Source organism: Neorhizobium populisoli (assembly GCF_019430945.1).
Classification (GTDB): Bacteria; Pseudomonadota; Alphaproteobacteria; order Rhizobiales; family Rhizobiaceae; genus Neorhizobium; species Neorhizobium populisoli.
Map to the genome: position 1 here is coordinate 617606 of NZ_JAHYCB010000002.1, position 55803 is coordinate 673408.

Consider the following 55803-nt stretch of genomic DNA (forward strand, 5'->3'; position numbering starts at 1 on the left):
CGAAGAGCGGGTTGAGACCCGTGGCTCAACCCCAACAGTCAGCGGAGCTGACAGATGGGGGTGGTGCCACGGATACGATGGTAGCGTTTGCTGAACCACCCCCCTCCGTCACCTCCGGCGACACCTCCCCCGCAAGGGGGGAGGCCGGCTGGGGGCACGGCCTCAATTCCACATCGAGCGTTGCTGATGATCTATACGCTCCCGACATCGACCAGTTCCTCACTCCTCATGTCGATCGCCTCAACCGCGACTGGGACTATAACGGCCGCCGCGAACAACGCCCGCCCGGTGGCGACTGGCGCACATGGCTGATCATGGGCGGCCGCGGATCGGGAAAAACCCGCGCCGGCGCCGAGTGGGTGCATATGCTGGCCACCGCACAAACGCGCTCGGACCTGCGCATCGCGCTGGTGGCCGAGACGCTGGGCGATGCCCGCGAGGTGATGATCGACGGCGTTTCCGGCATATGCCGGGTTGCCCGCAACAAGCGGCCGGACTTCGAGATTTCCCGCCGCCGGCTGGTCTGGCCGAGCGGCGCGGTAGCGCAGATCTTCTCCTCCGAAGACCCGGAGGCCCTGCGCGGTCCGCAATTCCATTTTGCCTGGTGCGACGAACTTGCCAAATGGAAACATGCGCAGGAGACCTTCGACATGCTGCAATTCGGGCTGCGGCTCGGGACATATCCGCGTCAGCTCGTCACCACCACGCCGCGGCCGGTGCCGATCCTGAAACGGCTGATCGCCGACCCCGGCACGCAGTTGATAAAAATCTCCACCCGCGGCAATGCTGGCAATCTTGCGCCGGGCTTCATCGAGACGCTGGAACGGCGTTACGGCGGCACGCGGCTCGGCCGGCAGGAGCTGGCCGGCGAGCTGATCGAGGACCGTGAGGATGCGCTGTGGAAACGCGCCGATCTCGAAGCCTGCGTGATCCGCTTTACCGGCACGCTGCGGCGCATCGTCGTCGCAGTCGATCCGCCCTCCGGCTCGGGCGAAAACTCCTGCTGCGGCATTGTCGTGGCGGGGCTGGAGACCGGCGGCAGGGCCGTGGTTCTGGCCGATTGCTCGGTGGCGGGCGCAAGTCCGGCCGGTTGGGCCAATGCCGTGGCAAACGCCTATCAGCGCTTCCAGGCCGATCGTGTCGTGGCGGAAGTGAACCAGGGCGGCGAGATGGTGACGGCGATGCTGAAAAGCGTCGATGCCGCCCTGCCGGTGACGATGGTGCGGGCGACGCGCGGAAAATTCCTGCGGGCCGAACCGGTCGCAGCCCTCTACGAACAGGGGCGCGTGGCGCATGCGGGGCGGTTCACGGAATTGGAAGATCAGATGTGCGACTTCGGCCCGAACGGTCTGTCCACGGGCCGGTCGCCCGACCGGCTGGATGCGCTGGTCTGGGCGTTGACGGCGCTCCTGCTGGAGGGCCAGTCGGAGCCGCGCGTCAGAGGTGTGTGAATGTCCTTACCGCGTGCAGCCCTGCGCCAGATCGGCATGAAGCCGCGCTTCCGTCTGCAGCCGGTTGGCATCCGCGCCGCGCGCCGGCGTGAAACAGGCCTGGCCGGGACGAAGTTCTTCGGCGAGGAGTGCTGCTCGTTCTTGATGGAAGGCGCACTGTTCGCCGGATGTAAGGGTTGAAACGCGCAGCAAAAGCGCGTTCGACCTGGACATGCGATCATCGTGCTCGGCGCGAAGGGTCAGGCAAGCCGGGTCGAGGCTGTTCCTGAACATCAGGCCCACAAAAAACAGAAGCGCCGCTCCCAGAAGGACCGGCGTCAGATAGTTTCGCAGTTTCGGCATACTGTTCCGAAAGATCAATCAGCCCTGCTTTGCAGGCTTTGCCGGAGCGCTCTCGCGCATCTGTTTCCATTCGGATTCCAGACGCTCGACGATGTGCTGCGGAATGGGGTTCGAAGGGGCTGCCTGCACCGGCTGCTGCATCATCATGATCTCCTCTAGAGTCTGTGGAAGGCTGTCATAAACACCGTCCGGCGCCGTTGGTTCCATATCGTTAGCGCAAAGTAAAGTTGCCGCTAAATTCTTAAAACGATTTAGTTTTTCTAAACCGATTGAAACATGTGAACTCGGTAAAGGGGTAAGATTAACATGGCACTCAACCGTGCTCTCTTCTTCGACGCCGTTCGCTCCGGTCTGTTTCAAGGCCGGTTGAGCCAGGCGCAGGTCGATGGTCTGGAGGCCATTCTGAGCGGCTGGCGGGCGCGGGTGCCGGACGGGCGAAGCGATGCTCTCGCCTATGTTCTGGCGACCGCCTTTCACGAGACCGCCGCCACCATGCAGTCGGTCCGCGAAACGCTGGCGACAACCGACGCGGCCGCGATCGCCCGTCTTGACCGCGCCTTCGCCAAGGGTCTGCTGAGCAACGTCAGGACGCCCTATTGGCGACCGGACGATGAGGGCAAAAGCTGGCTCGGTCGCGGCCTGGTGCAACTCACCCATCGACGCAATTACGAAACCATGTCCACCGTCACCGGCATCGACCTCGTGGCCGACCCGGCCCGCGCCATGCAGATGGACGTGGCGGTAGCGATCCTGATCGAAGGCATGCGCCGCGGCAGTTTCACCGGCAAGCGCCTCGACGACTATTTCGGCCCCCGCAAGACCGACTGGCTCGGCGCACGGCGGATCATCAACGGTACCGACCGGGCGGCGCTGGTGGCGCGGCATGCGAGTGCGTTCCTGAAAGCATTGGGTTGACGGATAGTTTTCGCCTTGACCGCATGTCGACGCGCTGCTGGATGCCGGCCTGATCGAGAAAACGAATGATGGTGCCATCGGTATGCCGTGGGACCGCATTACCCGTCGAAATGGCCGCTTAAACCCGAGGAATAATCACCCATGAAATCTCCATTCCACCTGCCGTGGTTTTTCACGGGCGGGCGAAAAATTGTGCCTGCAGCCCAGCCGGCCGAAACCAAGATGGCGGCAAGTCTTGCCTCCGGCTTTGCGATCGTCTCCGGCGAGGGGGCGGCGCATTGGTCGGGGCGGTCCTATGCCGCACTGGCGCGGACGGGCTTCATGCGCAATCCGGTCGCCTATCGCGCCATGCGGATGGTTGCCGAAGCGGCGGCCGCCGTACCCTGGCTGATATATGACGGCACCGTGGAAGTCGTCGATCATCCGCTATCGGCGCTGCTTGCGCGGCCCAATGCGCGGCAGGGCGGGCCGGATTTTTTCGAGGCGCTGTACGGGCATCTGCTGCTCGCTGGAAACGCCTATGTCGAGCCGTTGGCGATCGGCGGGACTTTGCGCGAACTGCATCTCCTGAGGCCTGACAGGGTCAGTGTCGTGGAAGGCCGCGACGGCTGGATTGCGGGTTACGATTATCGCGCTGGCTCCGCGACGCGCCGGCTGCCGGCGGAGGTGGAGGGCGAGGGGCTTGCACTCCTGCATCTGAAGCTGTTCCACCCGTTGGACGACCATTCCGGCTTCCCGCCGCTCGGTGCTGCCGGCGCGGCGCTCGACCTGCACAATGCGGCGGCCAACTGGAACAAGGCGCTGCTCGACAATTCCGCCAGACCCTCCGGCGCGCTGGTCTACCAGCCGAAGGATGGCGGCAACCTTTCCGCCGACCAGTACGAGCGGCTGAAGGCGGAGCTGGAAGCCGGTTATGCCGGCGCCGTCAATGCCGGCCGGCCGCTTCTTCTCGAAGGCGGGCTGGACTGGAAGTCGATGGGGCTTTCACCGAAGGACATGGATTTCATCGAGGCGAAAAACGGTGCTGCCCGCGATATCGCGCTCGCCTTCGGCGTGCCGCCGATGCTGATCGGCATTCCGGGCGACAATACCTATGCCAATTACCAGGAGGCCAACCGCGCCTTCTACCGCCTCACGGTTCTGCCGCTGATCGCCCGCACGGCGGCAAGTTTCTCCGCCTGGCTGTCTGATGACCATAGTGGCGGGTTGCGGCTGGAGCCGGATCTCGACCGCATCGCCGGACTTGCAGCAGAACGGGATGCGCTCTGGGCGAGGGTAGGGGGCGCGGCGTTTCTGACCGATGAAGAGAAGCGCGAGGCGGTGGGGTATTGAAGGGTGTGAGGAGCGGTCAGGCGCAGCCCGGGCAATCGATCCAGTGGATCGATTGTAGCGACGAACGCCCGGAGCATAAGCGAAGGGCCGGGGCTGAGTAGAGAAGCTTGCCCTCATTTCGCGGGTTAAAGCGCTGCTTGAGTTTCCTGAATCAACACCTCAGCAACCTGCGCCAACCATCTCGAAAGACTCGATCATCCGCAATTGCTTAAAGTAACGCAGGAAAACGTGCGGGGCTTTATTCTGTCCATTCTAATCAAGAGAGATTAAAAATGGCTGACCTTGGAAACGATTCCGGGGTGTGGGCGGCAAAAGCCGTCGGCGCCACGGCGGGGGCGGGGGTCTCGCTCATCTACCTCTTTCCGAAAAGCCGCCGGGAGGCCGCAAGCCGGTTTCTGACCGGCATCAGCTGCGGCCTCGTTTTCGGCGGACCGACAGGGGTTTGGCTGGTCGAACGGCTCGGCATTGCCGGCGAGCTTTCCGGGCCGGAGGTGATGCTGACCGGGTCCGCGGCCGCAAGCCTCTGCGCCTGGTGGGTGCTCGGCATGCTGGCCCGGATAGCGGAAAGGTATGGGAAGCGGGTGGGGTAGGGCGTTTGCCCCTCATCCCGCTGCCGCGACCTTCTCCCCGTCATGACGGGGAGAAGGAAGCCAATCGCACCGCTTAGCCTGTCTTCAACGTTATCGATGGAGGTTGAGGGAGCGTCAGATTTCCTTCTCCCCGCATGCGGGGAGAAGGTGCCGGCAGGCGGATGAGGGGCCGCCTCCATTTCAATTTCAGGGAGAATACCCATGCACGTTTACCGCGGGCCGCGCCCGATCGCGCGCACCGCCTTGCGCCCCGATGTGCGCAAATTCGCCAATCTGGAGCTCGCCGGCATCACCGGAGACGGCACGTTTTCCGGTTATGCCAGCGTGTTCGGCGAAGTCGATCTCGGCAAGGATCGGATCGAGCGCGGCGCCTTCCTGAACTCGCTGGTCGAGCGCGGCCCGGCGGGCGTCAGGATGCTCTTCCAGCACGATCCGAACGAACCGATCGGCGCCTGGAAGACGATCCGAGAGGATGCCCGCGGGCTCTATGTCGAGGGTGTGCTTGCGCCCGGCGTCGGCCGGTCCCGCGAGGTTCTGTCGCTGATGAAGACTGGCGCGCTGGACGGGCTGTCGATCGGCTTTCGAACGGTCAAGGCCCGCACCGACGCCAAGACCGGCGTGCGGCGCATTCTGGAAGCCGATCTCTGGGAAATTTCGGTGGTGACTTTTCCGATGCTGCCGTCGGCCAGGGTCTCCAACGTCAAGCATGCGCGGTTTTTCCGCGACCGGGAAACCGAGCTTGTCCGCCAGATGCGGCGGGCGGCGAAAATGATGATGAACTCAACTATCAAAGGAAAATCGATATGACGCAGCAGGTTACCATTGCGCCCGAAATCAAGGCCCCCGAAGTGAAAGGCGTTCCCGAAACGGTAACGGCTGCCTTCGACGAATTCATGGAAGCGTTCGAGGCCTTCAAGGAGGTCAACGACACCAGGCTCGGCGAGATCGAAAAGAAGCTGACCGCCGATGTGGTGACGCGCGACAAGATGGACCGCATCAACCGCGCCATGGACGACCAGAAGAAGGTTCTCGACCAGCTGGTGCTGAAAAAGGCCCGGCCGCCGCTGGGTGGTGGTGGGTCGGCGCGCGGCGAGCTTTCGCCGGAAGCCATCGAGCACAAGGCGGCCTTCGATGCCTATATCCGTCGCGGTGACGAAGCCGGCCTGCGCGAGCTGGAAGCCAAGGCATTCTCCGGCACGACCGGCGCCGACGGCGGTTATATCGTTCCGCCGGAAACCGATATCGAGATCGGCCGTCGCGTCTCCGTCGTCTCGCCGATGCGGGCGTTGTCTTCCGTGCGCACCGTCTCTTCCGCCGTGCTGAAAAAGCCCTTCGCGACGTCGGGCCTTTCCACCGGCTGGGTGGCGGAAACCGCCGCCCGGCCGCAGACCTCCACGCCGCAGCTCGCCGAGCTTTCCTTCCCGACCATGGAACTCTATGCCATGCCGGCCGCGACCCAGGCGCTGCTGGACGACGCGGCGGTCGATATCGAGGCCTGGATCGCCGGCGAGGTGGATATCGTCTTTGCCGAACAGGAAGGCGATGCCTTCATCCGCGGCGACGGCGTCAACAAGCCGAAGGGTTTCCTCTCCTATACGACGGTGGCGGACAGCGCCTGGAGCTGGGGCAATCTCGGTTATATCGCCACCGGCAATGCGGCAGCCTTTAAGGCGACCAGTCCCTCCGACAACCTCGTCGATCTCGTCTACGCGCTGAAGGCCGGCCATCGCCAGAACGGCACCTTCATGCTGAACCGCAAGACGCAAGGGGAAGTGCGCAAGTTCAAGGATGCCGACGGCAACTATCTCTGGCGCCCGCCGGTCAGCGCCAACCAGCCGGCCTCGCTGATGGGGTATCCGGTCGCGGAAGCCGAGGAAATGCCAGATATCGGTGCCGGCTCTCTCGCCGTCGCTTTCGGCGATTTCCGCTCCGGCTATCTGGTCGTCGACCGCGCCGGCGTGCGCATCCTGCGCGACCCCTATTCGGCCAAGCCTTACGTTCTGTTCTACACCACCAAGCGTGTCGGCGGTGGCGTGCAGAATTTCGAGGCGATCAAGGTGCTGAAGTTTGCAGTGAGCTGATGCGGCGGTGGCATTGTTATCGTCCTGAACTGCCCCTCACCCTAACCCTCTCCCCGTTATGACAGGGAGAGGGGACTTGCCCCGCCCAGGCGTCGAAGCTTGGGAGCCGGTGCGGCATACCTCCTTTTCCCGCAGGCGGGAAGAAGGTGCCGGCAGGCGGATGAGGGGCTACCCCCAATTCGAGGATCCCCATGACCTATGCCCAAACCACCCCGCCCTCCGCGGAGCCGCTGACGCTTGCCGAGATAAAGGTCCATCTGCGCATCGACGGCACTGACGAAGACGCGCTCCTCACCTCGCTGATCGCCACTGCCCGCGAGCATCTGGAACGCGAGACCGGCCTATGCCTGATCACCCAGTCCTGGCGGCTTTATCTCTACCGTTGGCCGAAAGACGGCATTGCCCGCATCGAGAAATACCCGGTGCGGACGATCGATGCGGTGACCGTCTACGAAGCCGATGGCGCTGCCGTTGAAGTTCCACTGGAAGATCATCTTCTCGATGGGGAAGGCCGTCCCGCAAGATTATGGCTGAAATCGCCGCCGACACCCGGTCAGGCGATGAACGGCATCGAGATCGATTTTTCCGCTGGTTTCGGCGAGGCGGGGGCCGATGTGCCCGATACGCTGAAACGGGCGATGTCGATCCATACCGGCCACATGTTCGCCTTCCGCGGCGTGATCTCGCCCGACCAGCAGCCGGCCGGCATCCCGGATGGCTATGAGCGGCTGATCGCGCCTTATCGCAGCCGGAGGCTCTGATGGTCACCTTCTTCGATCCCGGCCAGATGACCGCAAGGCTGGATCTCGAAGTGCCGGACACCGAACCGGACGGCCAGGGCGGCGCGACCGTCGCATGGACCGTCACGGCTTCGCTCTGGGCACGCATCGAGCCGGTTTCATTCGTCGTGGGAGAAGAAGCTGCGGCAGAGGGCGCCACGATCAGCCACCGAATCTGGGTGCGCCACCGCAGTGATATCGCGGCCGGCCAGCGTTTTCGCAAAGGCGAACGGCTTTTCGGGGTGAAACTGGTGCGTGATCCCGATGAAACGACGCGTTATCTCGTCTGCCAATGCGAGGAAGAGGCCCGATGAGCGCTGCCAATGCCCTTCTGCAGGCCATCCACCCGCGTCTTTCCGGCGACGCCGCACTGACCGCGATCCTCGGTCCGGAGGGTATTCGCGACCGTCTCATGCCGCGCGCCGTTTTGCCCTGCATCGTGTTCGGTGACCTGGAAACCCGCGACTTCTCTACCTCCACCGAGGATGGCGAAGAGCATTTCATCATGCTGGAAATCTGGTCCGACGGCGAGGGGCGTCGCCAGGCACAACAGATCGCCGCCATCCTCCACGGCCTGCTGCATGACGCGGTACTGGATATGGAAGGATTTTCGCTGGTCAGCCTTTTGCAGACGAGCCAGAAAGCGCGCCGCGAACCGAAGACGAAATTGTATGTCTGCGAGATGCGGTTCAGGGCTGTGACGGAATAAATCCAGGCTTGGAAAGTTAGCTTCAAATCTGTATATACAATGCAGTTACAAGCGAGTTGGCCATGGTTGCACTTCGAAAGAGCGAGACGATCAATCTGCGTGTCGATTCCGGCACGCGGGACATTATTGCCCGAGCCGCGGAAGTATCGGGCAAATCGCTGAGCGCTTTCATGACGGAGGCAGCTTATGCCGCCGCGCAGAAAGAGCTGCTCGAGCAGCGTTTCGTCGGGGTCGATGCGGAGGTTTTCAGCGCTGTCGAGCAATTGCTGGCAGAACCTGCGCAGGTGAACGAGAAACTGGCCAACCTGCTCAAGTCGAACCGGGAATGGCTCGACTGAGGCATGTACCGCAAACCCGTCCCACTCGAAGATCGGCATGGCGTAAGCGATTTCGACAGCGGCAAGCCCGCATTGGATGCCTTCCTGAAGGACATGGCACTCCACAACCAAATACAAGGTTATACCCGGACCTTCGTGATCGCGGATGCCGATTTTCGTGTCGTCGGATACCATTCGCTTTGTGCCGGAATGATTTCGCGTGAGCATGCGCCGCGGCAGGTCAAGGGTCATCGCGCACCGGGGGAAATCCCGGTTGCATTGCTGGCACGGCTCGCCGTCGACCGTCGCCACCAGGGGCAGGGATTGGGTGGCGAGCTTTTGAAAAATGCGCTTCTGGCCGTCATCGCGACCGCGGAAGTGATCGCCTTCAGGGCCGTCATGGTGCATGCGCTGGATGAAGACGCAGAGCGGTTTTACCTAAGATACGGCTTTCGGCAGGCGAAGGGGCTCGAACGCACGTTGCTTCTGCCCGTCAAGGATATTCTCGCATCACTCGGCGGTTGATCTAACCCGCCCATTCGCCTTCCGCACCATCGCCGCCAGCAGCAGTACGAAAACCAGCGACAGTGAGGAAAGCACGGCGCCCGTCAAAAGCACGGCGGTGGTGCCGGCGCGGTCGAGGATGGCGGTGAAGATGACCGGAGCGGCGGCATTCGCGAGGTTTTGCGGCAGGGAGAGGCGGGCCGATTGCAGGCCGAATTCCTTTGCCGAAAAGATCGACAACGGCAGAAGCGCCCGGGCGACTGCCGCGACGCCGGTGCCGAAACTGTAAAGCGCCACGAAGACGATCAGTACCATCGGCGATGACGGGATGGAGGCTGCGAAGAGGAAGCTCGCCAGCGTCAGCGCCGAGCCGACGATCGTCGTCAGGATCGGGTTGCCGCGCCGGCCGAGCAGCATATCGACGAAACGGGCGGAAACGCCGATTGCCCCGCGGGCCGAACCAAGCTGCAGGGCAAGTGCCGGCGAAGCACCGCCGGCGCGCAGCAGTGCCAGAAAGGTCGGCGACAGGCCGAAGCCGATGAACGAGCTGATCGTGGTCGTCGCGGCGACGAGGAAAAACGCCTTGCGGCGCTCCTGGTCCGTGAGCGGAACCGGTGTGAGCTCGGCCGACTGGGCATTTTCTGTCGCGCTGGCCGGTTTTGGCAGGCAGAAGAGATAAAGCGGCAGGCAGACGAAGATCTGCAGGGAAGCGGTAAAGACGAAAGTCCAGCGCCAGCCGACGAGATCGTTCAGGAGCGCCAGGATCGGCCAGAAGATCGTCGCCGAAAGCCCGGTGAACAGCATCAGGATGGCGATCATCCGTTTGCCGTTCATGCCCTCGCGCTCGACGACGGCCGTATAGGCGGGTGCCGAGAGGCCGAATGCAGCGCCGATGCCGATCACCACCCAGGCCGCCGCGTAGATGATCAACTCATGCGCCGCGGCGAGCAGCAGCAGGCCGGCAGCGAAGATGACGGATGCGGTGGCCATGACGCGTGCGGCACCGTGGCGGTCGAGCAGTCTTCCCGTCGCCGGTCCCGCGAGCGCGCTGACCAGCATCATGATCGACAGGCCGAAGAAGATCACTTCGTTCGCCAAGCCGAGATCCGGCGCGATGATGCGTCCCATGACGCCCAGCATGTCGAAAGTCGTCCCCCAGGAAATGATCTGGGTGACGGCAAGCACGGCGATGGTTTGCGTCGAGCGTAAGGCGGCTGGTTTCGGCATGGCGAGGCCTGGATGGCGCGGGGCTTTGGCGGGACTTTGGCGGGACTTGGGGGGCAGGGCTTGGGGCGGGAAGAGACTCGGAACAAAAGCAGACCGAAGCGCTGTAGCACCCGGCCGCAGCAAGCGGAAGCGGCATCTGCGATCAGTCGGAAAATCAACGTTGAAAGGACTTCGCCATGGTGGCGCAGAAGGGCAAGGACCTGCTTTTGAAGGTCGAAAATGGCGGCACGTTCGTGACCGTGGCGGGGCTGCGATAGAAGCGGCTCGCCTTCAATGCGGAGACCGTCGACATCACCGACGCCGAGAGCGCCGGGCGCTGGCGCGAACTGCTGGGTGGTGCCGGCATGCAGCGGGCTTCGCTGACCGGTGCCGGCCTGTTCAAGGATCAGGCGAGCGACGCTTTGGTGCGCTCGGCCTTCTTTGCCGGCGGCATTCTGAATTGGCAGGTGCTGATCCCCGCCTTCGGCACGATCACCGGTCCGTTTCAGGTGACGGCGCTCGAATATTCCGGCGAGCACAATGGCGAGGTGCGGTTCGAACTGGCGCTGGAATCGGCCGGTAGCCTGTCGTTCGGAGCGCTCTGATGCTTGCCGGCGGAAGGGCGAACCGCAGGCGCGGCGAAGTGGAGGCGGTGATCGACGGCGAGCGCCGGGTTCTCTGCCTGACCCTCGGCGCCTTGGCGGAGCTGGAAACGGCCTTCGCGACAGGGGACCTCAATGGTTTGGCCGAACGGTTTTCCGCCGGCCGGCTGAAGGCCGCCGACATGATCCGCCTGATCGGCGCCGGCCTTCGCGGCGGCGGCAATCTCTTCTCCGACGACGAGGTGGCCGCGATGAGCATCGAGGGCGGCCTGGCCGGTTCGGCACGCATCGTCGGCGACCTGCTCGTCGCGACATTCGGCGCTCCGGAGGACGCCGCACCAAACCCTTGAGAGCCGCAGCGGGCGAGACTGCCGATCATCATGAGCCGTTTCCCTGGGACACGGCCCTGCATGTCGGCCTCCACCTGCTGCGGCTTTCGATACGGGATTTTTGGGCGCTCACGCCGCGGGAATTCAACGCTGCAACCGGCGGACTGAAACCACGGCCTTCAGGATTGGAACGGGTCGGGCTGGAGGCGCTGATGAGGGCGTTTCCGGATGGGGGAGTTCGCTTGCCTCATGCGGACAGGTCCCCGATCGCGACGTGATTGCCCGTTCCGAAGGTGAGACGGGCAACGGCGCCTATGCTGCGAAGAACATCCGGGAGCGTCTTATGGAACACGATGAGACTACATTCACCGACACCCTTTCGGGTGCCGAAGCCCTGACCGATGTCATGACAGATCTCGAAATGCGCTCCCAGCGTTTCGGCGCGGCGCTGACCGGTGCCCTGCGCTCCGCGACGGCCGGCGGCAGAGGTTTGGAAGACGTCCTGCGCGGCCTCGGAAATCGCCTGACCGATATCGCGCTCGCCACTGGTCTGAAGCCGCTCGAAGGGCTGCTCGGCAATGCCGTCGGAGAACTTGTCGGCAGCTCGCTCGGTGGATTGGTCGGCTCCGTGACGCCTTTCGCCAATGGCGGCGTCGTGCGTTCTCCGTCGTTTTTTTCCATGGGCGGTTCCTCTGGCGGTCTTGGCCTGATGGGCGAAGCGGGCGCCGAGGCGATCCTGCCCTTGCGGCGCGGCCCGGATGGCGCGCTGGGGGTTTCCGCGGGCGGGGGCGGTGCGGCGCCACAGATCGTCTTCAACGTCACGGCCACCGATGCCACGAGCTTCCGCAAGAGCGAGGGGCAGATTTCCGCAATGCTCGCACGCAGCGCGGCGCGCGGACGCAGAGCGCTTTGACGGCAGGCTTTCAAAGGAGCAGAGAATGAGCAGCTTTCACGAGGTGCGGTTTCCATTGAGGCTGGCGCTCGGCGCGACCGGTGGTCCGGTGCGGCGCACCGATATCGTCAACCTGTCGAATGGGCGCGAACAGAGAAACCAGCGCTGGCGGGATTCCCGCCGCAGTTACGACGTCGGGACAGGCGTGAAATCGCTCGCCGATCTTTATGCCGTGCTGGAATTTTTCGAAGCGCGCGGCGGTCAGCTCTATGCTTTCCGTTTTCGCGATCCGCTCGACTGGAAATCCTGTGCGCCGGGCGAGGGCATTTCCTATGAAGACCAGGTCATCGGAACGGGGGATGGCATTGCTGCGGCCTTTCAGCTGCTCAAGACCTATTCCGATAACGGTGGCAGCTGGGTACGTCGGATTGCCAAGCCGTCTGCCGGCAGCGTGGTGGTTTCCGTCGATGGGACGCCGCAACCGGTAACGGCCTTCGACGTCGATCCGGCAACCGGCATGATCTGCTTTGCGGCCGGGCACATCCCGGCATCCGGCGCCGTTATAAGGGCCGGTTACGAATTCGACGTACCGGTGCGTTTCGATACCGACCGGATCGACGTCAATCTCGCGCATTTCGATGCGGGGCGCATTCCGACAATTCCGTTGACGGAGGTGCTGGCATGAGGACGATTCCGGCGGCTTTGGCGGAGCATCTGGCCGGCGAGGCGACAACCACCTGCCATTGCTGGCGGGTCACCCGCCGCGACGGAGCGGTGTTGGGCTTTACCGAACACGATTGCGACCTCACCTTCGGCGGCACGACCTTTTCGGCGGCGAGCGGCTTTGCCGCGAGCGATGCGGAGGCCGCAACAGGCCTGTCGGCCGGTGCCGATGAGGTGGCGGGAGGCTTTTCCAGCGCAGCGATCCGCGAGGAGGATCTGGCGGCAGGCCGCTTCGATGGGGCTCGGGTAGAACTGTTCCTCGTCAATTGGGCGATGCCTGAGCAGCATGTGCTGCTGAATGTGCGGGAGATCGGCGAGGTTTCCCGCGCCGCAGGACAATTCACGGCCGAGCTGCGCAGCCTCTCGCATCGCCTGAACCAGCCGCAGGGCCGCGTCTATGGCCGCCGCTGCGACGCCACTCTGGGCGATGCGCGTTGCGGCATCGATCTTGCCGCCTGGCGCGGAGAGGGGATCGTGATGGAGATCAGGGATGCAAGCCGGGTCGTCGTTTCCGGGCTATCCGGTTTCGAGAGCGGTTTCTTTCGGCAGGGATTGTTGACGTTCGCCGATGGACCCTCGGCCGATATCGAAAGTCACGAAAGGATTGCCGGCGGCCTGGCGGAGCTGATCTTCTGGCTGCCGCTGGAGGAGCTCGTTGTGGCCGGGGCCGGTTTCTCCATCACAGCCGGCTGCGACAAGTCCTTTGCCACCTGCAAGGCACGCTTTTCCAATCACCTCAATTTTCGAGGCTTCCCGCATGTGCCGGGCACGGATTTCGCCTATTCCTATGCGGACGGAGAGCGGGCCCACGACGGCGGCCCGATCTTCGAATGAGCGACATAGGCGAAAAGGTCCTGATGCTTGCGGAGGACTGGATCGGCACGCCCTACCGCCATCAGGGCACGTCGAAGGGAATCGGCTGCGATTGCATCGGCCTGGTTCGCGGCGTGTGGTCCGAACTCTACGGTCAGGAACCGGAGGAGGTGCCGGCTTATGCACCGGACTGGGCGGAGCGCAGTGGCGAAGACCGGTTGATGAACGCCGCGGAGAGACTGTTCGGCGCGGCACTTCCCGTGACGGAGGCCGAGCCGGGCGATCTGTTGCTTTTCCGCTGGCGGCCGGACTGCGCCGCGAAACACGCAGGCATTCTGGCTGGGCCGAACCATTTCATTCACGCCTACGAGCAGACCGCTGTGACGCGTTCGGTCCTGGCACCCTCCTGGCGGCGGAAGATTGCGGCGGTGCATCGATTTCCAGCCGCAAACCGCAATTGAAAAAAGAGGCGGATTGGCATATCTTGCTGGAGTGGTGAGCGAGGGTGCAACCTCGCCCACCGTTTGCTTATGTTTTGAAATTGATCCGGACGGTCACTGACCAGCCCGTCCGGGTCACCTTCATAATAAGCGCAATGCTAATCGGCCTGAGCCTCATAACACTACCTCCACATTCGAGAGCAGGGCTCCTGCCTGAGCCGGTGTAGCCCGTCTTCACCGGTGCGCCGGCTGGTGTGGCGCCTGCTGCTTGTGCTCTCCAACTCCCCACACGCTATCACGCTTTTTACGCGCATCCAGCGGTATTCGCCGGATGGTTGCGAGGTATTTCCATGGCCACCATTCTCCTTCAGGCTGCCGGTGCCACACTTGGCGGTATGTTCGGCCCAGTCGGCGCAATTCTGGGGCGTGCGGCAGGCGCATTGGCCGGTAGCATGGTCGATCGGACGCTGATCGGTGGCGGCTCCACGGTCTCCGGGCCGCGGCTCGCCACCGCACGCATTGCGGGTGCCGACGAAGGCACGGCGGTCAGCCGGATTTACGGTACGGCGCGTATCGGTGGCACGCTGATCTGGGCCACGCGGTTCGAGGAAGAGGTGACGCGCGAACGCTCCGGCGCCAAGGCGACCGGGCCGCGTGTCGAGACTTTCCGTTATTTCGCCAACATCGCCGTCGGGCTTTGCGAGGGGCCGATTGCTGGTGTGCGGCGGGTCTGGGCGGACGGCCGTGAACTCGACCTGACGGCTTATGAGATGCGCGTCTACCGTGGCGACGAAGAACAGCTTCCCGATCCGCTGATCGAGGCGAAACAGGGGGAAGGCAATGCCCCGGCCTATCGTGGGCTTGCCTATGTCGTCTTCGAGCACCTGCCGCTCGACACCTTCGGCAACCGCATCCCGTTGCTTCAGTTCGAAGTGCTGCGGCCGGTCGGACAGCTGGAAAGCCAGATCCGCGCGGTGACGATCATTCCCGGCGCCACCGAACATGGCTATGCGACCGTGCCGGTGACGGAAAAGACGGGAGAGGGCAGTGCCCGTATTCTGAACCGCAATGTGCTGACCGCGTCGACCGACTGGCAGGCCTCGCTCGACGAGCTTCAGGCGCTCTGCCCGAACCTGAAAAGCGTCGCGCTGGTCGTCTCCTGGTTCGGCACGGATTTGCGGGCCGGGCACTGCCGCATCGTGCCAGGCGTGGAAGTTGCCTCTCGTGAAGACGAAAGCGTGGAATGGTCGGTGGCCGGTCTGCCGCGGGCGGATGCCCGTCTCGTCAGCCAGAACGGCGGCCCGGCCTATGGCGGAACACCGAGCGATGCGAGTGTCCGGCAGGCGATCGCCGATCTCAATGCACGCGGCCTGGAGGTCTATCTCTACCCGTTCGTGATGATGGATATCCCCGCCGGCAACGGTCTGCCCGATCCGCATGGCGGCGCGGAACAGGCTGCCTATCCCTGGCGTGGACGAATTTCCTGTTTTCCCGGCCCGCTGCAGCCGCATACCGCCGATAAGACAGGCGTTGCGCGAATGCAGGTTGAGGCCTTTGCCGAAGGTGCCGACGGGTATCGCCGGATGGTGATGCACTATGCCGAGATGGCGCAGGCAGCGGGTGGCGTGGAGGGCTTTATCATCGGCTCGGAACTACGTGGCCTGACGCAGCTTCGCGACGAGGCGGGTAACTTTCCGTTTGTCGAGACACTGGTGACCTTGGCTGCCGATGTGCGGGCCGTGGTCGGACCGCATACAAGGCTGACCTACGGTGCCGACTGGAGCGAATATTTCGGATATCACCCGCAGGACGGCTCGGGGGATGTTTTCTTCCATCTCGACCCTCTCTGGGCCTCGCCGAATATCGACGCGGTCGGCATCGACAATTACATGCCGCTCGCCGACTGGCGGGACGACGATCTTGCCCAGGAAAATCCGGACGGCTTCCGGCTTGCCGACGACTGCAGGGCGATGGCGTCGCAGATTGCCGCCGGTGAAGGTTACGACTGGTATTATGCCAGCGCTGCGGACCGGCAGACCCGGCAACGCACGCCGATTACCGATGGCCTTGCCGGAAAGCCCTGGGTGTTTCGCTACAAGGACCTCGAAAACTGGTGGTCTAGCCCCCACCACGATCGCATCGGCGGTGTGGAAAACCCGCAGCCGACCGTCTGGCAGCCGCGTCAGAAACCGATCTGGTTCACCGAACTCGGTTGCCCAGCGGTGGACAAGGGCGCCAACCAGCCGAACGTCTTCATCGACCCGAAATCGGCGGAAAGTGCCGCTCCCTATTTCTCCAGCCTCAGCCGTTCCGACAGCATGCAGCGACGCTTTCTGGAGGCGCATCACGATTGGTGGCAGGGCGCGGAGGCACCCGCCGGCATGGTCGCTCGGGACCGCATCTTCGTCTGGACCTGGGACGCCCGTCCCATGCCAGCCTTTCCAAACGACCTTTTGGTCTGGCGCGAGGGGGATAACTGGCGTACCGGCCACTGGCTGAACGGCCGGCTCGGCGGCACGACGCTCGCGGATGCGATCGCGGCAATCCTGGCCGAACACGGGTTTGCCGATTTCGACGTCTCGGCCGTCAGCGGCGATCTTATCGGTTACGTCCAGGGTGAACTCACCTCGGCGCGGGCACTTCTGGAGCCGCTGCTCGAGGCGTTCCAGATCGATGTCGCCGAACACGACGGCCGGCTGCATTTCCGCTCGCGGCTGAAGGCAAGCCTGCCACCCAGGGAGGTTGCCGTCGTCGCCGATATCGACGGCGAGCCGCTCTGGAGCGAAGGCCGCGGCCATGACAGCGATTTCGCCGCCGAAGCGGTGCTGACCTCCTACAATCCCCGGCTGGACTACGAACAGGCGAGCATGCGGTCGCGAAAGGCGAGGGCGGAAAGCCGGCGCACGTTGGGTTACGACCTGCCGGCCGTGCTGTCCGAAGAAACCGCGCTCGTTGCCGTCGAAAGCCTGCTTCGGACACAACGCATCGGCAGGCGGACCATAAGCTTCGCCATCTCGCCCGCCGAAATCGCGCTCACGCCGGGAGATACGGTGAGACTGGCGCTGCCGGACGCGCCCGGAGCCGACTGTACCTTCATCGTGGAACGGGCAGAGGACGGCGCGGTACGGCGGATCGAAGCACGCCATCATGCACCGCTCGCGCCGGTCAACTACGCGGTCGAAAGCGGACGCAGGGACGGCGGAAGCAATCCGGCCGGTGCCTTCTCGCCGATCGTCCATTTTCTCGATCTACCGCGGTTTTCATCGGATACGCCGAGCAGTTTTGCGCGCATTGCAGCGTTTTCCCGGCCATGGCGGCGCATGGCGGTTTCGTCGTCGCCCGGCACGGAAGGATATCGCAGCCGCACTCTGCTGGAGCGCCCCGCCCGGATCGGCGTCCTGACGGTACCGCTGGAGCCGGGCGTTACCGGCCGTTTTGATCGATCCGGATCGCTCGAACTCGACCTCCATTTCGGCGGCCTGTCTTCGGCCGGGGAACTGCCCGTCCTAAACGGCGACAATCGCATCGCGGTGAAGGCCGCGAACGATACATGGGAGATCATCGGGTTTGCGACGGCAGAAGAGGTCGTGCCGAGCCGCTGGCGTTTGACCAACCTGCTTCGCGGCCTGGCCGGTACCGAGGATGCGATGCAAGCCGGCGCCGCGACAGGCGCTGCGGTCGTGGTGCTCGACGAGGCCGTCATGCCGCTTGGGTTGACCGCGGAAGAGCGCGGTCTGCCGATGAACTGGATCGTCGAAAGCTTGGGCCAGTCCGGCGGTCGTTTCGGCCCCCGCGGTTTTGCAGGCGGCACGCGCGCCGAGACGCCGCTTTCGCCGGTCCATATCCGGGGTGAGAAGGCTGTCGACGGCGATATCCGTCTGACCTGGATACGGCGTGGGCGGGTCGAGGCTGACGACTGGAACGGCAGCGACATCCCGCTCGACGAAGCGGATGAGCGCTATCGCATCGAGGTGCTGGATGGGACCGCCGTCAAACGCTCGGCAGAGGTGACTTCGTCGGTTTTCGTCTATTCCGCCGCTCAGCAGATTGCCGATTTCGGCACCACTCAAACAGGCATTTCCTTGCGCATTCGCCAGATGGGCCGCGCCGTGCCGCTCGGCATTCCGGCCGAGGCGCAGATTCTATTTTAGGTCAACCGAAGGAGACAAAATCATGGATGGAATGAAGTTCTGGTACCAGTCGAAAACCGTCTGGGGCGCGCTGATCGCAGTCGCCGCATCGGTGCTGCAGGCGGCGGGAATCGAGATCGGCAGCGATATTCAGGCCGATCTAGCGGAGATCGCGGTAACCCTTGCCGGCGCGGCCGGCGGGCTCCTGGCGATCTACGGGCGTATCACCGCAGCGAGCGGAATCAGGGGATAGTGACCACCTGAACGCCAGCGTTACCGAGCATTCATTTGCCATTCAGCAGCCTTTGGCTACATAATCCATCACATGCTTTGGATATGGCATCCGTTGTCTTCTGAGTGGAATTTTTAAACCATGGCGCGACTGCCGATCATCGCGATACTGGCCGCCGGCATAGCCGGTTTTGCCGGCTTTCAGCCGGAACGGGCAGCCGCGCTTGATTACCTCGTCTTCGTTTCAGGCGATTGCGGCTCGGCCGCTTCCCGCGTCGTGCGTGAAACGGGCGGCGAGCTTCTGTCGGCCCAGCCGGGGGCCGACGGCCAGACCTGCACGGTGACGGTTCTCATTCAGGGCAAGGGCAATGAACGGCCGCGCAAGGTGACCAAGACGGTTCCCATGTAAGCGGTCCGGATGTAAATGGCGCCCGATAGGGTTCCAGCAGACGGATTTCGAAAAGCACATGCGCATTCTGGTGGTCGAAGACGACGTCAATCTCAACCGGCAGCTTTCCGACGCCCTGAAGGAGGCCGGCTACGTGGTCGACCAGGCCTTCGACGGCGAGGAAGGGCATTATCTCGGCGAGACCGAACCCTACGACGCCGTCATCCTCGATATCGGCCTGCCGGTCATCGACGGCATTACCGTCGTCGAGAAATGGCGTGCCGAAGGCAAGGGCATGCCGGTTCTGATGCTCACCGCCCGCGATCGCTGGAGCGACAAGGTGGCCGGCATCGATGCCGGCGCCGACGACTATGTCGCCAAGCCTTTTCACACGGAAGAGGTTCTGGCTCGTGTGCGGGCGCTGATCCGCCGTGCTGCCGGACATTCCTCCTCGGAAATCGTCTGTGGTCCCGTCCGTCTCGATACCAAGGCATCCAAGGCGAGCGTCGATGGCGTGGCGCTGAAACTCACCTCGCACGAGTTCCGGCTCCTCTCCTATCTGATGCATCACATGGGACAGGTCGTTTCCCGCACCGAGCTGGTGGAGCATATGTATGATCAGGATTTCGACCGCGATTCCAACACGATCGAGGTTTTCGTGGGCCGGCTTCGCAAGAAGCTCGGGGTGGATCTCATCGAAACCGTCCGCGGCCTCGGATACAGGATGCAAGCCCCAACCGACGCACGCTAAGCCGATGCGGTTCAGGCTTCGCCCCATCGGCCCGACATCGCTCACCTCCCGGGTGCTGATGCTCGCGACGCTCTGGTCGGCGCTGGCTCTGGTGGTGATCTCGATCGTCATCTCGCAGCTTTACCGCCAGTCGGCGGAGCGCGCCTTTACCGATCTCCTGCGTGCCCAGCTCTATAACGTCATCAACTCGATCACGATCGGCGACGACAACCAGTTGTCCGGCAGCCCGCAGCTCGGCGACCTGCGTTTCTCGCAGCCGGAAACCGGCTGGTACTGGATCATCGAGCCGCTCGGCACGTTCGCGGCCCGGCCGCTGTCCTCGTCTTCGCTCGGCACGTCGAATATCAGCGTGCCGTCGATCCTCGCGGTGCCGTTCAATAACCGCTACGAACGCTTCTATCCGGCGACCGACGCCTTCAAGAACAATGTTCTGGTGGCGGAGACGGAAGTCGTGCTCGACGGTGAGGGCAGGGCGGCCCGGTTCCGCGTCTCCGGCAATCTGAGCGTCGTCGAAGAGGACATCCAGACCTTCTCGCGCAGCCTCTACATCGCGCTCGCCGTGTTCGGCATCGGCAGCCTTGTGGTGAATGCGCTTGCCATTCTCTATGGCCTGCAGCCGCTTGATGGCGCGCGCAGGGCTCTGGAAAAGGTGCGGCGCGGTGAGGCGGAGCGGATGGACGGCGTGTTCCCACGCGAGATCATGCCGCTCGCAACCGATATCAACGCGCTGATCGAAAGCAACAAGCGTATCGTCGAGCGGGCCCGCATGCAGGTCGGCAATCTGGCCCATTCGCTGAAGACGCCGATCGCCGTTCTGCTCAACGAATCGCGCGCCGTCGACAAGGTGCAGTCCGATCTCGTCCGCTCTCAGGCGGAGGGCATGCAGACGCAGGTCCAGTCCTATCTCAACCGGGCGCGCATTGCGGCGCAGCGCGAATCTCTGCTGGCCCGTACCGAGGTGGAGCCTGTGCTGGAGCGCCTGGTGCGCGTCATGCGCCGCCTCAACCCGGAAAAGGAATTCTACCTTTCGGTCTCCTCGCCCGGCCTCACGCTCGCCATGGAACAGCAGGACATCGAGGAAACGGTCGGTAATCTCTTGGAAAACGCCGCGCGCTTCTGCGAAACCGGCGTATGGGTCACCGCGTCCCTGACTGCCGGCTCAAGCCTTGGTCCGGTTGCCGCCGAGGGCGCTGTGCAGCGTTACTGGGTGGAAATGGCCGTGGAAGACGACGGTCCCGGCCTAGAGCCCGATCAGATCCGCGAGGCGATGAAGCGCGGCAGGCGGCTCGACGAGAGCAAGCCCGGCGCCGGGCTCGGCCTCTCCATCGTCCGGGAGATCACGGGCGAATATCAGGGCAAATTCGAGCTTAACCGCGGCGGGCGCGGCGGCCTGCGGGCTCAACTCCTGCTTCCCGGCATGGCCAAGGAAACGGTGTGATTCCACACTGTTGCGCTGCGGCAACATCTTTGTAATCCGTTCCATTACCCATGGACGGATAAATCGCCTGCTATATCTTTTGACACAGGAGCAATTGCAACGAACGATCAGACCGGGAGTGAACGATAGTCGGGTTCATGTGTTTTCCAAGTAATGCCATAATGATGCCACGCCGGGGCAGGACCAGTCGCGGCACAGACTTACGAGAGAAAACAGTCCCCAATGGCATGCCAGGCGGGATAACCCAGACCCAGGATCCGGTTTCCGATACGATGCGACGCTTGAGCCACCGAAATACCGCTTCCCTCGTTCTCGTGTCCGCATTGCTGGCCGGGTGCAATACCACGTCGGATACAGGCGGCGGTTCCCGCGGCCTTCTCTCGTCGCGGTCCTCGGCCGCCACGTCGTATATTTCGGCTCTGCAGGGTGGCATTGCCGGCCGTACCGGAGCCAATCTTTCCGGAAGCGATCTTTCGCGGGCGCTGGAGGCCGAGTATCGGGCTCTGGAAGAGGCTGCGCCCGGTGCATCGACGCCGTGGAAAAGCGGTGATGCCAGCGGCGAGGTGATCGCCAACGCGCCCTATCAGGTCGGCACCCAGAACTGCCGCCAGTACCGCCACACGATCACCGCCGACCACAAGGAATTTACGGCTCGCGGTGCGGCTTGCCGGAATGCGGACGGGACCTGGACGCCGCTGACTTGAGTTGCCGCGGCCTTCCCGAGCACGGGGAGGGCGGATGGTATTCCCTTCTCCCCAGCGGGGAGAAGGTGGCCCGAAGGGTCGGATGAGGGGGTCAACTGCTCTTTCATCCAATTGATATTGAACGTTCTGCCTGCGGCCCCCTCATCTGCCTGCCGGCATCTTCTCCACGCTGGGGAGAAGGGAGATGTGGCGCCGTCTGCGCCAACTTTGAGCGGTGGTCTTCCCCGGAACCAATTCCTTACAAGAGCCCATCCCCCCTCGTTGACCTAAATCATACCCACCTTCCTTTTCCCGCCCCATACCCCTCCCATGATTTGAACGCTGAACCGGCTTGCGGCCAAACGCCTCAAATTCGCGTCAACGGCCGCCCGGAGGCCACAACGCGGTTGGAAAGCGGCGGCCGTTCCGGTAATGGGCCATTATGATTTTATGGATCGTCCTCGCAGCTCTGACGGCAGCCGTTGCGGCAGTCCTCATCATGCCATTCGCCCGCGGCTCCAAAGTCGCGCTCGCCGACCGTGCCGGTGAGGTCGAAGTCTATCGCGACCAGCTCTCCGAACTCGACCGTGACAAGGCGCAAGGCCTGATCAATGCCGAGGAAGCCGAATATGCGCGCGCCGAGATCGGTCGCCGGCTTCTGGCCGTGGCGGGCGAAGGCGAAAAACAGGCCGCAGCTCCCGCCAAGAAATATGCGATCGCCACCGCGGTCGTGACGCTGGTGCCGCCGGCCGTCGGGCTCTGTCTTTACGTGATGCTCGGCAATCCGGGCATCCCCGACCAGCCGCTCGAGGCGCGTCTCGCCAATCCCGGCAACAACATCGCGCTGCTCGTCGCAAAGGCCGAGCGGCATCTCGCCCAGAATCCGAATGACGGCGCCGGCTGGGATCTGCTCGCGCCGATCTATTTCCGCTCCATGCGGCTCGGCGATGCCGAAATGGCCTATCGCAATGCGATCCGTCTGCTGGGGCCGACCCCCGTACGCCTTGCCGGCCTTGGCGAAACGCTGGTGGCGGAAAGCGACGGCATCGTCACCGAAGATGCACGCGGGGCTTTCCAGGAGGCCGTCAAGCTCGATCCGGACAATCCGCGTTCGCGCTTTTATGTCGGCCTTGGTTACGAACAGTCCGGCCGTGCGGCGGAAGCCCTCGCGGAATTCGAGACGATCGCCAAGGCCTCCACGCCCGACGCGCCGTGGATGGAACTGGTCAACCAGCATATCGCCAAGAACGGCGGTACTGTTGCCGCGTCACCGCCCGCCGCCAATGCCCCCGGCAATCCGAACCAGGCGGATATCGCCGCGGCTCAAGGCATGTCGCAGGGTGATCGCCAGGCGATGATCCGCGGCATGGTCGACAGCCTTGCGACGAAACTCAAGGAAGACCCGAACAATCTCGAAGGCTGGCTGCGGCTGGTGCGCTCCTATGCCGTGCTTGGCGACAAGCAGAAGGCAACGGATGCGTTGAAGGACGGCCTGAAACAATTCCCGTCTTCCGGCGAACTTGTGGCGCTGGCAAACGAGATCGGCCTGGCCGTGGAAGGAGTGCAGCAATGACCCGCAAACAGAAACGGCTTGCGGTGATCGCCGGCGGCATGAGCTTCATCCTCGTCGCCGTGCTGCTCGTGATGTTTGCCTTCAGCCAGTCGGTCGCGTATTTCTTCATGCCGGGCGATCTCGCCAAGGCCGATATCAAGCCCGGCACCCGCATCCGCCTGGGCGGTCTGGTGGCGGAGGGTTCTGTCAAGCGCGGCCAGGGCTCGACGGTGAGCTTCACGGTGACCGATGGCAAGAGCACCGTGCCGGTCAGCTATACCGGCATCCTGCCCGACCTGTTTCGAGAAGGGCAGGGCGTCGTGACCGAAGGCGCTTTCGACGCGGGCCACAGTTTCGTGGCCGACAGCGTGCTTGCCAAGCATGACGAGAACTACATGCCGAAGGAAGTCGCCGACCGCCTGAAGAAGGAAGGTGTCTGGGAAGACGGCAAAAACAATACGGGAGCGACGAAATGATCGTCGAAATCGGCCACTACGCGCTCGTCCTGACGCTTGCGACCGCGCTCATCGTCTCGATCTTGCCGGTGATCGGCGCGCGCCGCCGCGACATGGCGCTGATGGCACTGGCGCCGACCGGCTCGATCACCATTTTCGCGCTGGTGGCGATCTCTTTCGCCTCGCTCACCTGGGCCTATGTCGTCTCGGATTTCTCGGTCGCCAATGTCTGGGAAAATTCCCATTCGCTGATGCCGCTGATCTACAAATATTCCGGTGTCTGGGGCAATCACGAGGGATCGATGATGCTCTGGCTGCTGATCCTCACCCTCTTCAGCGCGCTGGTCGCCGTCTTCGGTCGCAATCTGCCGGACAGTCTGCGGGCCAACGTTTTGGCAGTCCAGGCATGGATCACCGTCGCCTTCCTGCTCTTCATTCTGTTCACCTCCAATCCGTTCCTGCGCCTCGATCCGGCGCCGGCGGAAGGCCAGGATTTGAACCCGGTCCTGCAGGATTTCGGCCTGGCGATCCATCCGCCGCTTCTCTATCTCGGTTATGTCGGTTTCTCCGTCTGCTTCTCGTTTGCCGTCGCCGCATTGATGGAAGGCCGCATCGACGCCGCCTGGGCGCGCTGGGTGCGGCCCTGGACGCTCGCCGCCTGGACCTTCCTCACCGCCGGCATCGCCATGGGCTCCTACTGGGCCTATTACGAACTTGGCTGGGGCGGCTGGTGGTTCTGGGATCCGGTCGAAAACGCTTCCTTCATGCCCTGGCTCGCCGGCACCGCGCTGCTGCATTCCGCGCTCGTCATGGAAAAGCGCGAGGCCTTGAAGATCTGGACCGTGCTTCTGGCAATCATGACCTTTTCGCTGTCGCTGCTCGGTACTTTCCTTGTCCGCTCCGGCGTTTTGACCTCGGTTCATTCCTTTGCCACCGACCCGACCCGCGGGATCTTCATCCTCACCATCCTAGCAATCTTCATCGGCGGCGCTTTCGCGCTCTTCGCCTGGCGTGCGCCGATGCTGAAAGCGGGCGGCATTTTCGCGCCGATCTCGCGCGAAGGCGCGCTGGTGCTGAACAATCTCATCCTGACGGTCGCCACCGCCACGGTGCTGACGGGCACACTCTACCCGCTGGTGCTGGAAACCCTGACCGGCGAGAAGATCTCCGTCGGCGCGCCCTTCTTCAACATGACCTTCGGCCTGCTGATGTTGCCGCTGCTGATTGCTGTGCCCTTCGGCCCGATGCTCGCCTGGAAGCGCGGCGACCTGCTCGGCGCATTCCAGCGTCTCTGGGTCTTCGCGGCGCTCGCGCTGTTTGCCGGTCTCGCTTTCTTCTACATCCAGCACGGCGGCCCGGTCATGGCGATCTTCGGGCTCATCCTCGGCTTCTGGGGCATGATCGGCGCCTTTGCAGACCTCTGGTATCGCGGCAATTTCGCCAAGGTCGGATTTTCCGTCGGCCTGAAACGCATCGCCGGCCTGCCACGCTCCGTCTTCGGCACGGCCATCGCCCATTTTGGCCTCGGCGTGACGGTCCTCGGCATCTTTGCCGCGACGACCTTCGGCACCGAGACGGTGGTCGAGATGAAACAGGGCCAGACAGTCAATGCCGGTGGTTATACGCTGGTCTATGACGGACTGCGGGACGCGGTCGGCCCGAACTATACCGAACAGCGCGGCCACTTCACGGCCCGTGTCGGCGGTGTGGCCGTTGCCGATGTCTGGTCCTCGAAGCGGCTTTATACGGCCCGCCGCATGCCGACCACCGAGGCCGGTATTCTGACATTCGGCCTAAGCCAGCTTTATGTTTCGCTGGGCGACGCCATCGAAGGCCAGAGCGGCGGCATGGTCGTGCGCATCTGGTGGAAGCCGTTCATTCTCTGCATCTGGGGCGGTTGCCTGGTGATGATGCTCGGCGGGTTTGTGTCGCTGTCGGACCGGCGGTTGCGGGTGGGAGCACCGAGCCGCAAGGCGAAGGTGGTGCGGCCTGTGCTGGAGGCGGCGGAGTGAGGAAAGCGTCTTCGTTGCGGCTACCCCCCTCTGCCCTGCCGGGCATCTCCCCCTCAAGGGGGGAGATCGACTCGTTGCGACGTCCAGCCAATGATCGACGTAGAGATCGGAGCGATGTAGGTGCGTCTTGCCAATCTCCCCCCTTGAGGGGGAGATGCCCGGCAGGGCAGAGGAGGGGGGTATTCTGGCTCATCCTCACCCTGTTTCTTGCCTTCCTCAATCCCCTCCCGGCCTTTGCCGTCAATCCCGACGAAGTCCTCTCCAACCCCGCCCTCGAACAGCGCGCCCGCAATCTCTCCACGCAACTGCGCTGCATGGTCTGCCAGAACCAATCCATCGATGACTCAAACGCCGAACTCGCCCGCGATCTGCGCGTCCTCGTTCGCGAGCGCCTGACGGATGGTGATACCGACGATCAGGTGATCGACTACGTCGTCTCGCGCTACGGCGAATTCGTGCTCCTGAAGCCGCGCCTCAGCACAAAGACGATCATCCTCTGGGCAACGCCCATAATTCTACTCCTGATCGGCGCCGCCGCCATCCTGGTGTTCATCCGCACCCGTCCGAGCCAACGCGTGGTTGCCGCGCTGACGGCCGACGAGCAGGCTCGGCTCGATAAGCTTCTGAAGAAATAGCGACGGTAGGCGTAGACACGAACAGGATGTACGCGGCTTTTCACGACAAGATCGAGGACATCCTCGCCTATCTGAAAGAGGCAAATCCTCTTTTACGGGTGCAACCTGTCGATGGCGGCAGTTATCAGCGTATTTCTCAAAGCGACGTCGCAGAATATTTCAAAGCGACTTCCAGCTATTGGGGAGCTTATCCGGAAACCTTCATCGTCGCCGACGGCGAGTCCATTTCTTGGGCGCTCGACCTGGAGGCTACCTTCACTGCCGCCAATGCATTGAAGCCGAAAGGCTTTTTTATGTTGTTGGGCTATAACGACGGAGGCGTCTTCTCCGTAGCGCCTGAGCCGATGCCATTTCAGTTCTCTGCGGTTCTTCTTTCGGATTACCGGATGGATCTGCCGTCGCCGGGCTCTTTCCTCACGTTGCTTTCCGAGGTCTGGCACGCGCGAGGCGCGAATTGACCGCAACATTACGAAGAATTCATTCGCTCGCCACGTGCAGTTAACCTGAAGCCGCCTATATCTTCGTCATCCACCGCCCGCTGGACCTCCATCCGGCATGAATGAAGAAAGAAAAAGGTAGCTCCTAGATGCGCAATTTTGGACGTCCCTCCCTGAAGACCGTTTTGAAGACCACGACTGTCGCCGGTCTTGCTGCGGTCATGCTGTCGAGCGGCATCCCGGCTCAAATCGTGCCTTCCTTCGCGGCTCCTGTCACTGTTACCGCACCGCAGGCCCCGAGCTTTGCCGATGTCGTTTCTGCCGTCTCCCCGGCCGTAGTTTCCGTTCGCGTCCAGTCCGACGCCACGCCCGCTTCCGATGAAGGTGGCAGTTCCTTCAATTTCGGTGGTCGCGGTTTCGACCAGCTGCCGGACGATCACCCGCTGAAGCGCTTCTTCCGTGAATTCGGCGGCCAGAACGGCCAGCAAGGTCCGGGCGATCGCAATCAGGACCGCGCCGACCGCAACGGCCCGCGTGGCCGCGATAACCAGAACCGTCCGCATCGCCTGCGCCCGACCGCGCAGGGCTCCGGCTTCTTCATCTCCGAAGACGGTTATGTGGTTACCAACAACCACGTCGTCTCGGACGGCTCCGCCTACACCGTCGTCATGAACGACGGCACCGAGCTTGAAGCCAAGCTGATCGGCAAGGACAGCCGCACCGATCTGGCCGTGCTGAAGGTCGATGCCACCAGCCGCAAGTTCACCTATGTCAGCTTCGCCGACGACTCCAAGGTCCGCGTCGGTGACTGGGTCGTCGCCGTCGGCAACCCGTTCGGCCTTGGCGGCACCGTCACCGCCGGCATCGTTTCGGCCCGCGGCCGCGATATCGGCTCTGGTCCTTACGACGATTACATCCAGGTTGACGCGGCCGTGAACCGCGGTAACTCGGGCGGCCCGACCTTCAACCTCTCGGGCGAAGTCGTCGGTATCAACACCGCGATCTTCTCGCCGTCCGGCGGTAACGTCGGCATTGCCTTCGCGATCCCGGCCTCCACCGCCAAGGACGTCGTCGCCGGCCTGATGAAGGACGGCAAGGTTGCCCGCGGCTGGCTCGGTGTACAGATCCAGCCGGTCAACCAGGACATCGCCGACTCGCTCGGCCTCAAGGAACCGAACGGCGCGCTAGTCGTCGCGCCGCAGGAAGGCTCTCCGGGCCAGAAGGCCGGCATCAAGGAAGGCGACGTGATCACGGCCGTCAACGGCCAGTCGATCAAGGATGCCCGCGACCTGTCGCGCCGCATTGCCAACTTTGGCCCCAATGCCAAGGTCGATGTCGCGCTGTGGCGTGATGGCAAGTCCCAGAACGTCACCGTGACGCTCGGCAACCTGCCGAATGACGATACGGCCAAGGTCGAACCGCAGGAGCCGGAAGCACCGGCACCGTCAAGTGACAAGGCACTTGCCAGCCTCGGCATTGCGGTCGCGCCAGCCGGTGACGGCTCCGGCTTGTCGGTGACTGACGTCGATCCCGATTCGGAAGCCGCAGCCCGTGGCCTGAAGACCGGTGAGAAGATCATCTCAGTCAACAACCGCAAGGTCGCCAGCGCCGCTGAGATCGGCAAGGTGATCGAGCAGGCCCGCAAGGATGGCCGCACCCGCGCGCTGTTCCAGGTCGAAGGCAACGGCACGAGCCGGTTCGTCGCTCTGCCGATCAACGAAGGGTGAGGCACGAAGGCATTAGCCGGCAAAACGCTCCAGTGGAGCGTTTTGAGCGCCGAACGGTGAAGTCCCGGTTCGCCCTAGGGGCGAATTGAAAGCTCCAGTGGAGCTTTCAAAGGGAATGAACGCCCGAAGGGCCGGGAGCCAAAGCGAAGGGCCGGGCGATCTGGACGCCTTGAAATGAAGACTTCCGCCAATCGATTGGCGGAAACTGAATGGGGCGCCGCCGGATACGGTTGGCGCCCTTTCCTTTGAAGGATCACGATGATGGAAACGAGTGTCCACTATTCTGCCGCAACCGCCAATTCCGATAGTGCAAAAAATGCGGCGGACGCTATTGTTCCGCACATGAAGATTCTGGTGATCGAAGACGATCTTGAGGCGGCGGCCTACATGACCAAGGCCTTTCGCGAGGCGGGTATCGTGGTGGACCACGCAAGCGATGGCGAAAGCGGCCTCTTCATGGGGACCGAAAACGCCTATGACGTGATGGTCATCGACCGCATGCTGCCGCGCCGCGACGGTCTTTCCGTCATCAGCGAGCTGCGCAAGCGCGGCGTCAATGCGCCGGTCCTCATCCTCTCGGCGCTTGGCCAGGTCGATGACCGCGTCACCGGCCTGCGCGCCGGCGGCGACGATTATCTGCCGAAACCCTATGCCTTTTCCGAACTGCTCGCCCGTGTCGAAGTGCTCGGCCGCCGCAAGGGCGCGCCGGAACAGGACATGATCTACCGCGTCGGCGATCTGGAACTCGACCGGCTTTCCCACGAGGTGAAGCGCGCCGGCAAGGACGTACTGCTGCAGCCGCGCGAATTCCGCCTGCTCGAATATCTGATGAAGAATGCCGGCCAGGTGGTGACCCGCACCATGCTGCTCGAAAACGTCTGGGATTATCATTTCGATCCCCAGACCAACGTCATCGACGTCCACGTTTCTCGCCTGCGCTCGAAGATCGAAAAGGATTTCGACAAGCCGCTTCTGAAGACCATTCGCGGCGCCGGCTACATGATCAAGGACGAGGGGTAACGTTGCTCGCCCGTGCCCGATTGATGTTCCGTTCGACAGCCGTCCGGCTGTCGGCGCTTTATATTCTTCTGTTTGCGCTCTGTGCCGCCTTCCTCGTCTTCTACGTCACTGCCATGTCGGAACGGCTGCTTGCACAGCAGACGCGGCAATCGTTGCAGGAAGAGGTGTCGGATATCCAGCGCGCCTATGAGCGCGGCGGGATCAATCTGCTGTTGCGAATGATGGAACGCCGCGCCCGCCAGCCGGGCGCGAACCTGTATGTCATCGCCGGACCGAACGGCGAGATGCTGGCCGGCAATGTCGCCTCCGTGCAGCCCGGCGTGCTCGACGACCAGGGCTGGACGGATATTCCCTTCACCTACGAACCCTATGCGGAGGTCGACCGCCCCGGCCGGCATCTGGCGACCGCCAACGTGACCCGCCTCGACAACGGGTTGCGCGTCATGGTTGGCCGGGATCTCGGCGATCCGAGCCGGTTCCGCGGCATCGTGCGTCGGGCGCTGATGGTGGCGCTGACCATCATGGGTGTCGGCGCGCTGGTGATCTGGTTCGGTATCGGCCGCAACGCGCTGAAACGTATCGACCGCATGTCGGCGGCCAGCCAGAAGATCATGGCCGGCGACCTTTCCCAGCGCCTGCCGGTCGGCAAATCCGGCGACGAGTTCGACCGCCTGTCGGACTCGCTCAACGCCATGCTCGGCCGCATCGAGAAGCTCAACGAAGGCCTGCGTCAGGTCTCCGACAATATCGCCCACGACTTGAAGACGCCGCTGACCCGTCTGCGCAACAAGGCGGCCGATGCGCTGGACGAGGACCGCGAAGAGGTCCGCCGTGTTGCGCTGGAAGGCATTATCGGCGAATCCGACCAGCTTATCCGCACCTTCAACGCGCTGTTGATGATCTCGCGTGTCGAGGCGGGGTCGATCGCCGCAGAGATGTCCGAGGTCGATCTTTCGGCGATCTCTGCCGATAGTGCGGAACTTTACGAACCGGCTGCGGAAGAGGCAGGGCTCGCGCTGACCACCGATCTCGAATCCGACCTTGTGGTGAACGGAAACCGCGAACTGATCGGCCAGGCGATCTTCAACCTTCTCGACAACGCCATCAAATATGCCGTCGGCGCTCCGGGGGAAGCCGGCCGCGAGGCCAAGATCGGTGTTCATCTCGTCAAGCGCGACGGCACGTTCCGGCTTTCCGTCTGCGATAACGGCCCCGGCGTTCCCGCCGACAAGCGCGGCGAGGTCACCAAACGTTTCTTCCGCCTTGACGAAAGCCGCTCCAAGCCGGGCACCGGTCTTGGCCTTTCGCTGGTCGAGGCGGTGATGGAATTGCATGGCGGCTCCCTGGAGCTTTCCGCCACGCATGAGGACAATCCGGAAGCGCCGGGATTGACGGTCACCATGGTCTTCCCGGAGCCGAAGCCGTAAGGCGTGTCGGGTCAAGGTCTTGCGCGTCTGGCGAACCTGTTCCAGGATGAAGGTATGAAAAGGGACGTTGCGCTCGCCAGATTGAAGCCTTTCGAGCAACGCTTGCGCAAGCGGGGCATCAGCGCCCTTTATTTGTTCGGATCGACCGCCAGGGATGCGGCAGGGGACACCTCCGATCTCGATCTCCTGTTTGAATACGATCCAGAAGGAACCTTCAGTCTTTTTGATCTGGCTGGGACGATGCTGGAGCTTTCGGACGGTCTCGGCACAAAGGTCGATCTTGTATCGCGACATGGCCTGCGCCCGCGCGTCCGCGCCCGTGTTGAAAGCGAGATGGTTCGGATCTTCTGATGGCGGACCTGCGCGATACGCTTGACGATCTGGCGCTGCTGTTGTCTCGCGCCGAGCGGTCGGTCGAGGGCCGAACGTTCGATGACCTCATGGCCAATGAAGAAGCCTATGACGCTTTGACCTATCGCCTCGCGATGATAGGAGAAACCTGCAAGAAACCGCCCGACGAGCTCAAAGCAAGGCATCCGCATTTGCCTTGGCGGGAGATGGCGGTATTTCGCAACTTCGCCAGCCATGATTACTTCGGCATCGATGCGCATCTGGTGTGGCAGGCCGCCATAAGTCTCGAACCCGTGAAAATCATGATGCTCGAAGAAGTCGCCCGGATCGGCGGCGAGGAGCGATAGAAAGAATCGGGAGGACAGATGTCGGAAATCAAAAACCGGCTCGATACGGTCGCAACGGACGTTATTCGCCCGTTGAACCAGACCGAAACCAAGGCTGCGGCCAGCACGTTGAAAGATATCGCCAAGTCGGAGCCCGCAGTCGCCGAACTGCTGGCTGGCGCGACGCCGCTTCGGGATTTCATCACCGCCGCCTTCACTCTCTCCCCCTATTTGCGCGACACCGCCGCAACTTTCCCCTCGTTGCTGACCATTGCAATTTCCGAGCCGCTCGAGTCCACTCTTGAGAAGCTCACAGAAACCGCTCGCCACGCTTGGCAGCCCAGAGACGGCCGCACGCCGTCCGAGAACGAGGTGATGACTGCGCTTCGGGCCGCCAAGCGCGGTCTGAGCTTTATCGTCGCGCTGGCCGATCTTGCCCGCCTGTTCACCGCCAAGGAAACCACTCGCTGGCTGAGTGTCATGGCGGACGCCTGCGTCGCCGCGACGATCGACCATTTGCTGCTTGCTGGTCACGAGAGCGGCAAGCTGAAGCTCGTCGACGCAGCCGAACCCAGCAAGGCATCCGGCCTCATCGTGCTCGGCATGGGCAAGCTTGGCGGCCGCGAGCTCAACTATTCCTCGGATATCGACATCGTCGTTTTCTTCGATCCGGATGCGGGCATCCTGGCGGATCCGCTCGATGCCTCGGAAATCTACGGGCGGATGATGCGTCGGCTGATCCGCATCCTGCAGGAACGTACGGCGGATGGTTATGTCTTCCGCACCGATCTTCGCCTGCGTCCCGATCCCGGCTCGACGCCGCTTGCCGTGTCGCTCGATGCGGCACTGATCTATTACGAGGGCAGGGGGCAGAACTGGGAGCGCGCCGCCTATATCAAGGCACGTCCGGTCGGTGGCGATATTGCGGCCGGCGAAAACTTCATGAAGCTGCTCACCCCCTTCGTCTTCCGCAAATATCTCGATTACGCAGCGATTGCCGATATCCATTCGATCAAGCGGCAGATCCATGCGCACAAAGGGCATGGCGCCATCAAGGTGAAGGGCCATGACGTTAAACTCGGCCGCGGCGGTATCCGCGAGATCGAGTTCTTCGCCCAGACGCAGCAGCTGATCGCCGGCGGCCGCATGCCACCCTTGCGCACCCGCGAAACCGAAATGACGCTGGCGGCGCTGGCCGAAGCGAAGTGGATCAAGCCGGAGATCGCCGCGGAACTGACAGGCTGCTACTGGTTCCTGCGCGATGTCGAACATCGTATCCAGATGGTGCGCGACGAGCAGACGCATAACCTGCCGGATACGGATGCCGAGCTGAAGCGCATCGCCTTCATGCTGGGTTTTGTCGACACGGCAAGTTTTTCCGCCAAGTTGGAAGAGGTCCTGCGGACGGTCGAAAAGCGTTATGGCCGCTTGTTCGAGCAGGAGACCGGCCTTTCCGGCGGCGAAGGCAATCTCGTCTTCACCGGCCAGCAGGACGACCCCGAAACGCTGAAGACGCTTGCCGCTCTCGGCTTCGAGCGCCCGGCCGATATTTCCCGCGTCATCCGCACCTGGCATTACGGCCGCTACCGCGCCACGCAATCGGTCGAGGCACGCGAACGGCTGACCGAATTGATGCCGGCCCTTCTGAAGGCTTTCGGCGAAAGCCGGCGGGCAGACGAGGCGCTGCTTCGCTTCGACAGTTTCCTCAAAGGCCTGCCCGCCGGCATCCAGCTTTTCTCGCTGATCGGCAACAATCCGCCGCTCCTGGCGCTGATCGTCACCATCATGTCGTCCGCGCCGCGGCTGGCGGATATCATCGCCTCCAAGCCGCATGTCTTCGACGGCATGCTGGACCCCGGCCTGATGTCGGAAGTGCCGACGCGCGACTATCTCTCCTATCGCCTGACGTCATTCCTCAACGGTGCCCGCCATTACGAGGAAAAGCTCGACCGGCTGCGCATCTTCGCCGCCGAACAGCGGTTCCTCATCGGCATCCGCCTGCTCACCGGCGCCATCCCCGGTGTCGAGGCGGCTCGCGCCTTCACCCATCTCGCGGACTTGCTGATCGAGGCCGCCTTGAAGGCGGTGCTCGATGAAGTCCGCTCGGCCCACGGCAATTACCCCGGCGGTCGCGTGGCGGTCATGGGCATGGGCAAACTCGGAAGTTTCGAGCTGACGGCCGGTTCCGACGTCGATCTCATCCTGCTCTACGACTACGACAGTGAGGCGCTGGAAAGCGAAGGCCCAAAGCCGCTCGACTCCATGCGGTATTTCACCCGCATCACCCAGCGGCTGATCGCAGCGCTTTCGGCGCCGATGGCCGAGGGGGTGATCTTCGAAGTGGATTTGCGCCTGCGCCCCTCCGGCAACAAGGGGCCGGTTGCCACGCGGATCAACTCGTTCGCCAAATACCAGCGCGAAGAGGCCTGGACCTGGGAACACATGGCGCTGACGCGTGCCCGGCTGATTTCTGGCGATGAAAGCCTCGTTGACGAGGCGAAGGACGTGATTTGCGAGGTCCTGTCCTCGAAGTTGGACGTCAAAAAGATCACCGCCGATGTCGTCGAAATGCGCGCGCTGATCGAACAGGAAAAGCCGCCGCGCGACATCTGGGATTTCAAGCTCATCCCCGGCGGCCTGATCGATATCGAGTTCATCGCTCAATATCTTCGTCTGATCGCGCCGGCCAAAGGCCTGCCGCCGGATACCTATGGGTTCGGTACGGCGGAAGCGCTGAAGACGCTCGGCGAAAAGCTGATGAAGCCGGGCGATCTCGACACCTGCCTGGAGGCGCTCCGGCTGTTCACAGAACTCTCCCAGATCATCCGCCTCTGCGTCGACGGTCCGTTCGATCCGAAGGACGCCCCGGCGGGATTGCTGGAGCGCGTCTGCCGGGCGGGGAATTGCCCGGATATCCGGACATTGGAGGGGGAGGTGAAGCGGTTGTCGAAGGCGGTGCGGGAAGCGTTCAAACAAACAGCCGAGACGTGAAAACCGCGTTGAAAGCTCGGTTCAATCGCTATTCGTTCTCGAAAGGGTTTAACATGCACTCGCCGGTATGTTCTTCGAGTTTTAGATGGGAGGCGACTATGAGGGCCCTGCTTTCCTTCGTTTTCAGCACCCAGATTTTTTCGTGGTCTTCCAACGCCCGCGCGAGCGCTTTGGTGATTTGCCTCAATTCGCTATCAAATGGCTCGACAAAAGATAGGCTATTTAGAAGCCGCGGAACCGCCAAGTACACCACGGCGTGAAATGTCAGATCGATATTGGTGGTCTCCCCATGAATGCCTGTGTTCGGGCTTCGGATCAGCAGACGTCCATGGGTGACGTGATAAAACCAGATCTGGAAGTTTCGGCTCGAAGGCAACGGCATGACATGTCCTGCATACGGAGACCTGTATAACCACGTTACCTTAAATCATCTGGAGATGATTGTTACGCTTAACGACAAATCCGGATAGATCGGCAACACTCTCAAGCCACCTTTTTCCTCGCTACCGGAGCCGCCATGTCCGGAATATGCAGCGAAACCACCGTGCCCTGACCGACACGCGACTTGATGCGCATATTGCCGCCATGCAGGCCGATCAGTGAGCGGGAGATGGCAAGACCGAGACCTGAACCGCCCTTGCTCTTGGCATACTGGCTTTGAACCTGTTCGAACGGCTGGCCGATCTTGGAGAGAGATTCCTTCGGGATGCCGATGCCGGTATCGGCGATGGTCAGCACCACGCCCTTGTCCAGCCGGCGGGTCCGCAACTCGATGCTGCCGCCCTCGTTGGTAAATTTCACGGCGTTGGAGAGAAGGTTGAGCATGACCTGTTTCAGCGCCCGGCGATCGCCCACCATATTCAGGCCGTCGCAGAGCCGCTGATGGATATCGATATTCTTCTCTTCGGCGGCAATCGAAGTCAGGCGCAGGCTTTCCTCGATCAGCGGCTTCAGGTCGACCGCTTCGCACTGGATGCGCATATGGCCGGCCTCGATTTTCGACATGTCGAGAATGTCGTTGATGACGTTGAGGAGATGTTTGCCGCTGTCGTGGATATCCTTGGAATATTCCGAATATTTAGATGAGCCGAGCGGGCCGAACATCTGGTTCTGCAGGATTTCCGAGAAGCCGAGAATGGCGTTCAGCGGCGTCCGCAGCTCGTGGGACATGTTGGCAAGGAATTCCGACTTCGCCTGATTGGCAGCCTCGGCACGTTCCTTTTCCGCCTGGTAATTCGCATTGGCGATCGAAAGTTCGGATTTCTGCCGCTCCAGCTTCTTCTGCGAGGAGGACAGGTCGCCGATCGTCGCCATAAGGCGGCGTTCCGAATCGCGCAGCCGCTCCTGGTGGCGCTTCAGAAGGGTGATGTCGGTGCCGACCGAGACCATGCCGCCGTCACGTGTGCGGCGTTCGTTGATCTGCAGCCAGCGCTCGTCGGCAAGCTGCACTTCCGTCGTGCGGGACAGCCCGCTGCCGTCCGGATCGGCGACGCGACGCTCGATCACCGGGCGGGCTGCGGCCGCATTCACCGCATGCCGCTCGGTGCCTGGCACCAGTACGCTGTCCGGCAGGCCGTATGCCTGCTGGAAGTGGGTGTTGCACATCACCAGACGGTCGTTCTTGTCCCAGAGAACGAAGGCTTCGGACGTGCATTCGATCGCGTCGGCAAGCCGCTGGTCGGCTTCCGCATAACGCTGCGCCAGACGGTGCTGCTCGGTGACGTCCATGGCGATGCCGATGACATGCGTTCGACCGGCCGAGGTCTTCACCACCTGGGCGCGGGCGCGCATCCAGACATAGTGGCCGGCGGCATGGCGCATGCGGAACACCTGATCGACCTGCTTGGCATTGCCGCGGCTGATGGCGCGGGCAAGCGCATAGATATTCGCATCGGTCGGATGCATCATCCGGGCGGCGTCGGAGAAGGAAATGACGTTGCCGGCAGGCGGCAGGCCGAGCATCTCGTACATCGAGCCGGACCAGAAGAGCCGGCGATTGGTGACGTCGAAATCCCAGAGACCGCAGCGGCCGCGCGAAAGGGCCGTCTCAATGCGCAGGTTCGATTCGACGAAGGTCTCGTCGGCGTCGCGGGCGCGGTTCACCTGCATGTAATAGGCGTAGAGAATGACCAGCAGGATGGCCGAAATGCCGGTGAAGAGCGTCACGTTGAGCGATACTTCGCGGCGCCAGAACTGGTTGATGGTTTCCAGCGAACGGGCGGAGACGATCAGCGCGCCTTCGGTGCCGACCGGGTCGATCGTCGCATAATGCGGGGTGCCGCCGAAATAGGTTTCAATAACGCTGCTTTCTTCGCTGAATCGGCGAAGCGTAGCCGTCTCTGGAAGGATGGAGGTCAGGCGCTGGCCGACATAGCCCGAGGCCGACCTGGACCCGCCAAAAATGCGTCCGGTTTCGTCGACCAGCAGAATGAATGCGTCTGAGGCGAGAAGACCTTCCGGCAGCCGCGCGGCAAGACGGCGCTCGGCGGCGGCGCGGTCATGGGCGGCAAAAGCCGTCGCATCGTCCGAAAAGGCGGCACTGGCGGTTGCGGCCATCAGCGCGGTGGATTGCCGTGCGGCGTCCTCCATGCGGCCGTGCTCGGCCATGATGCCGACGACACGCGACGCGGCCACGACCAGCAGAAATGCCAGAATCAAAATGGGGATGGATCGCTTGAGTGCCGCCTCGATCCGCGGCATCTGCCGGACGATCGGCTTGACGGAAAGTCGAGCTTCTTCCGGGATGACACGCCCCAAACTTGTAAAGCTCGGAAATTTAAGACGCAACCGCCCCTCGGCCGCGGTTGCCCGCTGCACGCCCGACATGGTTTTCATGTAGTCCCTCGTGGTGATTCGGGCGCTGCTCGCCTGAACCTGAGCTAATGAATCATTAGTGATTCTTCGTGTCCAGAGGGTTGCTAAGATTTTTTTAACGTTTTGATTCTTTTGCGAATCGGCGTGATTCCGAAGACACGGCTGATCGGCCGCCTCAGGAGGCGGCCGGGCTTTCGACGAGATTGTTGCGGGTTGCGGCAATCGAGATCAGCGCAAGTGCGATGATGACGGCACCATAAAGATAGGCCGTATTGGACAGGCCAAGCACCGGGGCGGCAAGGCCGGCGACGATCGCCGGAACGGAAAAGGCGAGATAACTTTCCACCAGGAAGGCCGAGAACAGGCCGGCGCGTTCATGACCCTCAGCCAGCGGCAGAACGATCTTCAGGACATTCGCAAAGGTTGACCCGAAACCCAGGCCGGCAATCGCCGTGCCCGCGAAAAGCAGGCCGCCATTTTCCTGCTGCACGCCGAAAAGCGTGATGACGACGCCGATCATCAGGCTGTTGGTGGCGATGAACAGTACGCGCCGCGGCGGCAGCGCTTTAAAGATGAAAACCGATGCTGTTGCAGTAAGCATCATGGTCGAGACCACGGTCGCACCGACGAAGGGCGAGGTGATGCCTGTCGCAACGGCGACCAGTGTCGGCATCAGCGAGAGGTAGAAGCCGCCGAGCGCCCAGCTGGCGACATTGAGAGGTGTCACCTTGAGCAGCGGTCCGAGCGCCCGGCGGGGTATGCTGACATTCGGCTTCATGGCCTTCAGCGCCCCGGGTCGGCCTGACGTCGTCTCGGGCATGAACGGCAGCATAACGATACCGGCAATGGTCACCAGTAGAAGCAGCGCATAGACCAGTCGCGTCGGTTCGGGTGCGAATGCGACGAGAGCACCGGCTGCGAGCGTGCCGATCATCAGGCCGAGGAACGGCGAAATGGAATTCAATATCGAGCCACGTGCCTTGTCGCCATCGAGGATGGTTGCGCCGAGTGTCGGGAAGGCGACGCCTGTGGCAAAACCCTGAACAATACGGCCGGCAAGCAGCATCGGGCCCGAATCCGCGAAGATGAAGATTGTCAGCGCCGCCACGTTGAAGAGAAGCGCGAGGAGGATCAGCGGCTTGCGACCCACATAGTCTGAAAGCCCGCCGAGCGTCAGAAGCGTCGCAAGCAGGGCGAAGGCGTAGGAGCCGAAGATGAAGGTGATCATTGCCGGCGAGAGGTGAAACAGCTCCTGGTAGACATGATAAAGCGGCGTCACTGCACTTGTTCCGGCGCCGATCAGCACGGAAAAGAGAAAGCTGTAGGTGGTCATCCGGGAGTTGGATGGGGAGGCTGGGAGAAGGTTTGTCATGGGAGGTTCCCTTAACGCAATTTCTTAGCGTTAGGCGTACATAGTTGCAATTCGCCGCTAATGCAATATCTTTGCATTAAGAGTTTTTGATGCACCGGCCAAAGTTTTTGAACTGAGCCGGCCCGAGTTTTGAAAAGAGAGAAAAAGAAATGGCCAGAGAAATGGTCAGGCAGGGAGGCCGCAGCGCTCGCATCCAGGCGGAGGTGCATCGTACGGTCAACGAACTGCTGAAAGAGATGGACCGCGGCGCCATCACGGTGCCGATGGTGGCCGAGAGGGCGGGGGTTACGCCCTCAACGATCTATCGCCGCTGGGGCGATCTTTCCGATCTTCTGGCAGATGTCGCGGTTGCGCGCCTGCGCCCCGTTGCCGATCCGGAGGATACCGGCGCGATGCGATCCGATCTGGAGGCCTTCGTCCTCCAATACGTGGAGGAAATGTCGTCCCGGGTCGGCCGGCAGATGCTGTCGGACGTTCTTGGCACCTGGGAGGGCGATGCGGCAGGCCAGTGCTGCCAGTTCACCTATCAGCATCTGGAGACGATGCGTGAACGGGCGCTGCAGCGTGGTGAACAGGCCTTCGATGTCAGCGAGGCGATCGACTTCATCATGGCGCCGGTGGTGTATCACATCCTGTTCGGCGACCGGGAAGTGACGCCGGACTATTGCCGGTCGGTGGTGAGGCGGTTTTTTAGGACGTGATGAACGGTGGGAATTACGGTTCTGTGCGCAACAGATATGCTACGCGGCCGTTCTCTATGCTGAAGTTGCTTCAGAAATCGCCGTCTCAGATCGTTCGCCCGGATATTCCCTTTTTTCATGTTGGGCGTCTTCTTGGGCCGCCAAGTTTTTGGGACTTCAGTGGGGATACTGCGGCTTTTGATGGCCTCCTCGACTATCACGGCAACATTCAGGTCGCACTTTGGGTTCAAGGCGATCAGGTAGAGGTGCGTCGTGTTGGAGTGCGTATGTGGACGGCGCCGAGCGGGATTCCTGAACCCAAGCAAGGTAAGATGAAATATGCGCCCCGGCGCTATGTACAGTTCGATGGCTTCGAACCTGGTTTGGCGCTAGGCGCTGCGAAGACCCTTCTCGATAGCGCATCGATAACCTACACCGAGGTAGCGGTATCGAATGCGTCGGAGACGGCAGTCAAGCTCGTGCTCCCGAACCAGACCGAACTGGAGTTCTTCATGATGGCAGGCCAGCCTGCTCTGGCATCGGTTCATGCATATTCGGAGCGGGAAGGCGCCTAAATCGCTTGAATGCAAGAAGCCTCTTTAGAGCCGGATGCGGCCAAGAGTGTTCGTTCCTTGAGTGCAACCAAAAGCCCGCCGACCCAGTCAGGTCCCGGCGGGCTTGATCTGTCTGTGGGCTTAAATCACCCCTTGAGCATCCGCTCGACGATATCCCGCACATCCGTCGAAAGCGCTGTTGCCCGTTCGATCGTCGTCAAGGCCGCGCGCGCATAATCGGCACGCGCCGCTTCGAGCGATCGCCAGGAGCGCATCGAGGTGAGGATGCGGGCCGCAAGCTGCGGGTTCCTCGGGTCGATCGCCAGGATCTGATCGGCAAGGAAGTTGTAACCATCGCCATCGGCGCGGTTGAAGCCGGTCGGGTTGGCGAAAGCGAACGTGCCGATCAGCGAGCGGACGCGGTTCGGGTTGGAGGCGACGAAGCGTGCGTTCTCCATCAGCGCCTTGACGCGGGCAAGCGCACCGGCGCCGGGAATGGTCGCCTGGATCGAGAACCACTTGTCGATGACGAGAGGGTTGCCGTCGAAACGCTTCTGGAAGGTGTCGAGCGCCTCGGCCGCTTCGGACGAATCCGGGAAGCGGTGGGCAAGCAGCGTCAGCGCCTGGGCCATGTCCGTCATGTTGTCGGCGGACTTGAAGGCTTCGGCGGCACGGGCAGGCGTGTCTTCCGCATAGGTCAGATAGGCAAGCGCGCTGTTGCGCAGCGACCGCTTGCCGGCACTTGCCGCATCCGGCGAATAGGCGCCGTCGGTCTTCATCTCGTCGAACAGGCGCTGGAAGGTCTTGTTGCCTTCCTTGGCGATCGCAGCGAGGATTGCATGCCGGCCGGCATGGATCGCGTCCGGATCGTTATTGGCGCCGAGTTCACGGGCAATGTCGGCCTCGCTCGGCAGCGTCAGCGCCTGGGCGCGGAAAGCGGGCTCGAGCGTGTCGTCGCCGGCTGCTTCAAGCAGGGCGGCGATCAGCGCCGGATCGCAGGTGATTTCGCGGCCGTCACGCGCATCGCGCGCCGCCTGCATCAGGTTCGGCAGAGCGAGGTCTGTCAGAGCCTGCCAGCGGGCGAAGAGATCCGTGTCGTGGCGGGCGATATGGGCGAGATCGGCCGGCGTCTGGTCGAGATGCAGGTTGATCGGCGCCGAGAAAGAACGGTTGAGCGACAGGACCGGACGCGACGAGATGCCTGCAAAGGCGAAGGTCTGGCGGCGTTCGGTCAGATGCAGCACGTCGCCGGTCACCTCGCCGCCGGTCACCTTGGCAGGCGCGACAAGCGAACCATTGTCTGAGATCAGCGCAAACGAGAGCGGGATATGCATCGGCTCCTTGGCCGACTGGCCGGGCGTTGCCGGGATCATCTGCTCCAGCGACAGCGTGAACGTGCCGCTCGTCTGGTCGTAATTGCTGGAAACTGTCACCAGCGGCGTGCCCGCCTGATGGTACCAGAGCGAGAACTGCGTTAGGTCGCGGCCGCTTGCATCCTCGAAGCACTTGACGAAATCCTCGACCGTCGCGGCCTGGCCGTCATGGCGCTCGAAATAGAGATCCATGCCCGCCTTGAAGTCGTCGCGCCCGAGCAGCGTGGCGATCATGCGGGTGACTTCCGATCCCTTTTCGTAGACCGTCGTCGTATAGAAGTTGTTGATCTCGCGATATTTGGTCGGGCGGACCGGATGCGCCAACGGGCCGGCATCTTCCGGGAACTGTTCCGACTTCAGGTGGCGCACTTCGGCAATGCGCTTCACGGGGCGGGAGCGCTGGTCGGCCGAAAACTCATGGTCGCGATAGACCGTCAGGCCTTCCTTGAGGCACAGCTGGAACCAGTCGCGGCAGGTGATGCGGTTGCCGGTCCAGTTGTGGAAATATTCGTGGGCGATGATCGCCTCGATATTCGCATAATCCTGGTCGGTCGCGGTTTCTGGATCGGCCAGAACGTATTTGTCGTTGAAGATATTGAGGCCCTTGTTTTCCATGGCCCCCATGTTGAAATCGGAAACGGCGACGATCTGGAAGATGTTCAGGTCGTATTCGCGGCCGAACCGCTCCTCGTCCCACTTCATCGAGCGCTTCAGCGCATCCATGGCGTAAGCGGCGCGGGCTTCCTTGCCATGCTCGACATAGATTTTCAGCGCCACTTCGTTGCCGGACATCGTCTCGAACGTATCTTCGACGACGCCGAGATCGCCGGCGACCAGCGCGAAGAGATAGGCAGGCTTCGGATGCGGGTCGAACCAGGCTGCGAAGGCGCGGCCTTCGTCATAACCGGCGCCGCCCAAAAAATTGCCGTTCGACAGCATGACCGGGTTGGCAGCCTTGTCACCGATAATGGTGATCGTGTAGGGCGCCAGCACATCCGGACGGTCGGGGAAATAGGTGATGCGACGGAAACCTTCCGCCTCGCACTGGGTGCAATAGACCCCGTTGGTGCGGTAAAGGCCCATCAATTGGGTATTGGCTTCCGGGTTGATATAGGTGGTGACGGTGATCTCGAACGGCGTTTCCGCCGGCAGGTCGCGGATCGTCAGCTTTTCCGGCGAGACGTCATACTGGCCGGCCGGCACCTCGTTCTGGTCGAACAACAGGCCGGAGAGCGTCAGCTCGTCGCCATCGAGCACCAGCGGTGCGGAAAGATCGACGCCCTCGCGCCGGTGGAAGATCAGGCGCGCTTCCACCTTGGTATTGGTTGGGTCGAGCTCGAAAGTCAGATCGACGCGTTCCAGGACAAAATCGGTGGGGCGGTAGTCTGCTAGATGGACAATCTGGCCCGTATCTGTTCGCATGGTGCTTCCTGAAACCGTCTTTTTTTAAAGCATCGGAGCAATCGGCCGGCTCTGCTGTCGCAGGCAAGCTTCCCCGTCACCGCGGGCGATAATTGCACGCAATGCTAAACGATTGTTGAAACTTTGGCTAAATTAATTCCTATTTGTTCTTGTAGTTTCGCGGAATTTGTCAATTGGTAATGGATAGTGATCAAACTATCTTCAGTTTTCATGCAAGCGTCGGCACATTTCCGTTACTCTGACGACAAACTGAATCTCCTCCCTTCGTATCGACTGGCTTTGTGTAGTGCGGCCAACGATTCCAATGAGTTCGTAATGGCCGCCGATGCCCTCAATCCCCTCCGGGGTATCTTGTTAAAGGTAACCTCGGTGATGGTTTTCGTTTTGATGCAGACCTGCATCAAATCGGCGGGGCCGGATATTCCAGCAGGACAGATCACCTTTTACCGCTCCGCCTTCGCTATCGTGCCGATCGTGCTTTATCTTGCCGTCCAAGGTGAACTCCGCGGCGCCTTCTATACCCAAAGTCCGTTCGGCCATTTTAAACGCGGCGTACTCGGTATCACCTCGATGGCTTTCGGCTTTTACGGTCTGGTGCATCTCCCCATGCCGGACGCGATCGCACTCGGGTATTCACTGCCGCTGATCGCCGTCATCCTGGCGGCAATCTTCCTTGGGGAAACGGTGCGCATCTACCGCTGGACTGCGGTCTTTGTCGGCTTGATCGGCGTGGTGATCATTTCGTGGCCAAAACTTAGCATGTTCGATGACGGCGGCATGGGATCGGCACAGGCGATCGGTGCCCTTTCAGTCATCATTTCATCAATGATGGCAGGCTTCGCATTGATTCAGACGCGACAACTGGTGCGCACCGAAAGAACACCGACAATCGTGTTTTATTTCTCGCTGAGCGGTGCAGTTCTCTCGCTCCTGAGCCTGCCTTTCGGCTGGGAGGAACTGACGACGTCGGAAACATTCTTTTTGATTTGTGCCGGCATCTGCGGCGGGGTCGGCCAGATCCTGGTGACGGAAAGCTATCGTTATGCAGACGTCTCGACGGTTGCCCCATTCGAATACACGTCCATCCTGCTTGGAATTGCGATCGCCTATACACTTTTCGGAGATGTGCCGACTTTCACCATGCTGGTTGGTACGTCGATTACGGTATCCGCGGGCATTTTCATCATCTACCGCGAGCACCAGCTTGGTCTGGAACGCAAAGCAGCGCGCCGGGCGTCTCCACCCGGCGCGTAACAAGCGCAATGATTCAAATGTGAAGCTTAGAGCGGGATTGCCGCCGTTGCCGGATTGACCTTTTCCGCGCGGATACCTGCAGCACCGGCGCAGCTGAATTCGCGCGAGGCATTCACGGCAGCGCCGATCTGGAAAAGGTTTTCGCGGATCGCGCGGATGGGATGCAGAAGAACCGTCATGGCTATTCCCCTTCGTCGATCAGCGTTCGCGGAAATCTGCGAAGACGGCAGCCGGGCGCGTAATGCCGGCCGTATGCGCCATGGAGCGCGACGTCATCTGCTCGTTCGTGGCAGAACCGAAACGGTGATAGCCCTGCGTCGAGCGCGGCGCAAGGCCGGCGATGCGGAGGGTTTCGAAACCCGAATGGATCGGGCGAAAGCGGGTCGTCATTGCCTTGGTTCCTTAAACCGAGAATTCCTCCCAAGACACGCTGCTAATATTGCGGCGCAGCATTGATTCCGCAATGCGGTAGTACGCGACGCTGCCATGCGTTAATCGCATAGCAATTTTCATATTTCCGTAACTTTGTGTAAATTTTACCGTACTCGTGCCTGAAACTAAGGCAAATCGGCTTAAAAGCGGCTTTTGAAGGCCAGTAGGTCTTGCCAGGCAAGAGCCTTGTTCGCCGGTGCCGCGAGCAGTTCCTGTGGATGCAGTGTCGCGATGGCGGACAGATCCGCGCCGCCGAAGGAAATATCCCGCCATTGCCCGCGCAGGGTATGGATCGTCCCCGTATCGCCAAAGAAGAAACGGGCAGGGAAGTTGCCGAGCAACAGCAGCAATTTCGGCTCGGCAAGCGCGACCTGCCGCTCCAGGAACGGCCGGCAGATCGAAAGCTCCGCCTCCGACGGCATGCGATTGCCGGGCGGCCGCCACGGGATAACGTTGGTCAGCATCACCGCTTCGCGCGCAAGGCCGATGGCACCGAGCATCCGGTCGAGAAGCTGCCCCTGCCGGCCGGAGAAGGGGATGCCGTCGCGGTCGTCGTCGGCATTCGGCATCGGGCCGATCACCATGATGCCCGAGGCCGGATCGCCGCTGGCAAACACGGTCGAACGGGCGCCGTTTTTGAGGTTGCAGCTGTTGAACGCTTCGAGTGCGGTTTTGAGTTCGGCGAGCGAACGGGCGCTTTCGGCGGCAAAGCGAGCGGAGGATACCGCCTCGCCATCGGGTACGGCGACATTTGCGGAGGACGCGGCCGGCGCCGGACGGGCGGCGGGTGCAGCGCGTCCTTGGGACGGTGCGGCGCGATTCTGTGCTGGAGAAGCGTCCCCCGTTCGGAACGTGGGGTCCGATTGAGGTGAAGATTGCTGCTGCCGCGCACTTGCCGGCGCGCGTGCCTCCGCCTGAGCAGCCTTCTGCGCTGCAAATTGCGCAAACCGATCCAGCGGCTCGTCCTCGACAAGCCATTCGACACCCGAATCCGCATAGAAATGCAGAAGGGCGGTCAGCTCCAGGGCTTCGAAGTCTTGGGCGATGTTCATGGACTCGCTTTTACAGCATGTCGGCAGTGAAGGGGAAGGCTGCGATGCAGACTCCCTTCTCCCCCTTCGTGGGGGAGATGTCGCCAGGGGCGGCAGAGGGGGGTGGTGCCACGAGCCCGATGGTCGAATGTGTTGAACCACTCCCATCTGCCAGCTCCGCTGACATCTTCCCTGTAAGGGGGAAGAGGGAAGCCTACATCAAGCCGCCCACTGCTCCACATTGTCGCTTTCCCCAATCAGCGCCAACCCGTGCGCGATCGACAACAACTCCCCGCCGCTCTCGATCTTGTCCGCATCGAACCGTTCGGTGAAAATCCGCCGCACAGCCGGCACAAAGGATGTGCCGCCGGTCAAAAACACTTTATCTACCGCTTCCGGCGACGTGTGGGTCTTTTCCAGCACCTCGTTCAGCGCGCCTTCGATGCGGGTGAGATCGTCGGTAATCCAGCTTTCGAAATCGGTGCGCTTCACCATCTTGCGGCCGGCCTTGCCGAGCGGGGCGAAGTTGAATTCCGCTTCCTCAGAGCCTGAGAGCGCCATCTTTGTCGCCGAGATTGCCTGATAAAGCGGGTAACCCTCGTCATGCTCGACAAGCTCGATGAACAGTTCCAGCTTGTCCGGGTCGAGCGCCGATCGCACCAGCGATTTCAGGTCGGTAAACTCCCGGCTGGACTTGAAGATCGACAGCTGGTTCCAGCGCGAGAAATTGGTGTAATAGCCGGCCGGTACTTCCAGAATCTTGTCGAAGCTCTTGAAGAACGTGCCCTTGCCGATTTCCGGCGCCACGAGGTTTTCGATCATCCGGGCGTCGAAATGGTCGCCGGCAATGCCGACGCCGGAATGGCCGATCGGTTTTGCCGTCAGCTTGCCGGCATGTCGCTCGAAACGGATCAGCGAATAGTCGGTCGTGCCGCCGCCGAAATCGGCGACCAGAACATTCGCGTCGCTCTTCAGCGTCTGGGCAAAGTAATAGGCGGCCGCCACCGGCTCGTAGACATAGTGGATTTCCGGAAATCCAAGCCGTGTCAGCGCTTCGTTATAGCGCTCGGTGGCCAGCGCCGGGTTCGGGTTGGCGCCGGCGAAATGCACCGGACGGCCGGCCACCAGCCGCGAGACATCCGTCGGCCAGCTGTCGCCCGCATAGGCCTTCAACCGCTTCAGAAAAATTTCCATCAGGTCTTCGAAGGCATGCCGGCGAGCGAAGATCAGCGTGCCCTGGAAGAGCGCGCTCGCCGCAAACGTCTTGATCGACTGCAGGAAGCGGCTGTCGCCGGGATTGTCGATGAACTGACGGATCGCCGCCTGGCCAGCTTCCACTTTCAGCGCCTGCGCGCCGAGCTGCGCATCCTTCATGAAGGACAGCGCCGTGCGCATCGTGTCGGTCTCGCCCGCACTGCTGGTGAAATGCATGGAATGCGTGGCGGCGTCGCTATCCGCCAGTGCGAGAACTGTATTGGTCGTGCCGAAGTCAAGCCCGAGCGCCCGTGCCATGGCCGTGCTCCTTAAATCGCAGAAGATGATTGAACCCGAAGCCATGACCGGGCGGCCAAACGGCTTCGAACGCGAAAAAGGGCGGCAGTTCGCGCCCTCGAAATTTTTGAGAGGGCGCGTGATCGCATAACGAGGTCGGGATAGCAAGGGTGAAAAGGCCCGGCGGGCCGGGCTTTCGTCAGGCCTGTTTGTACCACTGCACCGCAAGCGAATCCGTATCGCTCTCGGTATCGCCCGTCGAAAGCAGCGAATTGCTGGACGCGGTCTGTGGGACGGCGGCCATCTGGTCGATCATCTGGCTGGCCAGCAGGCTCTGCATCAGCACCGAAGCGCGCTGGCGGGTCTTTTCTTTCTCCTCTAGGGAGACGCTGGCATAACGATCCTGGATTTGCTGCATCTGCTCCAGGAAAGCCGCGACGTGATCCGCGACGCCGCTGCCTTCAAGCGGGGCAGGCGTCGCAGGGCTCGACGCCGAGGGCGATGTCGCCGGTTTGCTGGAGGCGGGCTGGCTCGCCGAAGGCCGGGATGCGGCCGGCTGTGAGGCAGACGGCTGTGATCCCACCGGCTGGGTCTGGCCTGGCTCGGACTGGTTAGCGACAGGCTGGGACTGGGTCGGCTGTGGCTGAACGGGTTGCGGTTGCGCGGGCTGCGGCTGTGCGGGCTGCGATGTCGGCGAAGTTTCGCTGACGGGCTCATCGCTTCCCGAGCCTGTGCCGGACGATTGCGTGCCCGAAGAAACGTTGCCCGAGGAAGCCGGTTCGTCTTCCGGCTGCGCAACAGTCGTATCCCGACCGTCTCCGTCATTGGATTGCGGCGGCACGGTACCGGCATAAGTACCGTCATCCGTGTCTTCGGGACCAGTATCTTCCACGGGTGCGGAGGAGGCGGGCTGTGTCTGCCCGGCAGACGTCGGCTGGCTGCTGTTCGGCGGAGGCGTCTGGCTGGACGGCTGGGTTGAGGAGGGCGGCGGGGTATTGTTGGAAGGAGAGGTGCCGAAACCTCCGCCTAAAATGCCATCAAGCACTGAAAACTCCATTTCATACGAATAGTAGCAGTGCCTTTATCAGCTTCCTCTTGCGGCTCCGTCAAAACCGCCGGATCAATTCGATTAAACCTTTAACCGCGTTGCGTTTTCCGACATTCGCGTATCTTCCGCCTGGGCGACCAGCCAGTTGCGGAACATCTCCATGGCGGGCGTCGTCGGCCGCGATTTTAGCCGGATCAGCCAATAGCTTCCCTTGGAGATATAGATTTCGAACGGTTGCTCCAGCGCGCCGGCCGCGATCTGTCGCGAAAACATCAAAGGCGGCGCCAGCGCCACGCCTGCCCCCTGGATCGCCGCTTCCACCATCAAGACAGAACTGTCGAACACCATGCCGCGCAAAGGCGGCGAGGGAAGGCCGGCTTCCTCGAACCAGCTCGGCCATTCGTCGGCCCGGTATGAGCGTAGGAGCGTCTGATGCGCCACATCCTCTGGGCTCTTCAATTGCTCGGCGATCGACGGTATGCAGAGGACAGAGAGCGGGGCCTCGAACAGCGCTTCCGCCTCGATATCGTGCCAGGCGCCATTACCGAACTTGATCGTATAATCGAGCCCTTCCGCGGCGATATCGACGCGGTTGTTGTTGGTGGAAAGCCGCAGGTCCACGAACGGATATTTTTCCCGGAAATCATGCAGCCGTGGCAGAAGCCAGCCGACCGCCAGCGTCCCGACGGCGCCAAGCTTCAGGACTTCCCGCACATGACCGCCCTCGAACCGCTCCAGCATGTCCGCCATGCGGTCAAAGCTTTCCTGCAGCGAAGGAAGCAGCGCCAGCCCTTCCTCGGTGATCATCAGCCCGCGCGGCAGGCGGCGGAACAACGTCACGCCGAGCCGCTGTTCGAGCAACTTCACCTGGTGGCTGACGGCCGCCTGCGTCACACAAAGCTCGATTGCCGCCCGGGTGAAGGAAAGATGCCGTGCAGCGGCCTCGAAGGCGCGTAGCGCGTTCAGCGGCAAATAAGGCCGGACCATGGCGATGCCCCAATTCAATTCATGCCTGACCGCAGATATCATCGTTTGATTGGGGCTCGCAAGTCGACCTAGAACTGCGGTGCCGAACCATTTGGAACACGATCATGGCTTTCAGAAATCCCCTACTTCTTGCCGTTTCCCTTGGAATAACCACTGCTTTTCTCGATTGCGTCTCCGTCAGGGCTGCCGAGCCCATCCGCTGCACCGTCATCATCGACGAGCAGAGCGGCGATGCGCTTTACCGTCAGGGCACTTGCGATCAGGGTTTTTATCCGCAATCCACCTTCAAACTGCCTTTGGCCATGATGGGTTACGATGCCGGCATCCTGACCGATGCCCAGAACCCGCGGCTGAAATACCAGGCGAAGTTCGGTGGCCCGGAGCGGGTGAAAAAGGATGTCGATCCGCTGATCTGGGAAAAGGATTCAATCGTCTGGTATTCGCAGGAGCTGACCCGCAAGCTCGGCGACAAGGCCTTTGCCGATTACGTCAAACGTTTCGGCTATGGCAATACCGACGTCTCCGGCGGGCTCACCGAAGCCTGGCTGATGTCGTCCCTGAAGATCTCCGCCGACCAGCAGGTGCAGTTCATCCGCCGATGCCTCACCGGCCGCCTGTCGATCTCGGAAAATGCCGTCGACCAGACGCTTGCCATCATCCCGCATTTCGAAGCTGGGGACGGCTGGGACATCCAGGGCAAGACCGGCGCCGGCTGGCTGCGCGACAAGGCCGGCAAGCCGGATTACAACCGCCCGCTGGGCTGGTTCGTCGGCTGGGCGATGAAGGACGAGCGGCGGGTGATCTTTGCGAGGCTGCTGGTGGATACCAAGCGGTATCCGGACGATCCGATCAGCTATGTCGTGCGCGATGGGCTGGTGAAGGATTTCCCGAAGCTGGCTGAGGGATTTTGAGACGCCTCACACCTTCTTCACCGCAGCTTGCCCCTCACCCTAACCCTCTCCCCGCAGGCGGGGAGAGGGGACGTGCCTTACGCCGGTTTTGAGAGGGAATAGAGGCGGTGCAGCTTGTTTCCTTCTCCCCGTCATAACGGGGAGAAGGTGCCGGCAGGCGGATGAGGGGCAGACACACCCTCGACGGAATTCACTCCGCTGCAATCGCCGTCGGCACGTCGTGATCGTCATTCGCCTCATGCCGATCGTCCTTCATGCCTTTGAACAATCTTCCGAGGAACCGCCCGAAGCGATCCATCTCGACGAAGATCACCGGGGTGATGAACAGCGTCAGCATCTGGCTGACGATCAGCCCGCCGACCACCGCGACGCCGAGCGGCTGGCGCAGTTCCGACGATGCGCCGGTGCCGAGTGCGATCGGCAGCGCACCGAGCAGCGCGCAGAAAGTCGTCATCATGATCGGACGGAAGCGCCGCACGCAGGCCTCGTGGATTGCCAGGGAGGCGGTTTCACCCTTCGAGCGCATCGTCTCCACCGCCACGTCGATCATCATGATCGCGTTCTTCTTGACGATGCCGATCAGCATCAACAAGCCGATCAGTGCGATTATCGACAGGTCGAAGCCGAAGATTTTCAGCGCCAGAAGCGCCCCGAAGGCGGCTGCCGGCAGGCCGGACAGGATCGTCAGCGGGTGGATGAAGCTTTCGTAGAGTACGCCGAGCACCACATAGATGGTCAGCACCGCAGCGAGGATCAGCAGCGGCGTATTGCCCTGGCTTTGCTGGAAGATCTGCGCCGTGCCGCCATAGGAGGTGAACACGTCGTTCGGCATCTGCAGGTTCGTCTTCAACTGATCGATCGCGGCGGTGGCGTCAGAAAGCGAGACGCCCTCCGGCAGATTGAACGAGACGGTGGTCGAAACCAGCTGACCCGTCTGGTTGATCGTCACAGGCGCCGTCTGGCGCACCACCTGGGCGAAGTTTGACAGCGGTACCAGCGTTCCGTTCGACGACATGACGCGGATGTCTTGCAACATCTGGTCGTTCCATTGCTTGGTATTGTCGAACTCGGTGATGACGTCGTAGCTGTCGCCGGTCGACTGGATTTCGGCGGCCGTATAACCCCCGAACGCCATTTGCAGCGTCTGGCGCAGTGCGTCGTCGGTAATGCCGAACGAGGCTGCCTTTTCCGGATCGACCTTGATATTCGCCTCGATCGCATCATTCTGGGCGTCTGATGTCACGTCGGTGAAATGTGTCCGGTCGGCCTTCATCGCCGCCTGGATCTTGTCCGACCATTCGTTGGTCTGGCTGGCATTCAGCGCCTGCACCACGAGCTGATACTGGCTGACAGTCGAGCGGCCACCGAAGCGCAGGCTCTGTTGCGGGGTGATGAAGGTCTTGATACCGGCGACCTTGGAGGTGGCCATGCGCATGTCGCGCAATGTCTGCTCCAGCGGCGGGCGCTGGTCGCGGTCCTTCAGTTCAACCCAGATCGTACCGTTATTGAGCGGATTGCGCCCATTACCGCCGACGATCGAGGTGACATGTGCGACGGAAGGGTCCTTCTGGATGATCGCCGCCACCTGGTTCTGCAGGTCGCGCATCGCCGTATAGGAAATGTCTTCGCGGGCGCGGGTGGAAACCGTCAGCCGCCCGATATCCTCCTGCGGAAAGAAGCTCGTCGGCAGCGTCTTGAACAGATAGATCGAGCCGCCGACCGAGGCCAGGAAGACCAGCATGATGATGCCGCGGTTCCTCAGGCACCAGCCGACCATTCGGTCGTAACCCTTCAGCGTGCGGCTGAAGCCGGCATCGAAGATGCGAACCGGCAGGCTCGGCTTGTGATGGGCATCGGACATTTTCGAGCCGAGCATCGGGGTGACGGTGAGCGAAACGACGGCCGAGGCGACGATCGCAAGCGCCACCACCATGCCGAATTCGTTGAACAACCGCCCGACGACCCCGCCCATCAGCAGGATCGGGATGAACACCGCGATCAGCGACACCGACATGGAAATGATCGTCGAACTGACTTCGGCAGCACCCTGCAGCGCGGCTTTCCTGACCGGCATGCCGTCCTCGATATGCCGCATGATGTTTTCCAGCATGACGATCGCATCGTCCACGACGAGCCCGACGGACAGCGTCAGCCCCAGCAGCGAGATGTTGTCGATGCTATAGCCCAGCACATACATGGCGCCGAATGTGGTGATCAGCGACAGCGGCACGGCAAGGCCCGGCACGATCGTGGCGGTCAGCCGGCCGAGGAACAGGTAGATCACCAGTACGACGAGGCCTATCGTCAGCATCAGGGTAAACTGCACGTCGGAGATCGAGCTGCGGATCGCGGTCGAGGCGTCGTTCATCACGCTGAGCGAGACCGAAGCCGGCAACTCAGCCTGCAGCGATGGCAGCTTGGCGCGTACCATGTCCACAACATCGACTGTGTTGGCATCCGGCTGACGCTGGATGGCGAGGATGATCGACTGGTTGCTGTCATACCAGCTGCCGGCATCCAGATTGGCGACGCTGTCCTGGACGTCGGCGACATCGCCGAGATGGATCGGTGCGCCGTTCGGGCTGGAAATCACCAGCGAGCGGAACTGATCGGCATTGGTGCGCTGCGTATCCGCATTGATCGTCAGCCGCTGGCTCTGGTTTTCCAGAGAGCCGACCGGCGCCTGGCTGTTGGCATTGGCGATCGCATTGGTGACCGTGTTGACGCCGAGATTGCGGGCTTGCAGCTTGTTCGGATCAAGCTCGACGCGCACCGCATAGGTCTGCGCACCGAAGATCTGCACTTCCGCCACGCCGGGCAGGGTGGAGAGTGCCGGCGACAAAACGTCTTCCGCCATTTCGTCGATCTTGCTGCGGGGAAGGGTATCGCTGTGGATCGCCAGGAGCAGAACCGGCGCATCGGCCGGGTTCGTCTTGCGATAGCTTGGCGGCGTCGTCATGTTGTCCGGCAATTGCCGCGTCGCATGCGAGATCGCCGCCTGCACATCGGCTGCGGCCGCATCGATATCGCGGTTCAGGTCGAACTGCAGCACGATCGAGGTATTGCCGAGCGAGTTGGTGGCGCTGATCTCGCTGATGCCGGGGATCGTTTCGAACTGCTTGACGAGAGGCGTCGAAACCGCGGTCGCCATGGTCTGCGGCGAGGCGCCGGTCAGCTGGGCCGAAACATTGATGGTCGGGAAATCCACCTGCGGCAGGGCCGCGACGGGCAGGAGCTGGTAACCGGCCAACCCGGCCAGTATGGCACCGATGGCGAGAAGCGTGGTCGCGACGGGCCGGCGAATACAGAATTCCGGGATCATTGCGCTGCCCCCACTTCGATCGACTGGCTATCGGTATTCGCGGCCGCCTTGGTGTTCTGATTGAACTGCTCGGCAACGGTCGCGCCATCGCTGAGCTGCACTTGGCCCTCGACGACCACATGCGTGCCTTCCTTCAAGCCGCTGGCAACCGCCGTGTTCGGACCGTTGGAGCGGGCGACCTTGATCGGCGTGACATGCACCTTCTTGTCGTCTCCGACCGCATAAACAAACGGGCTGCCGACGCCGGGATTGACCGCGACGGTCGGCACGACGACGTCCTTTTGGTCACTCTGGAAATGCACCGTGACGTTCAGCGATTGTCCGGGCCACAGCTTGCTGTCCGGATTGTCGAATTTCGCCTTGGCAAGGATCGTTCCCGAGGCCGGATCGACCGTATTGTCGAAGAAGCTCAGCGTGCCCGTGGCCTTGGCGCCGCCACCCTGCGGCACGGCATCGACAGCCACGGCCTTGGCGGCGTTGCCCTGTTTTAACTGGCCGAGATAGGCTTCCGGCAGATGGAACTTTACATAGATCGGATCGTATTTGGCGATCGTCACCACGGCTGCGCCTGCGCTGAGATAGGCCCCGGTGCTGATGCCGACATCGCCCAGCCGGCCGTCGAACGGCGCGCGGATATCGGTATTTTCGACGGCGACCTGATCGGCGGCGATGGCGGCCTTGTCGCCATCGGCCGTCGCAGCTGCCGTATCGCGGGCGGCCTTCGCCTGATCATAGGTCTGCTGGGTGCCGGCATTGCCTTTGAGAAGATCGTTGGCGCGGGTCAGCGCGCTTTCGGCCTGGGCGAGCGTTGCCTGGTCGCGCACCAGCATCGCCTTGTCCTTGTCGAGTGCGGCCCTCGCGGTGCGATCGTCCAGCTTGGCAATCGGGTCGCCCTGCTTGACGAAGGCGCCGTCGGTCGCGGCGATGCTCACGACGATGCCCTGCTGTTGGGCGGCGATCGTGGTGTTCTCGTCGGCACTCGCCGCACCGGCTGCGGTGACATCCATCGGCAGGGCGGCAAGCGTGGCGGCGACCGTCTTGACTGCGGCGGGAGGTCCACCATTGCCACGCCGACCGCCTTGCTGCCGGTTGCCGCTGCCATTCGCGCCGGCATCCGCCTGGTTGGTGGCCTGCTGTTTGGCCGGCTTCGGCAGATAGGAGGCGATCGACTGGGGTAGATAGGGCGAGAGCTCTGACGCCCGGTCGCGATATTCCCAGCCTGCGACGCCGGCGATGACGACAATGCCCGTAAAGATCCAAAACTTGTTCATGAGGTGACCGCTGCCTCTGGTGTTCGCTTGATGTCGAACCCATCGAACTGCCCGTATTGCGGCGCAAAAAAGACCGATTTCGCCTCAATCGCTCACGAGCCGGTGACGGCGGATTAAATGTTAGTAATGAAAGGCTTAGATGAACTGCGCGTAATCTTTCTCATCCTCTGGATGAAAAAACGTCCATCTGCTGTTCAGCGGGAAAACCGTCTTGCGAAAACCAGAACCGCAAGGCCGACGACGACCGCGATTACGCCATTGATGATCCACGGCGTCTGGTTGATCATGAAGCTGGTGGCGGGATAAGGGAAAAACCCGGTGCCCTGGCCCATCCAGACAAGGCCGATCAGGGTGATGAGAACGCCGACGACCGACGCCGCGATTCTGACGATTTTCATGCGAAAAATCTCCCGCAGGCTGATTGCCTGGAGAGGATAGCGCGTCTGATCCAAACTGGCGAGACGATCACACGTCTTCGTAATAGGTAGCGATCAGCGACTTCGGAGCGGGGTCTTCGCGATCGGTCAGGAAAAAGCTGCCGGCGACCCGGCTTTCCTGCGACAAGCTGTCGAGCAGGTTGCGGACGATCACGTCGTCGATGGCGCCGAGGCTGCGCGCATGGGCAAGAGGCTGGCGGACGGGTGCCGTGGCCTCGCTGCTATGCCGTGTTGCAGCTTCCTTGGCGCCGGCGAACGAGGTCAGCGTCTTTTCCGTAGCAAGCGTCTGCGCAATCGACGCAGCCATGGACGTCGACGCGCCGTTCACGCCGACGGTGCTACTCGGGGAGGGGGACTCGGATGCCCCCGAAACAGGTTCGATCATGCCGGCGATCCTTTGAAATCTGGGGGCCGGCTTGCCTCTTACTGTATGCGAATTGAGATACCGCCAATGGCGGCACCTCAATTTTATTCAAGTTTTACATATCGTTAGATAGACTTCGATGTGCCGCCGTCGACGCGCAGCATGACGCCGGTCACATAGCTTGCCGGAATGGAGCAAAGGAAGGCGCCCGCTGCGGCGAATTCTTCCACCTTGCCGAGGCGGCCGACGGGAATGGTCTTGAGCGACGCAGTGCGGATTTCCTCCACCGACTTGCCGGTGCGCTTTGCCGCCGCACCATCCAGCTCGTCGATCCGGTCGGTGTGAATGCGACCGGGCAGGAGCATGTTGCAGGTAATGCCGAAGCCCGCGACTTCGCTCGCAAGCGTCTTGTTCCAGCCGACCAAGGCGCCGCGCAGCGTGTTGGAGAGCGCCAGGTTTGC

Annotated in this window: 56 protein-coding genes and 1 pseudogene (1 of these 57 running past the window's edge); 39 read left to right on the forward strand and 18 right to left on the reverse strand. The window is 62.1% G+C overall.

Annotated features, from left to right (window positions below; genetic code table 11):
* Positions 1 to 77: 77 nt before the first annotated feature.
* Positions 78 to 1451, forward strand: a complete 1374-nt coding sequence (locus tag KX729_RS07340) for a DNA-packaging protein (RefSeq protein ID WP_246617436.1) — start codon at positions 78 to 80, stop codon at positions 1449 to 1451.
* Positions 1452 to 1457: 6 nt separating this feature from the next.
* Here the strand turns inward: KX729_RS07340 and KX729_RS07345 are convergent, their stop codons facing one another.
* Together KX729_RS07345 and KX729_RS34240 are read right to left on the reverse strand one after the other, a co-directional pair.
* Entirely contained in the window at positions 1458 to 1793 is a 336-nt protein-coding gene (locus tag KX729_RS07345) for a hypothetical protein (protein ID WP_219741757.1), read from the reverse strand.
* A gap of 18 nt (positions 1794 to 1811) precedes the next feature.
* On the reverse strand, positions 1812 to 1937 hold the full coding sequence (locus KX729_RS34240) for a hypothetical protein (RefSeq protein ID WP_281423211.1): 126 nt from the start codon (positions 1935 to 1937) through the stop codon (positions 1812 to 1814).
* A 156-nt stretch (positions 1938 to 2093) separates the two neighbouring features.
* On the opposite strand from KX729_RS34240, the gene KX729_RS07350 reads away from it, so the two are divergent.
* The 10 genes from KX729_RS07350 (at position 2094) to KX729_RS07395 (ending at position 9041) form a co-directional block, all read left to right on the forward strand.
* Positions 2094 to 2708 carry a hypothetical protein gene (locus tag KX729_RS07350; protein WP_219741877.1) on the forward strand — a complete coding sequence of 205 codons (615 nt, stop codon included), beginning with the start codon at positions 2094 to 2096 and terminating at the stop codon, positions 2706 to 2708.
* 222 nt (positions 2709 to 2930) lie between these two features.
* Positions 2931 to 4040: a phage portal protein gene (locus KX729_RS07355; protein ID WP_246617476.1), complete on the forward strand. Its 1110-nt coding sequence runs from the start codon at positions 2931 to 2933 to the stop codon at positions 4038 to 4040.
* 272 nt (positions 4041 to 4312) lie between these two features.
* On the forward strand, positions 4313 to 4630 hold the full coding sequence (locus KX729_RS07360; RefSeq protein WP_219741759.1) for a DUF6107 family protein: 318 nt from the start codon (positions 4313 to 4315) through the stop codon (positions 4628 to 4630).
* Positions 4631 to 4831: 201 nt separating this feature from the next.
* Positions 4832 to 5437, forward strand: a complete 606-nt coding sequence (locus tag KX729_RS07365) for an HK97 family phage prohead protease (RefSeq protein WP_219741760.1) — start codon at positions 4832 to 4834, stop codon at positions 5435 to 5437.
* A complete protein-coding gene (locus KX729_RS07370) occupies positions 5434 to 6711 on the forward strand; it encodes a phage major capsid protein (RefSeq protein ID WP_219741761.1) in 1278 nt (425 codons plus the stop codon). Before KX729_RS07365 ends, KX729_RS07370 begins: the two co-directional genes overlap by 4 nt.
* Before the next feature lie 191 nt (positions 6712 to 6902).
* Complete coding sequence (locus KX729_RS07375) at positions 6903 to 7472, forward strand: head-tail connector protein (protein ID WP_219741762.1); 570 nt, start codon at positions 6903 to 6905, stop codon at positions 7470 to 7472.
* Entirely contained in the window at positions 7472 to 7804 is a 333-nt protein-coding gene (locus KX729_RS07380; protein ID WP_376775934.1) for a phage head closure protein, read from the forward strand. The genes KX729_RS07375 and KX729_RS07380 overlap by 1 nt, the downstream gene beginning before the upstream one ends.
* Positions 7801 to 8199, forward strand: coding sequence for a DUF3168 domain-containing protein (locus KX729_RS07385; RefSeq protein WP_219741763.1), 399 nt, complete (start codon positions 7801 to 7803; stop codon positions 8197 to 8199). The genes KX729_RS07380 and KX729_RS07385 overlap by 4 nt, the downstream gene beginning before the upstream one ends.
* Before the next feature lie 62 nt (positions 8200 to 8261).
* Positions 8262 to 8537 carry a type II toxin-antitoxin system TacA family antitoxin gene (locus KX729_RS07390; RefSeq protein WP_219741764.1) on the forward strand — a complete coding sequence of 92 codons (276 nt, stop codon included), beginning with the start codon at positions 8262 to 8264 and terminating at the stop codon, positions 8535 to 8537.
* Between the two features lie 3 nt (positions 8538 to 8540).
* Positions 8541 to 9041: a GNAT family N-acetyltransferase gene (locus KX729_RS07395; RefSeq protein ID WP_219741765.1), complete on the forward strand. Its 501-nt coding sequence runs from the start codon at positions 8541 to 8543 to the stop codon at positions 9039 to 9041.
* Here KX729_RS07395 and KX729_RS07400 read toward each other — a convergent pair.
* The gene (locus KX729_RS07400; RefSeq protein ID WP_219741766.1) at positions 9027 to 10247 is read right to left on the reverse strand and encodes an MFS transporter; all 1221 of its coding nucleotides are present in this window, start codon (positions 10245 to 10247) and stop codon (positions 9027 to 9029) included. The two genes, KX729_RS07395 and KX729_RS07400, sit on opposite strands and share 15 nt — an antisense overlap.
* A 176-nt stretch (positions 10248 to 10423) precedes the next feature.
* Between KX729_RS07400 and KX729_RS07405 the strand changes: the two are divergent.
* The 24 genes and pseudogenes from KX729_RS07405 to KX729_RS07520 all read left to right on the forward strand — a co-directional run bounded on the left by KX729_RS07405 (position 10424) and on the right by KX729_RS07520 (position 34579).
* A pseudogene (locus KX729_RS07405) lies at positions 10424 to 10831 on the forward strand (phage major tail protein, TP901-1 family).
* Positions 10831 to 11178 (forward strand): gene transfer agent family protein, encoded by a 348-nt coding sequence (locus KX729_RS07410; protein ID WP_219741767.1) that lies wholly within the window; start codon positions 10831 to 10833, stop codon positions 11176 to 11178. Before KX729_RS07405 ends, KX729_RS07410 begins: the two are co-directional and overlap by 1 nt.
* Entirely contained in the window at positions 11175 to 11435 is a 261-nt protein-coding gene (locus KX729_RS07415) for a rcc01693 family protein (RefSeq protein ID WP_219741768.1), read from the forward strand. The genes KX729_RS07410 and KX729_RS07415 overlap by 4 nt, the downstream gene beginning before the upstream one ends.
* A gap of 65 nt (positions 11436 to 11500) precedes the next feature.
* Positions 11501 to 12070 carry a phage tail tape measure protein gene (locus KX729_RS07420; RefSeq protein WP_219741879.1) on the forward strand — a complete coding sequence of 190 codons (570 nt, stop codon included), beginning with the start codon at positions 11501 to 11503 and terminating at the stop codon, positions 12068 to 12070.
* Between the two features lie 25 nt (positions 12071 to 12095).
* Entirely contained in the window at positions 12096 to 12734 is a 639-nt protein-coding gene (locus tag KX729_RS07425) for a DUF2460 domain-containing protein (protein WP_219741769.1), read from the forward strand.
* Positions 12731 to 13606, forward strand: a complete 876-nt coding sequence (locus tag KX729_RS07430) for a phage/gene transfer agent baseplate hub protein (RefSeq protein ID WP_219741770.1) — start codon at positions 12731 to 12733, stop codon at positions 13604 to 13606. Before KX729_RS07425 ends, KX729_RS07430 begins: the two co-directional genes overlap by 4 nt.
* Positions 13603 to 14046 (forward strand): NlpC/P60 family protein, encoded by a 444-nt coding sequence (locus KX729_RS07435; protein ID WP_219741771.1) that lies wholly within the window; start codon positions 13603 to 13605, stop codon positions 14044 to 14046. The genes KX729_RS07430 and KX729_RS07435 overlap by 4 nt, the downstream gene beginning before the upstream one ends.
* 329 nt (positions 14047 to 14375) lie before the next feature.
* Positions 14376 to 18176 carry a baseplate multidomain protein megatron gene (locus tag KX729_RS07440; protein WP_219741772.1) on the forward strand — a complete coding sequence of 1267 codons (3801 nt, stop codon included), beginning with the start codon at positions 14376 to 14378 and terminating at the stop codon, positions 18174 to 18176.
* Positions 18177 to 18198: 22 nt separating this feature from the next.
* Positions 18199 to 18408 (forward strand): hypothetical protein, encoded by a 210-nt coding sequence (locus KX729_RS07445; RefSeq protein WP_219741773.1) that lies wholly within the window; start codon positions 18199 to 18201, stop codon positions 18406 to 18408.
* A gap of 120 nt (positions 18409 to 18528) precedes the next feature.
* Complete coding sequence (locus KX729_RS07450; protein ID WP_219741774.1) at positions 18529 to 18795, forward strand: hypothetical protein; 267 nt, start codon at positions 18529 to 18531, stop codon at positions 18793 to 18795.
* 58 nt (positions 18796 to 18853) lie between these two features.
* Positions 18854 to 19525, forward strand: a complete 672-nt coding sequence (locus tag KX729_RS07455) for a response regulator transcription factor (protein ID WP_219741775.1) — start codon at positions 18854 to 18856, stop codon at positions 19523 to 19525.
* A 4-nt stretch (positions 19526 to 19529) separates the two neighbouring features.
* Positions 19530 to 20963, forward strand: a complete 1434-nt coding sequence (locus KX729_RS07460) for a sensor histidine kinase (RefSeq protein WP_246617438.1) — start codon at positions 19530 to 19532, stop codon at positions 20961 to 20963.
* Positions 20964 to 21235: 272 nt separating this feature from the next.
* Positions 21236 to 21667, forward strand: a complete 432-nt coding sequence (locus KX729_RS07465; protein WP_219741776.1) for an RT0821/Lpp0805 family surface protein — start codon at positions 21236 to 21238, stop codon at positions 21665 to 21667.
* Between the two features lie 421 nt (positions 21668 to 22088).
* Positions 22089 to 23219: a c-type cytochrome biogenesis protein CcmI gene (gene ccmI / locus KX729_RS07470; RefSeq protein WP_219741777.1), complete on the forward strand. Its 1131-nt coding sequence runs from the start codon at positions 22089 to 22091 to the stop codon at positions 23217 to 23219.
* Positions 23216 to 23674, forward strand: coding sequence for a cytochrome c maturation protein CcmE (gene ccmE / locus KX729_RS07475; protein ID WP_219741778.1), 459 nt, complete (start codon positions 23216 to 23218; stop codon positions 23672 to 23674). Before ccmI ends, ccmE begins: the two co-directional genes overlap by 4 nt.
* Positions 23671 to 25665, forward strand: coding sequence for a heme lyase CcmF/NrfE family subunit (locus KX729_RS07480; RefSeq protein WP_219741779.1), 1995 nt, complete (start codon positions 23671 to 23673; stop codon positions 25663 to 25665). The genes ccmE and KX729_RS07480 overlap by 4 nt, the downstream gene beginning before the upstream one ends.
* Positions 25666 to 25808: 143 nt before the next feature.
* Positions 25809 to 26300, forward strand: coding sequence for a cytochrome c-type biogenesis protein (locus KX729_RS07485; protein WP_376775936.1), 492 nt, complete (start codon positions 25809 to 25811; stop codon positions 26298 to 26300).
* 26 nt (positions 26301 to 26326) lie between these two features.
* Positions 26327 to 26758, forward strand: a complete 432-nt coding sequence (locus tag KX729_RS07490; protein ID WP_219741780.1) for a hypothetical protein — start codon at positions 26327 to 26329, stop codon at positions 26756 to 26758.
* Positions 26759 to 26886: 128 nt separating this feature from the next.
* Positions 26887 to 28464, forward strand: a complete 1578-nt coding sequence (locus KX729_RS07495) for a Do family serine endopeptidase (RefSeq protein WP_219741781.1) — start codon at positions 26887 to 26889, stop codon at positions 28462 to 28464.
* A 261-nt stretch (positions 28465 to 28725) separates the two neighbouring features.
* Positions 28726 to 29484, forward strand: coding sequence for a response regulator transcription factor (locus KX729_RS07500; protein ID WP_376775937.1), 759 nt, complete (start codon positions 28726 to 28728; stop codon positions 29482 to 29484).
* Positions 29485 to 29507: 23 nt separating this feature from the next.
* Entirely contained in the window at positions 29508 to 30911 is a 1404-nt protein-coding gene (locus tag KX729_RS07505; protein ID WP_219741782.1) for a sensor histidine kinase, read from the forward strand.
* Positions 30912 to 30914: 3 nt separating this feature from the next.
* A complete protein-coding gene (locus KX729_RS07510) occupies positions 30915 to 31262 on the forward strand; it encodes a nucleotidyltransferase family protein (RefSeq protein WP_219741783.1) in 348 nt (115 codons plus the stop codon).
* Entirely contained in the window at positions 31262 to 31609 is a 348-nt protein-coding gene (locus tag KX729_RS07515) for a HepT-like ribonuclease domain-containing protein (RefSeq protein ID WP_219741784.1), read from the forward strand. Before KX729_RS07510 ends, KX729_RS07515 begins: the two co-directional genes overlap by 1 nt.
* A gap of 18 nt (positions 31610 to 31627) precedes the next feature.
* Entirely contained in the window at positions 31628 to 34579 is a 2952-nt protein-coding gene (locus KX729_RS07520) for a bifunctional [glutamine synthetase] adenylyltransferase/[glutamine synthetase]-adenylyl-L-tyrosine phosphorylase (RefSeq protein ID WP_219741785.1), read from the forward strand.
* Positions 34580 to 34607: 28 nt separating this feature from the next.
* Here the strand turns inward: KX729_RS07520 and KX729_RS07525 are convergent, their stop codons facing one another.
* The 3 genes from KX729_RS07525 to KX729_RS07535 form a co-directional block, all read right to left on the reverse strand.
* Entirely contained in the window at positions 34608 to 34961 is a 354-nt protein-coding gene (locus KX729_RS07525) for a hypothetical protein (RefSeq protein ID WP_219741786.1), read from the reverse strand.
* Between the two features lie 101 nt (positions 34962 to 35062).
* Positions 35063 to 37405: a PAS domain-containing sensor histidine kinase gene (locus tag KX729_RS07530; RefSeq protein WP_219741883.1), complete on the reverse strand. Its 2343-nt coding sequence runs from the start codon at positions 37403 to 37405 to the stop codon at positions 35063 to 35065.
* Positions 37406 to 37568: 163 nt separating this feature from the next.
* The gene (locus tag KX729_RS07535; RefSeq protein ID WP_219741787.1) at positions 37569 to 38765 is read right to left on the reverse strand and encodes an MFS transporter; all 1197 of its coding nucleotides are present in this window, start codon (positions 38763 to 38765) and stop codon (positions 37569 to 37571) included.
* Between the two features lie 149 nt (positions 38766 to 38914).
* Between KX729_RS07535 and KX729_RS07540 the strand changes: the two genes are divergently transcribed.
* Positions 38915 to 39466: a TetR/AcrR family transcriptional regulator gene (locus KX729_RS07540; protein WP_219741788.1), complete on the forward strand. Its 552-nt coding sequence runs from the start codon at positions 38915 to 38917 to the stop codon at positions 39464 to 39466.
* Positions 39467 to 39522: 56 nt separating this feature from the next.
* Complete coding sequence (locus tag KX729_RS07545) at positions 39523 to 40020, forward strand: hypothetical protein (RefSeq protein ID WP_219741789.1); 498 nt, start codon at positions 39523 to 39525, stop codon at positions 40018 to 40020.
* A gap of 125 nt (positions 40021 to 40145) precedes the next feature.
* Here KX729_RS07545 and pepN read toward each other — a convergent pair whose 3' ends face one another.
* Positions 40146 to 42794: an aminopeptidase N gene (pepN, locus tag KX729_RS07550; RefSeq protein WP_219741790.1), complete on the reverse strand. Its 2649-nt coding sequence runs from the start codon at positions 42792 to 42794 to the stop codon at positions 40146 to 40148.
* A gap of 315 nt (positions 42795 to 43109) precedes the next feature.
* On the opposite strand from pepN, the gene KX729_RS07555 reads away from it, so the two are divergent.
* Positions 43110 to 44048, forward strand: coding sequence for a DMT family transporter (locus tag KX729_RS07555; protein WP_219741884.1), 939 nt, complete (start codon positions 43110 to 43112; stop codon positions 44046 to 44048).
* A gap of 26 nt (positions 44049 to 44074) precedes the next feature.
* Here the strand turns inward: KX729_RS07555 and KX729_RS07560 are convergent, their stop codons facing one another.
* The 6 genes from KX729_RS07560 to KX729_RS07585 all read right to left on the reverse strand — a co-directional run bounded on the left by KX729_RS07560 (position 44075) and on the right by KX729_RS07585 (position 49037).
* Complete coding sequence (locus KX729_RS07560) at positions 44075 to 44227, reverse strand: hypothetical protein (RefSeq protein WP_219741791.1); 153 nt, start codon at positions 44225 to 44227, stop codon at positions 44075 to 44077.
* Positions 44228 to 44246: 19 nt separating this feature from the next.
* Positions 44247 to 44438 (reverse strand): hypothetical protein, encoded by a 192-nt coding sequence (locus tag KX729_RS07565; protein WP_219741792.1) that lies wholly within the window; start codon positions 44436 to 44438, stop codon positions 44247 to 44249.
* Positions 44439 to 44620: 182 nt separating this feature from the next.
* Entirely contained in the window at positions 44621 to 45532 is a 912-nt protein-coding gene (locus KX729_RS07570; protein WP_219741793.1) for a uracil-DNA glycosylase, read from the reverse strand.
* A gap of 198 nt (positions 45533 to 45730) precedes the next feature.
* Positions 45731 to 47023 (reverse strand): Hsp70 family protein, encoded by a 1293-nt coding sequence (locus KX729_RS07575; RefSeq protein ID WP_219741794.1) that lies wholly within the window; start codon positions 47021 to 47023, stop codon positions 45731 to 45733.
* A gap of 178 nt (positions 47024 to 47201) precedes the next feature.
* Entirely contained in the window at positions 47202 to 48047 is an 846-nt protein-coding gene (locus KX729_RS07580; protein WP_219741795.1) for a hypothetical protein, read from the reverse strand.
* 84 nt (positions 48048 to 48131) lie between these two features.
* Positions 48132 to 49037, reverse strand: coding sequence for a LysR family transcriptional regulator (locus tag KX729_RS07585; RefSeq protein WP_219741796.1), 906 nt, complete (start codon positions 49035 to 49037; stop codon positions 48132 to 48134).
* Between the two features lie 104 nt (positions 49038 to 49141).
* Here KX729_RS07585 and blaOXA point away from each other — a divergent pair, with 104 nt between their 5' ends.
* Positions 49142 to 49948 (forward strand): class D beta-lactamase, encoded by an 807-nt coding sequence (gene blaOXA, locus KX729_RS07590; protein WP_219741797.1) that lies wholly within the window; start codon positions 49142 to 49144, stop codon positions 49946 to 49948.
* 190 nt (positions 49949 to 50138) lie between these two features.
* Here the strand turns inward: blaOXA and KX729_RS07595 are convergent, their stop codons facing one another.
* The 5 genes from KX729_RS07595 to KX729_RS07615 all read right to left on the reverse strand — a co-directional run.
* Positions 50139 to 53270, reverse strand: a complete 3132-nt coding sequence (locus KX729_RS07595; protein WP_219741798.1) for an efflux RND transporter permease subunit — start codon at positions 53268 to 53270, stop codon at positions 50139 to 50141.
* Positions 53267 to 54541, reverse strand: coding sequence for an efflux RND transporter periplasmic adaptor subunit (locus KX729_RS07600; RefSeq protein ID WP_219741799.1), 1275 nt, complete (start codon positions 54539 to 54541; stop codon positions 53267 to 53269). The genes KX729_RS07595 and KX729_RS07600 overlap by 4 nt, the downstream gene beginning before the upstream one ends.
* 194 nt (positions 54542 to 54735) lie before the next feature.
* Entirely contained in the window at positions 54736 to 54939 is a 204-nt protein-coding gene (locus KX729_RS07605; protein ID WP_219741800.1) for a hypothetical protein, read from the reverse strand.
* A gap of 67 nt (positions 54940 to 55006) precedes the next feature.
* Complete coding sequence (locus KX729_RS07610) at positions 55007 to 55285, reverse strand: hypothetical protein (RefSeq protein WP_219741801.1); 279 nt, start codon at positions 55283 to 55285, stop codon at positions 55007 to 55009.
* 182 nt (positions 55286 to 55467) lie between these two features.
* On the reverse strand, positions 55468 to 55803 hold the 3' end of the coding sequence (locus KX729_RS07615; protein ID WP_219741802.1) for an SDR family oxidoreductase. Its footprint extends 453 nt past the window's final position; 336 of the gene's 789 nt are visible here — the last part of the coding sequence; its start codon lies off the right edge, out of view; its stop codon occupies positions 55468 to 55470.

What these genes read in the sequence shown, in the direction of transcription:
- KX729_RS07360 (WP_219741759.1), top strand. Translation starts at nt 4,313, where the DNA reads ATGGCTGACCTTGGAAACGATTCCGGGGTGTGGGCGGCAAAAGCCGTC.
- KX729_RS07355 (WP_246617476.1), top strand. Translation starts at nt 2,931, where the DNA reads ATGGCGGCAAGTCTTGCCTCCGGCTTTGCGATCGTCTCCGGCGAGGGG.
- KX729_RS07340 (WP_246617436.1), top strand. Translation starts at nt 78, where the DNA reads ATGGTAGCGTTTGCTGAACCACCCCCCTCCGTCACCTCCGGCGACACC.
- KX729_RS07560 (WP_219741791.1), bottom strand. Translation starts at nt 44,227, where the DNA reads ATGACGGTTCTTCTGCATCCCATCCGCGCGATCCGCGAAAACCTTTTC.
- KX729_RS07520 (WP_219741785.1), top strand. Translation starts at nt 31,628, where the DNA reads ATGTCGGAAATCAAAAACCGGCTCGATACGGTCGCAACGGACGTTATT.
- KX729_RS07385 (WP_219741763.1), top strand. Translation starts at nt 7,801, where the DNA reads ATGAGCGCTGCCAATGCCCTTCTGCAGGCCATCCACCCGCGTCTTTCC.
- KX729_RS07490 (WP_219741780.1), top strand. Translation starts at nt 26,327, where the DNA reads ATGTACGCGGCTTTTCACGACAAGATCGAGGACATCCTCGCCTATCTG.
- KX729_RS07535 (WP_219741787.1), bottom strand. Translation starts at nt 38,765, where the DNA reads ATGACAAACCTTCTCCCAGCCTCCCCATCCAACTCCCGGATGACCACC.
- KX729_RS07495 (WP_219741781.1), top strand. Translation starts at nt 26,887, where the DNA reads ATGCGCAATTTTGGACGTCCCTCCCTGAAGACCGTTTTGAAGACCACG.
- KX729_RS07410 (WP_219741767.1), top strand. Translation starts at nt 10,831, where the DNA reads ATGCTTGCCGGCGGAAGGGCGAACCGCAGGCGCGGCGAAGTGGAGGCG.
- KX729_RS07600 (WP_219741799.1), bottom strand. Translation starts at nt 54,541, where the DNA reads ATGAACAAGTTTTGGATCTTTACGGGCATTGTCGTCATCGCCGGCGTC.
- KX729_RS07345 (WP_219741757.1), bottom strand. Translation starts at nt 1,793, where the DNA reads ATGCCGAAACTGCGAAACTATCTGACGCCGGTCCTTCTGGGAGCGGCG.
- KX729_RS07430 (WP_219741770.1), top strand. Translation starts at nt 12,731, where the DNA reads ATGAGGACGATTCCGGCGGCTTTGGCGGAGCATCTGGCCGGCGAGGCG.
- KX729_RS07455 (WP_219741775.1), top strand. Translation starts at nt 18,854, where the DNA reads ATGCGCATTCTGGTGGTCGAAGACGACGTCAATCTCAACCGGCAGCTT.
- KX729_RS07435 (WP_219741771.1), top strand. Translation starts at nt 13,603, where the DNA reads ATGAGCGACATAGGCGAAAAGGTCCTGATGCTTGCGGAGGACTGGATC.
- KX729_RS07395 (WP_219741765.1), top strand. Translation starts at nt 8,541, where the DNA reads ATGTACCGCAAACCCGTCCCACTCGAAGATCGGCATGGCGTAAGCGAT.
- KX729_RS07605 (WP_219741800.1), bottom strand. Translation starts at nt 54,939, where the DNA reads ATGAAAATCGTCAGAATCGCGGCGTCGGTCGTCGGCGTTCTCATCACC.
- KX729_RS07595 (WP_219741798.1), bottom strand. Translation starts at nt 53,270, where the DNA reads ATGATCCCGGAATTCTGTATTCGCCGGCCCGTCGCGACCACGCTTCTC.
- KX729_RS07460 (WP_246617438.1), top strand. Translation starts at nt 19,530, where the DNA reads ATGCGGTTCAGGCTTCGCCCCATCGGCCCGACATCGCTCACCTCCCGG.
- ccmI (WP_219741777.1), top strand. Translation starts at nt 22,089, where the DNA reads ATGATTTTATGGATCGTCCTCGCAGCTCTGACGGCAGCCGTTGCGGCA.
- KX729_RS07555 (WP_219741884.1), top strand. Translation starts at nt 43,110, where the DNA reads ATGGCCGCCGATGCCCTCAATCCCCTCCGGGGTATCTTGTTAAAGGTA.
- blaOXA (WP_219741797.1), top strand. Translation starts at nt 49,142, where the DNA reads ATGGCTTTCAGAAATCCCCTACTTCTTGCCGTTTCCCTTGGAATAACC.
- ccmE (WP_219741778.1), top strand. Translation starts at nt 23,216, where the DNA reads ATGACCCGCAAACAGAAACGGCTTGCGGTGATCGCCGGCGGCATGAGC.
- KX729_RS07570 (WP_219741793.1), bottom strand. Translation starts at nt 45,532, where the DNA reads ATGAACATCGCCCAAGACTTCGAAGCCCTGGAGCTGACCGCCCTTCTG.
- KX729_RS07365 (WP_219741760.1), top strand. Translation starts at nt 4,832, where the DNA reads ATGCACGTTTACCGCGGGCCGCGCCCGATCGCGCGCACCGCCTTGCGC.
- KX729_RS07500 (WP_376775937.1), top strand. Translation starts at nt 28,726, where the DNA reads ATGGAAACGAGTGTCCACTATTCTGCCGCAACCGCCAATTCCGATAGT.
- KX729_RS07465 (WP_219741776.1), top strand. Translation starts at nt 21,236, where the DNA reads ATGCGACGCTTGAGCCACCGAAATACCGCTTCCCTCGTTCTCGTGTCC.
- KX729_RS07530 (WP_219741883.1), bottom strand. Translation starts at nt 37,405, where the DNA reads ATGTCGGGCGTGCAGCGGGCAACCGCGGCCGAGGGGCGGTTGCGTCTT.
- KX729_RS07440 (WP_219741772.1), top strand. Translation starts at nt 14,376, where the DNA reads ATGGCCACCATTCTCCTTCAGGCTGCCGGTGCCACACTTGGCGGTATG.
- KX729_RS07480 (WP_219741779.1), top strand. Translation starts at nt 23,671, where the DNA reads ATGATCGTCGAAATCGGCCACTACGCGCTCGTCCTGACGCTTGCGACC.
- KX729_RS07425 (WP_219741769.1), top strand. Translation starts at nt 12,096, where the DNA reads ATGAGCAGCTTTCACGAGGTGCGGTTTCCATTGAGGCTGGCGCTCGGC.
- KX729_RS07585 (WP_219741796.1), bottom strand. Translation starts at nt 49,037, where the DNA reads ATGGTCCGGCCTTATTTGCCGCTGAACGCGCTACGCGCCTTCGAGGCC.
- KX729_RS34240 (WP_281423211.1), bottom strand. Translation starts at nt 1,937, where the DNA reads ATGATGCAGCAGCCGGTGCAGGCAGCCCCTTCGAACCCCATTCCGCAG.
- KX729_RS07525 (WP_219741786.1), bottom strand. Translation starts at nt 34,961, where the DNA reads ATGCCGTTGCCTTCGAGCCGAAACTTCCAGATCTGGTTTTATCACGTC.
- KX729_RS07515 (WP_219741784.1), top strand. Translation starts at nt 31,262, where the DNA reads ATGGCGGACCTGCGCGATACGCTTGACGATCTGGCGCTGCTGTTGTCT.
- KX729_RS07610 (WP_219741801.1), bottom strand. Translation starts at nt 55,285, where the DNA reads ATGGCTGCGTCGATTGCGCAGACGCTTGCTACGGAAAAGACGCTGACC.
- KX729_RS07565 (WP_219741792.1), bottom strand. Translation starts at nt 44,438, where the DNA reads ATGACGACCCGCTTTCGCCCGATCCATTCGGGTTTCGAAACCCTCCGC.
- pepN (WP_219741790.1), bottom strand. Translation starts at nt 42,794, where the DNA reads ATGCGAACAGATACGGGCCAGATTGTCCATCTAGCAGACTACCGCCCC.
- KX729_RS07575 (WP_219741794.1), bottom strand. Translation starts at nt 47,023, where the DNA reads ATGGCACGGGCGCTCGGGCTTGACTTCGGCACGACCAATACAGTTCTC.
- KX729_RS07400 (WP_219741766.1), bottom strand. Translation starts at nt 10,247, where the DNA reads ATGCCGAAACCAGCCGCCTTACGCTCGACGCAAACCATCGCCGTGCTT.
- KX729_RS07370 (WP_219741761.1), top strand. Translation starts at nt 5,434, where the DNA reads ATGACGCAGCAGGTTACCATTGCGCCCGAAATCAAGGCCCCCGAAGTG.
- KX729_RS07380 (WP_376775934.1), top strand. Translation starts at nt 7,472, where the DNA reads ATGGTCACCTTCTTCGATCCCGGCCAGATGACCGCAAGGCTGGATCTC.
- KX729_RS07420 (WP_219741879.1), top strand. Translation starts at nt 11,501, where the DNA reads ATGGAACACGATGAGACTACATTCACCGACACCCTTTCGGGTGCCGAA.
- KX729_RS07540 (WP_219741788.1), top strand. Translation starts at nt 38,915, where the DNA reads ATGGCCAGAGAAATGGTCAGGCAGGGAGGCCGCAGCGCTCGCATCCAG.
- KX729_RS07450 (WP_219741774.1), top strand. Translation starts at nt 18,529, where the DNA reads ATGGCGCGACTGCCGATCATCGCGATACTGGCCGCCGGCATAGCCGGT.
- KX729_RS07505 (WP_219741782.1), top strand. Translation starts at nt 29,508, where the DNA reads ATGTTCCGTTCGACAGCCGTCCGGCTGTCGGCGCTTTATATTCTTCTG.
- KX729_RS07545 (WP_219741789.1), top strand. Translation starts at nt 39,523, where the DNA reads ATGCTGAAGTTGCTTCAGAAATCGCCGTCTCAGATCGTTCGCCCGGAT.
- KX729_RS07390 (WP_219741764.1), top strand. Translation starts at nt 8,262, where the DNA reads ATGGTTGCACTTCGAAAGAGCGAGACGATCAATCTGCGTGTCGATTCC.
- KX729_RS07375 (WP_219741762.1), top strand. Translation starts at nt 6,903, where the DNA reads ATGACCTATGCCCAAACCACCCCGCCCTCCGCGGAGCCGCTGACGCTT.
- KX729_RS07445 (WP_219741773.1), top strand. Translation starts at nt 18,199, where the DNA reads ATGGATGGAATGAAGTTCTGGTACCAGTCGAAAACCGTCTGGGGCGCG.